This is a genomic window from Kitasatospora sp. NPDC051164 (assembly GCF_044455625.1).
Taxonomy (GTDB): domain Bacteria; phylum Actinomycetota; class Actinomycetes; order Streptomycetales; family Streptomycetaceae; genus Kitasatospora.
Genome location: NZ_JBITFB010000015.1, coordinates 170,024 through 223,381 on the forward strand (window position 1 = coordinate 170,024; position 53,358 = coordinate 223,381).

Here is a 53,358-nt window from a genome sequence, read left to right on the forward strand (position 1 = left end):
CGTCGAACAGCACCCGTCCGTCCGGCAGGTAGTACTCAAGGTGCGAAATCTCGACGTGTCCCATGGGAGCGATTGTCCCAAGCGGACGCCCATGGCCAAAACGGATTACCCGACGGCGGGCTGCCCCGGCAGGGTGCGCATCCGCCGGGCCTGGCGATTGCGCTCGGCCAGCTGGTCGTCCGCCGGGTAGCCGACCTCCTCCAGCGTCAGCCCGTACGGCCGGATCACGTTGACCGCGGAGTTGCGCACCCCGCCCGCCAGCACCTCGCCGGGGAACTCCACCGGCCGGTGCCCGTCGCCGACCAGCAGCATCGCGCCGACCAGCGCCCGGACCATGTTGTGGCAGAAGGCGTCGGCCCGGACGGTGGCGACCGCGAGCGAGCCTTCCTGGGCGGCGTAGGCGTCCACCGGGACCCGGTCCCAGTGCAGCTCCAGCAGGGTGCGGATGGTGGTGGCGCCCTCGCGCTTCTTGCAGTACGCGGCGAAGTCGTGCTCGCCGAGCAGCAGCTTCGCCGCGGCGTTCATCCGGTCCACGTCCAGCGGGCGGTCGTGCCAGAGCACGTGGCCGCGCAGCAGCGGGTCCACCCCGCCCGGGTGGTCGGCGACGCGGTACGCGTACCGCCGCCAGATCGCCGAGAAGCGGGCGTCGAACCCGGCCGGCGCCTCGCCGACCCGGTAGATCCGGACGTCCCCGGGGAGCCGGCCGGCCAGCCGGCGCAGCAGCTTGTCCCGGTGCGCCTCCCACAGCTCGGCCGGCAGGTCGACGTGCGCAACCTGGCCGCGGGCGTGCACCCCGGCGTCGGTACGGCCGGCCACGGTCAGCGGGAACAGCTCCGGACTGCGGGTGACGATCTGCAGCGCGCTCTCGATCTCCTCCTGGACCGTCCGCCGGCCGCCCTTCTGCCGGGCCCAGCCGGAGAACTCGGCGCCCTGGTAGGCGAGGTCGAGGCGGACCCGGACGTACCCGTCCGCCGGTCCGTCCTTCACCGGCGGCTGCTCGGCGCAATCGTTGACCACAATCCACTCCAGACAGAAGGAACGGGCCCGCTCCCCCACGAATGGGAGAACGGGCCCGCACTACACCTACAGGTGTCAGGCCTGCTCGGCGGCCTCGGCCTCGGCGGCCTTGGTCTCGACGGCAGCGGCCTCGTCGGCCTCCTTGACGGCGCGCTTGGTGGCGCCCTCGGCCTCGCCGACGGCGGTCTGCGCGACGGTCAGCGCCTCGACCAGCTCGATCACGGCCATCGGGGCGTTGTCGCCACGACGGGGACCGATCTTGGTGATACGGGTGTAACCACCCGGGCGGTTCTCGTAGCGCGGCGCGATCTCGGTGAAGAGGGTGTGCAGCACGGCGATGTCGGTGATCGTCTTGCGAACCAGACGACGGTTGTGGATGTCGCCCTTCTTCGCCTTGGTGATCAGCTTCTCCGCCAGCGGGCGCATCCGACGGGCCTTGGCCTCGGTCGTGGTGATGCGGCCGTACTGGAACAGCTCCCGGCACAGACCGGCGAGCAGCAGCGGCTCGTGGTGCGGGCCGCCGCCGAGGCGGGCACCCTTGGTGGGACGCGGCATGGAATTACTCCTCGAATCTCCGACTGCGGCCGTACCAGGTACCGCAGCGGGCGTACGGGCACGGTGCCCGCACGACTTTCACGACAGCGGAGGCGGTTCCGGAGAACCGCCCCCGCGGTCAAGTCTCTCAGTACTGCTCGGTCTCCGCGTAACCCGCGTCGTCCAGGTCGTCGGCGCCGAAGGCGTCGGCGGCGGCGGTCGGGTCGAACCCGGGCGGGCTGTCCTTGAGGGCCAGGCCCATGCCGGCCAGCTTCGCCTTGACCTCGTCGATCGACTTCGCACCGAAGTTGCGGATGTCGAGCAGGTCGGCCTCGGAGCGGGCGACGAGCTCACCCACGGTGTGGATGCCCTCGCGCTTGAGGCAGTTGTACGACCGAACGGTGAGCTCCAGCTCCTCGATCGGCAGCGCCAGGTCGGCGGCCAGGGCGGCGTCCGTCGGGGACGGGCCCATGTCGATGCCCTCGGCGTCGATGTTCAGCTCGCGGGCGAGACCGAACAGCTCCACCAGGGTCTTGCCGGCCGAGGCCATGGCGTCGCGCGGACGCATGGCGGGCTTGGTCTCGACGTCGACGATCAGCTTGTCGAAGTCGGTCCGCTGCTCGACACGGGTGGCCTCGACCTTGTAGGTGACCTTCAGCACGGGGCTGTAGATCGAGTCGACCGGGATGCGGCCGATCTCCTGGCCGGAGGCCTTGTTCTGGACGGCGGAGACGTAGCCGCGACCGCGCTCGACGGTCAGCTCCATCTCCAGCTTGCCCTTGCCGTTGAGCGTGGCGAGGACCAGCTCGGGGTTGTGCACCTCGACACCCGCCGGCGGGGCGATGTCGGCGGCGGTGACGACACCCGGGCCCTGCTTGCGCAGGTACATCACGACCGGCTCGTCGTGCTCCGAGGAGACGACCAGCTGCTTGATGTTGAGGATGAGGTCGGTCACGTCCTCCTTGACGCCCGGCACGGTGGTGAACTCGTGCAGGACGCCGTCGATGCGGATGCTGGTGACAGCGGCACCCGGGATCGACGACAGGAGCGTGCGGCGCAGGGAGTTGCCGAGGGTGTAGCCGAAGCCCGGCTCCAGCGGCTCGATCACGAACCGCGAGCGGAACTCGTCGACGACCTCTTCGGTCAGCGAGGGGCGCTGAGCGATAAGCATGGGGGCGTTCCTCCAGTTGTCTTCGGCACCCACTATTTGATGCCGACAGGACCAAGCGTACGGGCTCCCGAAAGCAGTGACTATTCACTACGTGGGAGCCCGTACGAGGTTTAAAACAGAACCCAGCGTGCCCGAAGGCGCTGCGTCAGACGCGGCGGCGCTTCGGCGGACGGCAGCCGTTGTGCGGGGTGGGGGTGACGTCCTGGATCGAGCCGACCTCCAGGCCGGTGGCCTGGAGCGAACGGATCGCGGTCTCGCGGCCGGAGCCCGGACCCTTCACGAAGACGTCAACCTTGCGCATGCCGTGCTCCTGCGCGCGACGGGCAGCGGCCTCGGCGGCCATCTGCGCGGCGAACGGGGTGGACTTGCGCGAGCCCTTGAAGCCGACGTGGCCGGCGGAGGCCCAGGAGATCACGTTGCCCGCGGGGTCGGTGATCGAAACGATGGTGTTGTTGAACGTGCTCTTGATGTGCGCGTGGCCGTGAGCGACGTTCTTCTTTTCCTTGCGGCGGATCTTCTTCGCGCCGGCAGCCTGACGACCCTTGGGGGGCATAAGTCTGTTCTCCTACTGAGGTGGTCGGTCCGCTGACCCGCGGGCCGGAGGGATGTCCGGTGACGGGACGGACTACTTCTTGCCCGGCTTCTTCTTGCCGGCGATCGCGCGACGCGGGCCCTTGCGGGTACGCGCGTTGGTGTGGGTGCGCTGGCCGCGGACCGGCAGGCCACGGCGGTGACGCAGACCCTCGTAGCAGCCGATCTCGACCTTGCGGCGGATGTCGGCGGCCACCTCACGGCGGAGGTCACCCTCGACCGTGTAGTTGGCGTCGATGTACTGGCCGAGCTTGATCAGGTCGTCCTCGGAGATGTCGCGAACGCGGACATCCGGGCTGACACCGGTCTCGGCGAGGGTCTGCTGGGCGCGGGTACGGCCGATGCCGTACACGTACGTAAGGGCGATCTCGATCCGCTTCTCACGGGGGAGATCAACGCCGGCGAGGCGTGCCATTCAAGGCTCCTGTGGTTCTTCAGAGGTCTTGCGTGCTACCTACTCCGACACCTCACGGTGAGGGAGCCCCGGCCTCTTACCGGGGGCGGCAGTCCGTCCGCGAAGGGACGGATCGGGTAGCCCGCTTATGACGTTTTCGCGTCGCGCGAAGTACTACGAGAAATGCTGGAGAGCGATCAGCCCTGGCGCTGCTTGTGGCGCAGGTTGTCGCAGATCACCATGACCCGGCCGTGACGGCGGATCACCTTGCACTTGTCGCAGATCTTCTTGACGCTCGGCTTGACCTTCATGCTTCAGGTTCTCCGGGTCTAGATCTGACGTTCTTACTTGTAGCGGTAGACGATCCGGCCGCGCGTGAGGTCGTAGGGGCTGAGCTCCACGACGACCCGGTCGTCCGGCAGGATGCGGATGTAGTGCATGCGCATCTTGCCACTGATGTGCGCGAGGACCTTGTGACCGTTCTGCAGCTCGACCTTGAACATCGCGTTCGGAAGAGACTCGATCACGGTGCCCTCGATCTCAATGGCGCCTTGCTTCTTAGCCATGAACTGCGAGATCCACCTTCCGGGACCGGCTACCGTATGCGGAACGCTCGTGCGAACCTGGGTTCACCCCGTCCCCGAGGGGAAGAGGGCGCGCTGAAGCACGCTACGAGTGAGCCGACGGTCCATCCTACGCCAGCGTTTCCGGTGGACCAAAACGGGGGCCCCGGAAAGCGGCACCCGTCACACCGGCGGCGTCAGACCCCGGCGGAGAGCGTCAGCGGCTGGACGTGCGCGGTGCAGGCCGAGCAGCGGCGGGCGGCCTCGGGGATCTCGGTGAGGCACTCGGGGCACGGGCGCTTGGGGGCCTTCGGCTTCTTCGGCAGGTAGCGCGCGGTCGCCTTGGTGATCGGCAGCACCACGCAGAAGTAGAGCACCGCGGCGGTCATGACGAAGGCGATCAGCACGTTGAGGAACTGGCCGTACGGGAACGTGACCCCGGCCACCGTCGCCTTGTACGAGCTGAAGTCGCCGGCCGCACCGACCACCACGCCCACCAGCGGGGTGAGGAAGGCGGACACGAAGCCGTTCACCACCCCGGTGAACGCGGCACCGATGACCACGCCGACCGCCATGTCGATGACGTTGCCGCGCATCATGAAGTCGCGGAATCCCTTGAGCACGTGCTCACTCCTGCATCGCTCGTAAACCGGTCGGGCGGCAGCTGACCACTGCCAGCCGATAAAAATAGGACAAAAGCCCTGGAGGTCCAAACCTCCAGGGCTCTGATGCCTTGTCAGCAGCGGCGCTCGGGCGCCGCGACGACTATGCGAGCGGGTCCGGAGCTGCGGTGATGCCCAGCTTGGCCAGTTCGGCCCGGCCGCCGTCGAAGGCGGTCAGGACCAGCGGGCCCTGCTCGGTCACGGCCACCGAGTGCTCCCAGTGCGAGGCCCAGGTGCCGTCGTTGGTGACGACCGTCCACTCGTCGTCCAGGACGGTCGTGTGCGGGGTGCCCAGCGAGACCATCGGCTCGATCGCCAGCACGGTGCCGGGGACCAGCTTGGGGCCCTTGCCGCGGCCGCGCTCGACGTAGTTCAGCACGTGGGGCTCCATGTGCATCGCGGTGCCGATGCCGTGGCCGCCGTAGCCCTCGGTGATGCCCCACTTGCCCTTCGGCGGCAGCGGCTGGCGGCGGATGAAGCCTTCGATCGCCTTGGAGACGTCGACCAGGCGGTTGTTCTTCTTCATCTGGGCGATGCCGGCCCACATCGAGCCCTCGGTGACCCGGCTCAGCATCTCGACCTCGGGGCGGACCTCACCGACCGCCACGCTGATCGCCGCGTCGCCGTGCCAGCCGTCCAGGATGGCGCCGCAGTCGATCGAGATGAGGTCGCCCTCCTGCAGCACCCGCTCGCCCGGGATGCCGTGCACGACCTCGTTGTTCACCGAGGCGCAGATCACGCCGGGGAACCAGAGACCGCCGTGGTTGGCGCGGAAGTTCGAGGTGGCGCCGTGGTCGGTGATGACCTTGTCCGCGATGTCGTTGAGGTCCTGGGTGGTCACCCCCGGAGCGACCGCCTCGCGGCAGGCCTTCAGGGCCTCGGCGACGACCAGCCCGGCCGCTCGCATCTTCGCGATCTGCTCGGGGGTCTTGATCTCCACCATCTGGTCACGCCTTCCAAGTCCGGATTACCACTGCCCTACCACCGTACGACGCCGAAACGGCCGGGCCACCCGCTGGGCGGGCGACCCGGCCGTACCGTCGTACGTTCGCCGAGAGACTCAGCTGTCCTGCTTCAGCGCCTCGATCGCGCGGGCGGTGACCTCGTCCACCTTGCCGAGGGCCGGGATGGTCACCAGGAGACCCTGCTCCTTGTAGTAACCGATGATCGGCTCGGTCTCGGTGTGGTAGACCTCCAGGCGCGTGCGCACCTTGTCCTCGGTGTCGTCCGAGCGCTGGTACAGCTCGCCGCCGCACTCGTCGCAGACGCCCTCGGCCTTCGGCGGGTTGTAGTCCACGTGGAAGACGTGGCCACCGTCATTGCGGCACAGGCGACGGCCCGCGATCCGCTTGACGACCTCGTCCTCCGGGACCTCCAGGTCCAGCACGCCGTCCAGCTTGATGCCCTGCTCGGCGAGGAACTCGTCGAGCGCCTCGGCCTGGCCGAGGTTGCGGGGGAAGCCGTCCAGCAGGAAGCCGTTCACGGCGTCCTCCTGGAGCATGCGGTCCTTGGCCATCCCGATGGTGACCTCGTCCGGTACCAGACGGCCCGCGTCCATGTAGCTCTTGGCCTCGAGCCCCAGCGGGGTGCCCTGACCGATGTTGGCGCGGAACAGGTCTCCGGTGGAGATGTGGGGAATGGACAGGGTCTTGGCGAGCAGGTGCGCCTGAGTACCCTTCCCGGCCCCGGGAGGACCAACGAGGACGATACGCATCAGCGGAGGAACCCTTCGTAATTGCGCTGCTGGAGCTGGCTCTCGATCTGCTTCACAGTTTCGAGTCCGACGCCGACGACGATGAGCACACTGGTGCCGCCGAACGGGAAAGCGGTCTGCTGTCCGAAGGCGACCAGGGCGATCATCGGGATCAACGCGATCAGGCCCAGGTAGAGCGAACCCGGCCACGTGATTCGGGTCAGCACGTAGTTCAGGTACTCGGCCGTCGGCCGGCCGGCCCGGATGCCCGGGATGAACCCACCATACTTCTTCATATTGTCGGCAACTTCTTCGGGGTTGAAGGAGATCGCGACGTAGAAGAAGGCGAAGAAGACGATCAGCAGGAAGTAGGTCGCCATGTAGATCGGGTGGTCACCCTTGACGAAGTTCGTCCGGATCCACGTGGCCCAGCCCGCCTGGCTGTTGGTCAGCTGGACCACCAGGGCGGGAATGTAGAGCAGCGACGAGGCGAAGATGACCGGGATGACACCGGCCTGGTTCACCTTGAGCGGGATATAGGTCGAGGTGCCGCCGAACGCCCGGCGGCCGATCATCCGCTTCGCGTACTGGACCGGGATCCGGCGCTGGGCCTGCTCGACGAAGATGACCAGCATCACGACGATGATGCCGACCGCGACCACGGAGAGGAACTCGACCCAGCCGCCGCCGATGGTGCCGCCGGTCTTGATCGCCCACATCGAGGTCGGGAACTGCGCCGCAATCGAGGTGAAGATCAGCAGCGACATGCCGTTGCCGATGCCGCGGTCGGTGATCAGCTCACCCAGCCACATGATGACCGTGGTGCCGGCCGTCATCGTGAGGACCATGACCGCGATCCGGAACACTCCGGTGTCCGGGACGATCTGGTTGGCCACCGGGCAGCCCGAGAACAGCGCGCCACTGGAGGCCGTCGCGACGATGCCGGTGCCCTGGAGCACGGCGAGCGCGATGGTCAGGTAGCGGGTGTACTGGGTGATCTTCGCCTGGCCGGCCTGGCCCTCCTTCTTCAGCATCTCCAGTCGCGGGATCACGACAGTGAGGAGCTGGAGGATGATGCTCGCCGTGATGTACGGCATGATGCCGAGCGCGAAGATCGTCAATTGGAGGAGCGCGCCACCGCTGAACAGGTTGACGAGCCCGAAGAGGCCGTTGTTCTTTGTCGCCTTCACACACTCGTTCACGGCCGTGAAGCTCACGCCGGGGATCGGAATGTGCGAGCCCAGCCGGAACAGCACCATGATGCCCAGCGTGAACAGCAGCTTCTTGCGCAGGTCGGGCGTCTGGAACGCCCGCGCGAACGCACTGAGCACGGTGCCTCCTGCGCCTCCCGCACGTCGTCGGCGGGAGGGTCGGTCCTGAATGGGGAGTTTGCGGTTCGGGCTCCCGTACAGACGGCACAGGCGAGCCTACGCGCAGCCTACAAGGGAACTCCACGGACTCTAACAGTGCGCGGCCACTCGGAAGAAGCGCGTACGGCCCCTCCCCCACTCACGGGGTACGGGATGCCCGGGTTTGCCACACAAAAGAACGAGCACCCGGCCGTCCGGAACCGAACGGTCCCGCACGGCCCGGGAACGGCACGAGCCCCGCACCTCCCGAAGGAGGTGCGGGGCTCGAAGCCGGAGTGTCAGCGGGCTCAGATGAGCTCGTTGACCGTACCGCCGGCGGCCTTGATCTTCTCGGCGGCGGTGCCGGAGACGGCGTCCACCGAGACCTGCAGGGCAACCGAGATCTCGCCGGTGCCGAGCACCTTGACGAGCGAGTTCTTGCGAACCGCGCCCTTCTCGACGAGACCCTCGACGGTGACCTCTCCACCCTGCGGGTAGAGCTCGGCCAGCTTGTCGAGGTTGACCACCTGGAAGGTGATCTTGAAGGGGTTCTTGAAGCCCTTCAGCTTCGGCAGGCGCATGTGGAGGGGCATCTGGCCACCCTCGAAGCGCTGCGGAACCTGGTAGCGGGCCTTGGTGCCCTTGGTACCACGACCAGCGGTCTTACCCTTGGAGCCCTCACCACGACCGACACGGATCTTGTCGGTCTTGGCACCAGGGGCGGGACGCAGGTTGTGGATCTTGATCGGGTTCTCGCCCATGATCAGTCCACCTCCTCAACCGTCACCAGGTGACGGACCGTGTGGGCCATCCCGCGGATCTCGGGACGGTCCTCCTTCACCACGACGTCGTGCATGCGCTTGAGACCAAGCGAACGCAGGGTGTCACGGTGGTTCTGCTTGCTGCCGATGTACGACTTGGTCTGCGTGATCTTCAGGCGAGCCATCAGGCGCTCACCCCAGCAGCACGCGCCCGCAGCAGAGCAGCGGGGGCCACGTCCTCCAGCGGCAGGCCACGACGAGCGGCGATCTCCTCGGGGCGCACGAGGCCCTTCAGAGCAGCCACGGTGGCGTGCACGATGTTGATCGCGTTGTCCGAGCCGAGCGACTTCGACAGGATGTCGTGGATGCCGGCGCACTCCAGGACGGCGCGCACCGGACCACCGGCGATAACACCGGTACCGGGGGCGGCGGGCTTCAGGAGCACGACGCCGGCGGCCTTCTCACCCTGGATGGGGTGCGGGATGGTGCCCTGGATACGGGGGACCTTGAAGAAGTTCTTCTTGGCCTCCTCAACACCCTTGGCGATGGCGGCCGGAACCTCCTTCGCCTTCCCGTAACCAACACCCACGGTGCCATCGCCATCGCCCACCACGACCAGCGCGGTGAAGGAGAAACGACGACCACCCTTGACAACCTTGGCGACACGGTTGATCGCGACGACGCGCTCGACGTAAGCGGTCTTCTCGACGGCGGGGGCGTTGCCCCGGTCGTCACGCTTACGGTCACGCCGCTCGCCACCGGTGCCGCCGCCGGCGCCGCTACCGCGGCGCTGGGGTCCAGCCATTGGAATTACCTCTCTCGATTACGTCCGCCGACAGAGTCGACGAGCGGCTTAGAAGTCGAGCCCGGCCTCGCGGGCCGCGTCCGCCAGGGCGGCGATGCGGCCGGCGTACCGGTTGCCCGCGCGGTCGAAGACGACCGACTCGATGCCGGCGGCCTTGGCGCGCTCGGCGACCAGGCTCCCGACCTTCTTGGCCAGCTCGGTCTTGTCGCCCTCGGCGCCCTTGATGGACACGTCGAGGGTGGACGCCGACGCCAGGGTGTGACCCTTGGCGTCGTCGATGACCTGGGCGACCATGTGACGGTTCGAGCGCGTCACGACGAGACGCGGACGCACCTCGGTGCCGACGACGCGCTTGCGAACGCGGATCGCGCGGCGCTTGCGAGCGGCGCTCTTGTAGGCGTTGCCCTTGCCGATCTTGACAGAGACACTCATCGCTTACTTACCACTCTTTCCGACCTTGCGGCGGATGACCTCGCCCGCGTACTTGACACCCTTGGCCTTGTACGGGTCGGGCTTGCGCAGCTTGCGGATCTTCGCGGCGACCTCGCCGACCTTCTGCTTGTCGATGCCGTCCACGTGGAACTTGGTGGCCGACTCGACGACGAAGGAGATGCCCTCGGGCGCCTCGACGAGGATCGGGTGGCTGTAGCCCAGCTGGAACTCCATGTCGGAGCCCTTCGCCAGAACTCGGTAGCCGACACCGCTGATCTCCAGCGACTTGCGGTAGCCCGCGGTCACGCCGGTGATCATGTTCGCCACCAGCGTGCGGGAAAGGCCGTGCAGGGCCTTCGACAGACGCTCGTCGTTGGGGCGGGTGACGAGCAGCGTGCCGTCCTCGCCCTTACCGATCTCGATCGGCGCGGCGACGACGTGGGTGAGGGAGCCCTTCGGGCCCTTCACCGAGACCGCCTGGCCATCGATGGTGACGTCCACGCCAGCGGGGACCTGGATGGGCAGCCGTCCAATGCGCGACATTGCTGTACCTCCGTTTCCCGAATTACCAGACGTAGGCGAGGACTTCTCCGCCTACGCCCTTCTTGGCGGCCTGCTTGTCGGTCAGGAGGCCGGAGGACGTGGAGATGATCGCCACGCCCAGGCCGCCGAGAACCTTCGGCAGGTTGGTGGACTTTGCGTAAACGCGCAGACCCGGCTTGCTGATGCGCTTGATGCCGGCGATGGAGCGCTCACGGTTGGGGCCGAACTTGAGCTCGATGGTCAGCTTCTTGCCGACCTCGCCCTCGACGGGCTCCTCAACCTTGTAGGAGGAGATGTACCCCTCCTGCTGCAGGATCTCGGCGACGTGCGCCTTGATCTTGCTGGCCGGCATCGCCACGGTGTCGTGGTACGCCGAGTTCGCGTTACGCAGACGCGTGAGCATGTCTGCGATGGGGTCGGTCATGGTCATGATGGCCTCAGGCCTCTCTCGCCGCGGTTTCTCCGCGCCAGGTCCCCCTCCCGCACTCTTCCGAGTGCGGTAGGGGCACAAGCGCAGGGGACCTGCGACGTCGTAAGACTGGGTGCGAGCCCTCCGTAAAGGGCCACGAACATCCATGGGGAAGCCGTGGCAGGGGGCCCGACCCCACTACCTTACGGGAATCCGTACGGCAGGCCCAAAACGGGCCGGTGTGGGATCGGGCACCTCTGCTTCGCTGGGTGCCTAAAGCGCCTGGATTACCAGGAGCTCTTGGTCACGCCCGGCAGCTCGCCGCGGTGCGCCATCTCACGGAGGCAGACACGGCACAGGCCGAACTTGCGGTACACCGAGTGCGGACGGCCGCAGCGCTGGCACCGGGTGTAGGCCCGGACGCCGAACTTCGGCTTGCGCTCGGACTTCGCGATGAGGGACTTCTTCGCCATTGGCTCACGCCTCCTTGAACGGGAAGCCCAGAGCACGCAGGAGCGCCCGGCCCTCGTCGTCGGTCTGAGCGGTGGTCACGACGGTGATGTCCATACCGCGCTGACGGTCGACCTTGTCCTGGTCGATCTCGTGGAACATAACCTGCTCGGTCAGACCGAAGGTGTAGTTGCCACGGCCGTCGAACTGCTTCGGGGAGAGGCCGCGGAAGTCGCGGATTCGCGGCAGGGCCAGCGAAACCAGACGGTCCAGGAACTCCCACATGCGGTCACCACGGAGGGTGACGTGCGTGCCGATCGGCTGGCCCTCGCGCAGCTTGAACTGCGCGATGGACTTGCGAGCCTTGGTCACGGCCGGCTTCTGACCGGTGATCGCGGTCAGGTCGCGGATCGCGCCCTCGATCAGCTTGCTGTCACGGGCGGCCTCGCCGACACCCATGTTGACGACGACCTTGACCAGGCCGGGCGTCAGCATGACGTTCTCGTACGAGAACTGCTCCTGCAGCTGACCCTTGATCTCGGAGTTGTAACGCTCCTTGAGACGGGGGGTCACCTTCTCAACAGTCGTCTCAGACATCAGATGTCCTCACCGGTTCGCTTGGCAACGCGGATCTTGTTGCCCTCGTCATCGAAGCGGTAGCCAACGCGGGTGACGACCTTCTTGCCGTCCTTCTCCACGACCAGCTGGACGTTGGAGACGTGCACCGGGGCCTCGACGGTGACGATGCCACCCTGAGTGCCCGGGCCCGGCTTGGTGTGCTTCTTGACCCGGTTCACACCCTCGACCAGGACCTTGTTCTCGGCGGGCATGGCCTGGATGACCTTGCCCTGCTTGCCGCGGTCCTTGCCGGTGATGACCTGAACCAGGTCACCCTTCTTGATCTTCATGCTGTTCGCCATGAGTTAGAGCACCTCCGGCGCAAGCGAGATGATCTTCATGAACTTCTTGTCACGCAGCTCGCGGCCCACCGGGCCGAAGATGCGGGTACCACGGGGGTCACCATCGGTGTTCTTCAGAACGACCGCGGCGTTCTCGTCGAAACGGATGTACGAGCCATCCGGACGACGACGCGACTTCACGGTACGGACGACGACGCACTTGACGACGTCACCCTTCTTCACCGAACCGCCGGGGATCGCGTCCTTGACGGTCGCGACGATGACGTCCCCGATGCCGGCGTAGCGGCGACCGGAACCACCGAGAACGCGGATGCAAAGGATTTCCTTCGCGCCCGTGTTGTCGGCGACACGCAGTCGCGACTCCTGCTGGATCACAGCTTTCTCCTGATCGTCAACGAGAGCTGACGGGCCGGCCGCTGCTCACACCAGCGCCCACGAGGGGCCTGGTGCACATACGGCCGTACCGCATCAACTTCGTTACTTGGCCTTCTCGAGGATCTCGACGACGCGCCAGCGCTTCGTCGCGGACAGCGGGCGGGTCTCCGCCAGGAGGACCCGGTCGCCGATGCCGCAGGCGTTCGCCTCGTCGTGCGCCTTCAGCTTGTTCGTACGGCGGATGACCTTGCCGTACAGAGCGTGCTTGACGCGGTCCTCGACGGCGACGACGACGGTCTTGTCCATCTTGTCGCTGACGACGAGACCCTCACGGGTCTTGCGGAAACCGCGCGTCTCGTTGGTGTTCTCAGTCATCAGGCGCTCTCCACCGTCTCGATGCCCAGCTCGCGCTCGCGCATCAGGGTGTAGATCCGCGCGATGTCCTTACGGACGAGCTTGAGCCGTCCGTGGTTGTCGAGCTGCCCGGTCGCCGCCTGGAAGCGGAGGTTGAACAGCTCCTCCTTGGCCTCACGGAGCTTGGCAACGAGACCCTCGTTGTCCAGCTCGCGGAGGTCAGCAGCCTTGGTGCCGGCCGACATCAGCTCTCACCTGCCTCGCGCCGGATGATCCGGCACTTCATCGGGAGCTTGTGAGCAGCGCGGGTCAGCGCCTCACGAGCCACCTTCTCGTTGGGGTACGACAGCTCGAACATGACCCGACCCGGGTGCACGTTCGCGATCCACCACTCGGGCGAACCCTTACCGGAACCCATGCGGGTCTCGGCCGGCTTCTTGGTGAGCGGACGGTCCGGGTAGATGTTGATCCAGACCTTGCCGCCACGCTTGATGTGACGGGTGACGGCGATACGAGCGGACTCGATCTGCCGGTTCGTCACGTAGGCCGGGGTGACGGCCTGGATGCCGTACTCGCCGAAGGCGAGCTCGGTGCCACCCTTGGCAGCGCCACGGCGCTTCGGGTGGTGCTGCTTGCGGTGCTTGACCCGACGGGGGATCAGCATTGGGGTCAGGCCTCCGTTCCGGTGTTCTCGGCAGCCGGAGCCTCGGCGACCGGGGCCGCGGGGGCCTCGGAAGCGGCGGGGCGACGGCCACGGCCACCGCGCTCGCCACCACGGCGCTCGCCACCGCGGGCGGGACGACCACCCTCGGGACGGGCCGGGCGGTTGCCCGAGCGGGCAGCGGCGTTCTCAGCGCGGACCTCGGCGATGTTCTTGACGTCGCCCTTGTAGATCCAGACCTTCACACCGATGCGGCCGAAGGTCGTCTTGGCCTCGAAGAAGCCGTAGTCGACGTTCGCGCGCAGGGTGTGCAGCGGCACACGGCCCTCGCGGTAGAACTCCGAACGGCTCATCTCGGCGCCGCCGAGACGACCGGAGCACTGGACCTTGATGCCCTTGGCGCCGGACTTCATGGTGCCCTGCATCGACTTGCGCATGGCACGGCGGAACGACACGCGGGAGGACAGCTGCTCCGCGACGCCCTGAGCCACGAGCTGGGCGTCCAGCTCGGGGTTCTTGACCTCGAGGATGTTCAGCTGGACCTGCTTGCCGGTCAGCTTCTCGAGGTCGCCGCGGATGCGGTCGGCCTCGGTGCCACGGCGACCGATGACGATGCCGGGGCGAGCGGTGTGGATGTCGACGCGGACGCGGTCGCGGGTGCGCTCGATCTCGACCTTGGAGATGCCGGCGCGCTCCATGCCCTTCGTCATCATGCGACGAATGGCAACGTCTTCCTTGACGTAGTCCTTGTACAGCTTGTCGGCGTACCAGCGGGACTTGAAGTCCGTGCTGATGCCGAGGCGGAACCCGTGCGGGTTAACCTTCTGGCCCATTACCGGGTCCCTTCCTTGCTGCTGACGACCACGGTGATGTGGCTGGTCCGCTTGCGGATCCGGTAGGCACGGCCCTGGGCACGCGGACGGAACCGCTTCAGGGTCGGGCCCTCGTCAACGTACGCCTCGCTGATGACGAGGTCGTCCACGTTGTTGTGGTTGTAGTTGTGCACGGCGTTGGCAATGGCGCTGTCGAGCACCTTGCCGACCGGCACGGTGGCGGCCTGCGGAGCGAAACGCAGGACCGCCTGGGCCTCCGTGGCGTTCAGGCCACGGATGAGGTCCACCACGCGGCGGGCCTTCATGGGCGTGACGCGGATGTACCGCGCCTGGGCCCTGGCTTCCATGGTTGTCCCCTTGCTGGTGTAAGTCATTGAGTCGGTAATCTCGCTGGCGACTAGCGACGCTTCGACTTGCGGTCGTCCTTGACGTGACCGCGGAACGTGCGCGTCGGCGCGAACTCGCCGAGCTTGTGGCCGACCATCGACTCGGTGACGAACACCGGGACGTGCTTACGGCCATCGTGCACCGCGATCGTGTGGCCGAGCATGGCCGGGAAGATCACGGAGCGACGGGACCAGGTCTTGATGACGTTCTGGGTACCCGCCTCATTCTGCGCGTCCACCTTCTTGAGAAGGTGGCCGTCGATGAAGGGGCCCTTCTTGAGACTGCGCGGCATCTGACCTGCTCCTAGCGCTTCTTGTTGGTCTTGCGGCGGCGCACGATGAGAGCGTCCGACGCCTTCTTCGGGCGACGGGTACGACCCTCCTTCTGGCCCCACGGCGAGACCGGGTGGCGGCCACCAGAGGTCTTACCCTCACCACCACCGTGCGGGTGGTCGATCGGGTTCATGGCGACACCACGCACGGTCGGGCGGACGCCCTTCCAGCGCATACGGCCGGCCTTGCCCCAGTTGATGTTCGACTGCTCGGCGTTGCCGACCTCGCCGACGGTCGCGCGGCAGCGCGCGTCGACCAGGCGGATCTCACCGGAGGGCATGCGCAGGTGCGCCATCTTGCCCTCACGCGCCAGCAGCTGGATGCCGGACCCGGCGGAGCGGGCCAGCTTGGCACCGCCACCGGGACGCAGCTCCACCGCGTGGATGGTGGTACCGACCGGGATGTTGCGCAGCGGCAGGTTGTTGCCCGGCTTGATGTCGGCGCCAGCGCCGTTCTCGATCCGGTCACCCTGCGCGATGCCGCGCGGCGCGATGATGTAGCGCTTCTCGCCGTCCAGGTAGTGCAGGAGCGCGATGCGCGCGGTGCGGTTCGGGTCGTACTCGATGTGAGCGACCTTGGCCGGCACGCCGTCCTTGTCGTGACGACGGAAGTCGATCACGCGGTAGGCGCGCTTGTGGCCGCCACCCTGGTGGCGAGCGGTGATCCGACCGGCGTTGTTACGGCCGCCCTTGCTGTGCAGGGGGCGAACCAGCGACTTCTCCGGCGTGGACCGCGTGATCTCTACGAAGTCGGCCACGCTGGAGCCACGACGGCCCGGCGTAGTCGGCTTGTACTTGCGGATGCCCATTTGGCTCTCTCGTCCTCGTCCTTATCGACGATCACGATCTCCGTTAGGAGACCGGACCACCGAAGATGTCGATGCGGTTGCCCTCGGCCAGCGTCACGATGGCGCGCTTGGTGTCCTTGCGCTTGCCAAAGCCCGTCTTGGAGCGCTTGCGCTTGCCCTGACGGTTGATCGTGTTGACAGCCTCGACCTTGACCGAGAAGACCGCCTCGACGGCCTGCTTGATCTGGGTCTTGTTGGCGCCCGGCGACACGATGAACGTGTACTTGTTCTCGTCGAGAAGGCTGTAGCTCTTCTCGGAGATGACCGGCTTCACCAGGACGTCACGGGGGTCCGTGAACGTCTTGCTCGTGATCTCTGCAGCCATCAGGCGGCGCTCCCTTCGAGCTCGCCCTCAGCAGCCACGGCCTTGGCGGACGCGGCCGGACCGGCCACGAAACGCTCGAAGGCGGCCTGGGTGAAGACCACATCGTCGGAGACGAGCACGTCGTAGGTGTTCAGCTGACCGGCGTCCAGGATGTGCACGTGCGGCAGGTTGCGGGCGCTCTTCAGACCCAGCTCGTCGGCACGCTCGACGACGAGGAGGATGTTCTTGCGCTCGGTGATCTTGCCGAACAGACCCTTGGCGGCCTTGGTCGACGGCGCCTCGGTCGCGGTCACGTCGGTGACGACGTGAATGCGGTTGTGGCGGGCCCGGTCGGTGAGCGCACCGCGCAGGGCGGCGGCGATCATCTTCTTCGGGGTCCGCTGCGAGTAGTCACGCGGCACGGGACCGTGCACGACGCCACCGCCGGCGAACTGCGGCGCACGGGTCGAGCCCTGACGGGCGCGGCCGGTGCCCTTCTGGCGGTACGGCTTCTTGCCGCCACCGCGGACCTCGCCACGAGTCTTGGTCTTGTGGGTGCCCTGACGGGCCGCAGCGAGCTGCGCCACGACGACCTGGTGCATCAGCGGAACGCTGACCTTCGCGTCGAAGATCTCGGCCGGCAGCTCGAGGCTGCCGGTCTTGTCGCCCGAGGGCGACAGGATGTCAATGGTGCTCATATCCTCACAGCCCCTTCGCCGCGGTGCGGACGAGGACGAGGCCGCCGTTCGGGCCCGGGATTGCGCCCTTGATCAGGAGCAGCCCCTTCTCCGCGTCAACGGCATGGATGGTCAGGTTCTGGGTGGTCACACGCTCGTGGCCCATCCGGCCGGCCATCCTCACGCCCTTGAACACGCGACCCGGGGTGGCGCAGCCACCGATCGAGCCGGGCGAGCGGTGCTTGCGCTGCACACCGTGACCGGCGCCGAGGCCCCGGAAGTTGTGGCGCTTCATGACACCGGCGAAGCCCTTGCCCTTGGAGGTGCCGGTCACGTCGACCTTGACACCCGCCTCGAACAGCTCCGCGGTGATCTCCTGGCCGAGGGTGTACTCGGAGGCGTCCGTGGTACGGAGCTCGACCAGGTGGCGGCGGGGGGTGACACCGGCCTTGGCGAAGTGGCCCGCGAGGGGCTTGTTCACCTTGCGGGGGTCGATCTCGCCGAAGCCGATCTGGACGGCGTCGTAGCCGGCCGGGCTGTCGGCGGTGTGGACCTGGGTCACGACATTGGGCCCAGCCTTGACGACGGTCACCGGGACAACCCGGTTGTTCTCGTCCCAGACCTGGGTCATGCCGAGCTTCTCGCCCAGGATGCCCTTAATCTGCTTAGCCATCTTCGGTGCGCCTCTCAGAGCTTGATCTCGATGTCGACGCCAGCCGGCAGGTCGAGACGCATCAGCGAGTCAACCGTCTTCGGCGTGGGGTCGAGGATGTCGATCAGACGCTTGTGAGTGCGCATCTCGAAGTGCTCGCGCGAGTCCTTGTACTTGTGCGGCGAGCGGATGACGCAGTACACGTTCTTCTCAGTGGGCAGCGGCACCGGGCCTGCGACCTGCGCACCAGTACGGATCACCGTCTCGACGATCTTCTTCGCCGAGGAGTCGATGACCTCGTGGTCGTAGGCCTTGAGCCGGATGCGGATCTTCTGTCCCGCCATGGCTACTCAGTAGTCCTTCTGTCTAATTGCTTCTCGACTTCCCTCCGACCCCCGCGCTCGGGCGTGTCGCACTCGCGCTTGTAAAAAACCGGCGAAATAACTCGTCGGTTTAGAACTTCTGGGGTGGGGGGTGCCGGATTGAGGCCCCGCACACGCTTCCCGGAAGATTCCCGTACTTTCGCCCCGCAGCTGCCGTGGCGTAGAACTCACGCTTGACGGCCATCACGGGAACGACGAGTAGATGGGACTCGCTTCCAGTCCTCCCGGCGGGAGGCGCGCAGCATCGGCACTCAACCGAGCAACTTGGACATACTGCCACATGGAGCAGCCCGGATGCCAATCGGGGCCGGTGAGGTGATCCTCACCGGCCCCGACGGTCACCCGATGGTGGGTCGTGTCAGTTCTTGGGCGGACGTCCGCAGGTGACGTCCACGTCCGTCGCCGTGGTGTTGGCGCACCAGAGCTTCGGCTGGTCCGGAACGAAGGTGTACTCGCTCAGGTCCATGTTGATCGGGTTGCAGGCCTGCTTGCCCTTGTACGGCGAGTACTTGGGGCACTGCCCGTTGTCGAGCTGCTGCAGGTGGGCGCGGAGCGCGTCCAGGCCCATGTCCTCGACGCCCGGGTTGGTGGACGGCATGAAGCGGTTGGCCGACCAGGAGCCGCCCATGGTCGCGAACAGGGCGAGCGCGCACACCAGGCCGGCGGCCAGCTGCGACATCACCCGCGGCGAGATCCGCGCGGCCCGGGCCGGGGCCACCTCGCGCAGCGTGCCGCGGATCCAGCCGAAGCCGCGCTCGTACGTCAGCATCACGCCCATGACGGCCAGGATGATGAGGCAGTAGAAGATGATCCAGGTCGTCCGCGGGTACAGCTGGACGGCCTGGTTGTGCTCCATGTGCGAGGCGAACCAGAAGCGCATCAGCCAGGCGCCGGCGAGGACGAAGCCCGCGGTGCGGACCACCATGCTGCGCAGGCCCACGCCGACGCCGATGCCCACGCCGACCAACAGGAGCACACCGAAGCCGGTCTGCCCGGCGATGTCGCCCTCGCCCGGCCAGTTGTGGTAGCTCAGGGTGCCGGAGCGGTCCGAGGCCCAGCCCATGACGTAGGCCGGGTCGATGTAGGTGTTGATGTAGGCGTACCGGTCCATCGTGGAGGCGCCGAGGCGGACCAGCTGGTACAGCAGCGGAGCGCCGATCACACCGGCGGTGACCAGCATGGTGGCGAGGAAGACCAGCGCGCGCTTGAGGGCGGTCCGGCCGCGGCGCCACGGGAAGAGCATCAGGACGAGGATGAACGAGCCCGGCGCCGCCCACAGGTACCAGCCCGAGTACCAGAGGAACATCACGCCGAACGCGGCGCCGAAGCCGAGGCCGCGCAGCACCGCCGAGCGGGTCGAGAGCTCGCCGGACCGGCGGATCTCCCGGAAGCACGCCGCCAGCAGCGGCAGCAGCACCAGCATGGAGCCGTGGCTGTACGGGCGGATCGGGTCGAGGAACACGATCGACGCCGGCACCGCGATCGCCATCGCCCAGAACGGGCGCAGCAGCATCCGCCAGGAGAGGTAGGCCATCGGCCCGACCAGCGCGCTGAGGATCAGCTGCAGGTCCTTGAGCGCGTGGCCCACGCCGGGGATGCCGTGGTGGAAGAGCTTGGCCCAGAGGGCGAGCAGGGCGGGGAACAGCGGCGGGTACACCCCGGGCAGGCCGTGGCCGCGCATCATGTCGTTGGCCATGCCCATGAGGTTGCCGGGGTCGCCCTCCTGGCCGCCGAGGCCCCAGGGGGTGCCGTGCAGGGCGACCACCACGCCGCCCGCCACGACGCCGGTGCCCAGGCCCGCCACCGCGGCGCACGCCAGCCGCTGCGCGACCTGGTAGTAGCGCAGCGTCCCGCGGTAGGCGAGCAGCAGCAGCACCGCGAGGACGGGGATGCCGAGGAGCGCCGCGTACTGCTGGATCTTGGCGAGGCCGCTGACCTGGCCGATCCGGGTGGTCGGGTTGACGCTGATGTGCGTGCACAGCAGCATGAAGCCGAGCGCGACGCCGACGCTGACCAGGCCTTCCGCCAGCGGGAGGAACCAGCGCTTCTCGGTCCACCGCGAGAAGCGGTCGCCCGGCCGGCCGGTCGGTGACCCGTCGGAGGACGCCGTGGTCGACGCGTCGGGCGTGCCGGCACGGCCGCCGACAACGTCCGGGGCCAAATCCGTCATGTCTCTTCGCTTCCGTGAAGCGGCGCAGTGCCGCGGGTCGGACCGTCTCGCCGGATGGGGGGCGAGCTCAGCGGGCGGCGGCCGGGCGCCCGGTCGGCGCAGGTCGGCCGAAACTCGTGGAGGTGCTGCGGGCGTCCGGCGGATGCATCGTTGCCGGCGGCGGCGATGCCGGGCCCGGGCCGCGACTTATGGTAATCGCACCCCCAAGAGCGTGTCATGGCGTGCCTCCGGGCCCTCACGGGGCCTCTTCCGACCCGGTGGGGGCGGAACCCGGGCGGATAGGGTGAGCTCCGCGCAGTTCCCGTCCTCCACGACTACCGGCCCGGAGCCTCCTGCCCATGTCTCGCACCGCACGCAAGAGGTCGGTTCTGACGGCCTGCCCGCCCTTGACGGAGGCCCTCGGACGGAAGAACGGGTTCGGCCTCCTGCGGCTCGTCCTGGCCCTCGCCGTGATCTTCGCCCACGCGATGCCGCTCGGGATGGGCAAGCCCGACCTCGGGCTGCTGCAGAGCCGCGGTCAGACCAACGTCGGTGCGATCGCGGTGAGCGGCTTCTTCGTGCTGTCCGGTCTGCTGATCACGCGCAGCGGCATGCGGCTGAGCCCGGCGCGCTTCCTGTGGAACCGCGCCATCCGCATCCTGCCCGGCCTCTGGGCCTGTCTGTTGCTGACGGCCTTCGTGGTCGCCCCGGTCGTGGCCTACCACCAGGGCCGGATGGCGGGCTTCTGGTCGCACCCGGAGGGCCCGCCGGCCTACCTGGAGGCCAACTGGTCGATCGGGGTGTACCAGTGGGGCATCTCCGGACTGCTCGACCACGTCCCGCACCCCACCGCCTTCAACGGCTCGGTCTGGTCGCTGGCGTACGAGGTCCTCTGCTACCTGCTGGTGGTCTCGCTGGCCGCGGTCGGGGTGCTGCGGCGCGCACGCTGGGCCGTCACCCTGATGGTCCTGGGGCTCTACGCGTACATGGTCCACCTGGCGTCGGGCTTCCACCTGCTGCGCGCCCCCGAGTACGCGCCGACCGGCCTCACCGGCTGGCAGCTGCCCTTCCTGGGCTCGATCAGCCTGGACATGTTCATACCGCTGACCTTCATGTTCGGCCTCGGCGCGCTGGCGGAGCTGTACAAGAACCGCCTGCCGATCAACGACCCGGCCGGCGTGCTGGCCGCCGTCGTCTTCCTCGGCAGCGCCCACTACGGCGGCTTCACCGTGTTCGGCCTGCCCGCCTTCGCCTACCTGCTGGTCTGGCTCGCCTGCCGGATGCCCGGCCCGCTGACCAAGGTCGGCACCAAGGTGGACCTCTCGTACGGGGTGTACATCTACGCGTTCCCGATCCAGCAGTGCCTGGCGCTATGGGGCGTCAACAAGCACGGCTACTGGACCTACACGGCGGCCTCGGTGGCGCTCTCGGTCACCGCGGCGGTCTGCTCCTGGTACGCCGTGGAGAAGCCCGCGCTGAAGCTGAAGGACCTGGGCCTGCGCAAGCCGCCGCGGCAGGAGGAGCCGCCGGCCGCACCGCCGGTACGGCCCCTGTCGCAGGTCTCGACCTGACCCGCCCCCGCCCCCGAACGGATCCGGGCCCGGTACGCGCACTGCGTACCGGGCCCGGTTCGTACGGTCCTCGGGGGACCGCCCGGAGCTAGCCGGAGACCTTCTCGTCGAAGCGCTCCTGGTTGAGCCGCGCGCCCTCGGTGATGGCGACCGTGCGGGCCATGTCGGTGAGCTTCCTCTCCAGGGAGCGGAAGCGCAGGTAGGTGTTGAGCGCCAGGAAGGCCAGCGCCAGGACCATCAGGTACAGCACCAGGTCGGTGCCGCGGCCGACGCCGAGCCGGTTCGCCACCCAGGTGACGTCGCTCGGACGCAGCACCGCGTAGATGTTCGCGAGCACGAACAGCACGAAGGCGATGCGCTTCCAGGCCCTGGTGTTGGTCCGGTCCCAGCGCCGGATGAAGATGAGCGCCGCGGTACCGGCGCCCAGCACCAGCACCAGTTGGATCCAGAAGTACTTCATCGCCGGCCACGCTCCCGGAGCGAGATGTCGAAGAGGATGTTGACGCCGTTGATCAGGGACTGGCCCTTGGCGCGCGAGTAGTCGGTGTAGAGGATGTCCACGGGGACCTCCACGACGCGCAGCGAGGACTTCGCCAGCAGGCCGACGATCTCCGAGGCGTGGGCCATCCCGTTCATGGTGATGCGCAGCTGGGAGGCCGCCTGGCGGTTGATCACCCGAAGCCCATTGTGCGAGTCGGTGAGCTTCAGCTTGCGGGCGGTCGGGCTGACCGCGGCCGCCGTGCGGAGCACCACGCGCTTGATCATCGGGACCTGCTCGGACTGCTCGATGAACCGGGAGCCCAGGACCACGTCGGCGGTCCCGCCGCGCAGCACGGCGACCATCTTCTCGACGTCGGCCGTCTGGTGCTGGCCGTCGGCGTCGAAGGTGGCGAAGTACTGGGCGGCGGGCTGCTGCAGCGCGTAGGAGAGCCCGGTCTGCAGGGCGGCGCCCTGGCCCAGGTTCACCGGGTGCCGCACCAGGTGGGCCCCGGTGGTCAGGATGTGCTCGGCCGAGCCGTCGGTGCTCCCGTCGTCGACCACGACGATGTTCGGGAACGTCTTGCGGGCGTTCTCCACCACATCGGCGATCACCTGGCCTTCGTTGTAGGCGGGGATCACCAGCCAGACGTCGTCGTATTGGGACATGGTCGCTTCCTGGGCACTGGGAGGGGGTTGCTGGAGGGATCTCACGGATCAGGCCCGGCGGCCGGCCACATGGCTCAGCATCGCCCCGACGCCTCGCAGGCCCGCCTTGCGGCCGGCCGCGGGGATCATGCTGAGCGCGTGCAGCCGGGACGAGATGAAGCGGCGGGAGATGGTGGCCGCCCGGTGCCAGCCATGGGCGTCCAGCCGGTCGGCGGTCTCGCGGAAGAAGCGCCGGGCTTCCTCGAAGCGCTTGCCCGTGAAGGCGGTGACCGAGGACTCGCTGACCGCGTGCCGCCGGTAGCTGAAGCACACCTCGGGCACGACCGCCAGCGGGACGTCCGCGAGGAGCAGGTCGACGATGATCGCGAGGTCCTGGATGACGCCCAGGTCCGCCCGGAAGCTGGTCGCCTGGATGTCCTTGGTGCGCCAGCACACGGACGGGAAGTACAGCCAGTCGCCGCGCATCAGGCTCATCGCGAGCGGCTCGCCGGACATCAGCAGCGGCCCCGGGTCCTTCGGCGCGTACAGCCGGCGCTTGACGGTGTCGGCGAGGCTGCCGACCGGGTTGCCGTCGGCGCCGATGACGAGCACGCCGGGCTGGACCATACCCGCGTCCGGGAAGCGCTCCAGCGCGTCCCGGACCACCTTCAGGTAGTTGGGGTGCAGCAGGTCGTCGCAGCCCATGAGCACGAGGTAGTCGTACTCGGCGAGCTGGACGCAGCGGTTGAAGTTGCCGCTGACGCCCAGGTTGGTCTCGTTGCGCAGGTACCGCACCCGCGGGTCCGCGAGGGACTCGAACCAGCCGGGGACGTCCGGCTCCTTGCCGTCGTCGACGACCGTGAGGCGCCAGTCGTCACCGTCCTGGGCCAGCACGCTGCGAACGGCGTCCTGCATCAGCCGGACGTCGCCGTAGTACGGCATCAGGATCTCGAAACGGGACATCGGGTACCTAGACCTTGCCAATGAGCTCGGGCCGGCGGGCGGCGGCGCGGGTGGCGGGCTCGATGGCCTTCACGTTCGCCGGCATCCGGCGGATGAGGGCGAGCAGCAGCACCAGGCCGGCCCGGGCCAGGTAGATCGTCGCCTTGATCGGGGAGGCCGAGGGCGTGCCGGTGGTCCGCTCGCGCATCGCGACCGGGACCTGGCGGATGACGAAGCCGCAGCGGGCGGCGCCGACCATGCTCTCGATGGTGTCGCCCAGGTACTCGACCGGGTACCAGTGCGAGAAGAACTCGATCATCGGCTTGTTGCAGGCCTTGAAGCCCGAGGTGGTGTCGGTGAGCCGGGTCTTGGCGACCCGCGACAGCACCACCGAGAGCAGCTTCATCGCCCAGGAGCGCGGGCCGCGCACCCGGTACGAGCCCTCGCCGGCGAAGCGGGCGCCGATGACCAGGTCCGCCTCGCTGCGGAGCTTCTCGAGCAGCGCGGGCACGTAGGCCGGGTCGTGCTGGCCGTCCGCGTCGCACTGGATCGCCACGTCGTAGTCGTGCAGGTGCGCGTAGCGGTAGCCGAAGCGCATCGCGCCGCCGACACCGAGGTTGTACGGCAGCTGCGCGACCTTGGAGCCGTAGGCGGCGGCGACGGCGGCGGTGCTGTCCGTCGAGCCGTCGTCGACGACCAGGGTGTCGACGCCGGGGAGCTTCTGCTGGATCTCGCGGAGGATCTTCGGCAGGCCCTCGGCCTCGTTCCAGGCGGGAAGGATGATCAGTACCCGCTTGCCGTCGATCATGCCTTCACCTCGGGGTCGTTCACGTCGCTGCCCGAGCGGGCAATCGGGAAGTCGTGGTGCTCGGCGAGGTGGGCGCGCATCATCGCGACATCCTCGGCCAACGTGCGGGTCTCGGCCTCCAGCCGGCTGGTCTCCCAGCTGAGGTGCACGCAGACCATCAGGACCAGCACGAAGCCGGCGAACAGCACGAGGCTGACCCCGGAGGCCACCCCGAGGCGCCGCGCGGTCGAGTCCAGCAGCCGTGGGAAGAAGCCCAGCGGGGCGATCACCACGCCGATGGCCAGCCAGAGGGCCGCGTACTTCTCCCGGAGCTGCTGGCGGCGCAGCAGCTCCAGAATCCACACGAGCACCAGCACGCCGGTGATCGAAGTCAGCACACTCAGCTGCACGATGGATCTCGCCTTTCACGCGTCGGTGAGGCATAGGGGTGAATGGAGCACATGCTAGGGATGCCGGTACCGCGGGGCGTCGCCGGGGGGAGCGGTGACGACATCGTGATCAGCTCGCGGAGACCGTGTCGGCGGAGACGGCGGCCTGCGAAGACCCCGTACCGGCGCCGCGCACGCTACCGTCGCCGCGCAGCGCCAGCAACATGACCGCCAGCACCACCAGCGGACCGACGGTGTACGCGGCCTCCACCCGGCTCGCCGGAGCGCCCGGCAGGCAGGTCACCAGTAGCAGCGTCACGGTGCCGAGCACCCATCCGAGGAGCTGCCGGCGGTGGTGGCCGCGGGCGATGACCGCCTGGCCGACGACCGTGGCGAGCAGGTAGGCGAGCGTGCCCACCGAGAGCCAGAGGAAGTCCGCCGGGCCCAGAGCATGCCGGTCCGCGTTGAACGCGACGTGAATCACCCATGGCCCCAGGACCACGGCGGGCACCCCGCCGAGGACGCCGAGGGCGGCCACCATGCCACAGGTCTTGGTGAGGAGCTTACGGAAACCGGCCCGGTCGCCGGTCGCCACGGCCGTCGACAGCCCCGACATCAGGGAGGCCTGCAGCGCGCCGAAGACGAACAGCGGCACCCGGCTGAGCACCATCGCGCCGGTGAACGCGCCGACCAGCACGGCCTGCGAGGGCGCCAGCACCTGGATGCTGAGCACGGCGGCGTTGGCGACGAACTGCGCCAGCAGGAACGAGACGGTCAGCATGCCCAGGCCGCTGCACAGCTCCCGCCAGCCGATGGCCGGCCCGGGCAGCGCGATCCGCAGCGTCCTCGGCAGGCTCACCAGCATGGCCAGCACCGGGGAGACGGCCAGGATCAGGCTGTACGCGAGCGCCGAGTGCACGCCCGCCAGCAGCAGGCCGATCGAGAAGACGATCCGCAGGACGCCGTCCAGCCCGAGCTGGAGGCCGTACGCACCGAAGTGCCCGAGGCCGGCCAGCACCCCGCGGGTCAGGTAGCAGGCGGCCGGTCCGACGAAGGCCGCGGCCAGCGCCACGACCAGGCTCCGGTCGCCGTGGAAGAACACGTCCGCGAGCTGCCGGGAGAACACCCCCAGCCCGATGAGCACCGCCAGCAGCAGCCCGCCGGTCAGCACGGCCGCCTTGCGCAGCACCGGGGCCGCGCCCTCGCCCCGGGCGGCCCGGGCGGCGATCACCCGGGTCAGCTCCTGCTCGACCGGGAAGAACAGCCCGAGCGCGAAGGACATCGCCATCGTCCACAGGACGGAGACCTCGGCGAGCGAGTCGCGGTCGAGCGCGTGCCCGGCCACCGCGAGGTGCGCGTACGAGGCCACCCCGAGGGTGACCGTCCCGACGCCGACCGCCAGCAGTCCCGGCGGCAGCGCGCGCGTCAGCCGGCCGAGCACGCCGCTCACCGCTCCGCCGCGGTGCGCAGCGCCCGGAAGGCCGGACGCTCCAGGGCCTCGGCCAGCATCGCCCGCCACTCGGGCAGCGGTGCCAGTCCGGCGGCGGCCCAGCGGTCGTGGCCGAGCACGCTGAAGGCGGGGCGGACGGCCGGGCGGACGAACGCCTCCGAGGTGGTGGGGCGGATCCGCTCCGGGTCGAGCCCGCTCAGCGCGTAGGTCTCGCGGGCCAGTCCGAACCAGGTGGTCCGGCCGCTCGCGGTGCCGTGGTAGACCCCGGCGGGGGCCTGCCCGGCGAGCGCGGCCCGGCCGAGCTCGACCAGGCGGCCGGCGAGCGCGTACGACCAGGTCGGCTGGCCGTGCTGGTCGTCGACCACGTCCAGGGTGTCCCGCTGGGCGGCCAGCTTGAGCATGGTGGCCACGAAGTTCGGGCCGCGCTCGCCGTACAGCCACGCGGTGCGCACGACGTAGCCGTGCTCGGGGAGCAGTTCGGCGACGGCCCGCTCCCCCACCAGCTTGCTGCGGCCGTACGCGTTGACCGGCGTGGTCGGGGCGTCCTCCGGGCAGGGCTCGGTGGCGTCGCCCGGCAGGACGTAGTCGGTGGAGACGTGCAGCAGCCGGGCGCCGGTCTTGGCGCAGGCCGCGGCCAGGTGGCGCACGCCGGTGCCGTTGACGGCGGTGGCGGCCTCCTCCTCGGTCTCCGCACCGTCGACGTTCGTCCACGCGGCGCAGTTGACCACGATGTCGTGGCCGTCGACGGCGGCCTGCACGGCCGCGGCGTCGGTGATGTCGAGGTCCGCCCGGCGCAGCGCGGTGATCTCGGCGGTCGGGTCGGCGGCCAGCACCGACAGCAGGTCCTGCCCGAGCATCCCGGCCGCGCCGGTGACCAGCCAGCGCACCCGGCCGGTGGCGTTCACGGTCACTTCGCCAGGGCCGCCTTCTGCTTCAGGGGCTCCCACCAGGCGCGGTTCTCGCGGTACCAGGCGATGGTCGCGGCGAGGCCGTCCTCGAAGCGGACCTGCGGCTCGTAGCCGAGCTCCTCGCGGATCTTGCTGATGTCGATCGAGTAGCGCAGGTCGTGGCCCTTGCGGTCCTCGACGTACTCGACGCTGTCCCAGCCGGCGCCCGCGGCCTCCAGCAGCAGGCCGGTCAGCTCCTTGTTGGTGGCCTCGGTGCCGCCGCCGATGTTGTAGACCTCACCCGCGCGACCGCCGCGCATGACCAGCTCGATGCCCCGGCAGTGGTCCGAGACGTGCAGCCAGTCGCGGACGTTGCCACCGTTCCCGTACAGCGGCACCTTCTTGCCGTCGATCAGGTTGGTGGTGAACAGCGGGATGACCTTCTCCGGGAACTGGTAGTGCCCGTAGTTGTTGGAGCAGCGGGTCACCACGACATCCATGCCGTGGGTGCGGTGGTAGGCCAGCGCCAGCAGGTCGGAGGAGGCCTTGGAGGCCGAGTACGGGGAGTTCGGCACCAGCGGCCAGGTCTCGGTCCAGGAGCCCTCGCTGATCGAGCCGTACACCTCGTCGGTGGAGATGTGCACGAAGCGGCCGACGCCGTGCTTGCGGGCGGCGTCCAGCAGGACCTGGGTGCCCACGACGTTGGTCAGCACGAACGGGCCCGCGCCGGCGATCGACCGGTCCACGTGCGACTCGGCGGCGAAGTGCACCACCACGTCGTGGCCCGGCATGACCTGGTCGACGGCGTCCGCGTCGCAGATGTCGCCCTGGACGAAGGTGTAGCCCTGGTGGTCGGCCACCGGAGCCAGGTTCTCCAGGACGCCCGAGTAGGTGAGCTTGTCAAAGACGGTGATCCGGGCGCTCTCATCCGCTCCGAGAAGCTGACGGACGAACTCCGAACCGATGAATCCGGCGCCGCCGGTCACGAGGATGCGCATAATGCGCGTAGTCTACCGTCGCCGATCGGCCCCCTCGAACGGCCCAGGACAGGGCCCGCCCGCCTCTCACTTAAGCTGCTCGCATGCGTGGAATCCTCCTGGCCGGCGGGACCGGCTCGCGCCTGTGGCCACTGACCCGAGCGGTCTCGAAGCAGCTGCTCCCGGTCTTCGACAAGCCGATGATCTACTACCCGCTGTCCACCCTGGTGATGGCGGGCATCAGCGAGATCCTGATCATCACCACCCCGGCCGACCGCGAGCAGTTCGAACGCCTGCTGGGCGACGGCTCGCAGCTCGGCCTCAAGCTGGAGTACGCCGTCCAGGAGAAGCCCGAGGGCATCGCCCAGGCCTTCGTCCTCGGCGCGGACTTCATCGGCGACGACTCGGTCGCCCTCATCCTCGGCGACAACATCTTCCACGGCAGCGGCCTCGGTACCCGGCTGGCCGAGCACACCGACTCCCCCGGCGGCCGGGTCTTCGCCTACCCGGTGGCCGACCCGACCGCGTACGGCGTGGTCGAGTTCGACGAGCAGGGCCAGGCGATCTCCATCGAGGAGAAGCCCGAGAAGCCCAAGTCCCGGTACGCCGTCCCCGGCCTCTACTTCTACGACAACCAGGTCGTGGAGATCGCCCGCGGCCTGAAGCCCAGCGCGCGCGGCGAGCTGGAGATCACCGCGGTCAACGACGCCTACCTGCGCAAGGGTGAGCTGAACGTCACGATCCTGGATCGCGGCACCGCCTGGCTGGACACCGGCACCTTCGTCTCGATGGTGCAGGCCTCGGAGTTCGTCCGGGTCATCGAGGAGCGCCAGGGCTTCAAGATCGGCTGCATCGAGGAGGCCGTCTGGCGGGCCGGCCTGATCGGCTCCGAGCAGCTGCGCGAGCTCGCCGAGCCGCTGCTGAAGAGCGGTTACGGACAGTACCTGCTGGCCCTGCTGGATGAGGAGAACGCCCGGTGAAGTTCCGTGAACTGAGCATCGAGGGCCTGGTCGAGATCACCCCTCAGCTGCACGGCGACCCGCGCGGCATGTTCACCGAGTGGTACCGCTTCGACCGGCTGGCCGAGGTCGTCGGCCACCCGCTGCGGCTGGCCCAGGCCAACATGTCGGTCTCCTCGCGCGGTGTGGTGCGCGGCATCCACTTCGCCGACGTGCCGCCCGGCCAGGCCAAGTACGTGACCTGCGTGCGCGGCGCCGTCCTCGACGTCATCGTGGACCTGCGGGTCGGCTCGCCGACCTTCGGCCGCTGGGAGGGCGTGCGGCTCGACGACGTGGAGCGCCGCGCGGTCTACATTCCCGAGGGCCTCGGCCACGGCTTCTGCGCGCTGTCCGACGACGCCACGCTGTCGTACCTCTGCTCCGAGACGTACAACCCGACCGGCGAGCACTCGGTCCACCCGCTCGACCCCGACCTGGGCATCGAGTGGCCGGCCGAGCAGCCGCTGCTGTCGGCCCGGGACGAGGCCGCGCCGTCGCTGGCGGAGGCGATCTCCTCCGGCCTGCTGCCGACGTACGAGACCTGCAAGGCGTTCACCGAGAGCCTGCGCACCCCGGAGAACTGAGGTCCCCACAGGACCGAGGTCCCGCGAGGACGCGCGAAGGCCCGGCCGGAGGAATCCGGCCGGGCCTTCGCGCTTGCGGTCACTTGTCCCGGAACACCCAGTACTTGTAGCCGAAGTAGTTCACCACCGAGAGCAGCACCAGCGCGACGGCGCGGGCCAGCAGGTAGAACAGTCCCAGCTTCACGAGGCCGCCGACCAGCAGCACGGTGCCGACCCAGTTGCCGCCCGCCATCACCAGGTAGCGGGCGGTCTGCTTGCCGACCGGCGAGGAGCTGTCGAAGGCCCAGATCCGGTTCAGCAGGAAGTTCGTGGTGAAGCCGGCCAGCACCGCGACGAAGGTGGACGGCGCCAGCGGCAGGTCGAGCACCCCGTGCAGGAGGTACAGCAGGCCCATGTCGACCGTGGTGCTGGTGACGCCGGCGGCCAGGAACCGCACCGCGCTATGGCCCAGGAGTCCGGCGATCCGGCCCTTCACGGTGGAGCCGGACACTTCGGAGGGCGATTCCAGTTGAGTCACGGGGGAATCGTAAGTGCAACGCCCGGCGGCCACACAGCCGCCCGGGCCAGGCGAATTCGGCCACCCGTTATCTTGGTCGCGTGTCCTCATACTCCCCCGCCGTGACCTCTCCTCCCTCGCCCGCCGCGAGCAGATCCGGCGACAGCTCCAGCCGTCCGGGCCGCCTGCTGTTCCGGCGGACCTGGTGGACCGCGTTCATCGGGTTCTTCCTGGTCTGCGCGGGCTGGGCCCTCGCCTCGCCGTACGACGCGAGCCCGGACGAGCGGGAGCACATCATCCGCGCGGTCGGGGTGGCCCGGGGCGAGTTCGCGCCCAAGCCCGAGGCGGCCGGCGGCGGCATCGGCGCCTTCCAGCACGTGCCGGCCTCGATCGTCCGGGACAACTGCTGGTGGTTCGACCCCACCAAGTCGGCGGCCTGCGCCAAGGCGCCCGGCGGTGCGGACCAGCAGATCGAGCGGGTGGCCACCAGGGCCGGCCGGTACAACCCCGTCTACTACGCGCTCGTCGGCTGGCCGATGGCCCTCTGGCCGAACTGGCTGGGCCTCACCCTGGCCCGGCTGATCAGCGCGGGCCTGGTCTCGGCGCTGCTCGCCTGCGCCGCGCACAGCCTCGTCGCCTGGACCAGGCACCGGATCGCGGCGGCCGGGCTGCTGGTCGCGGTCACCCCGATCACCGCGCACCTCGCGGGCTCGATCAACCCCAACGGCATCGAGATCGCGGCCGGCGTGGCCCTGGTCGCGGCCCTCATCCCGACCATGCTGGACCCGGACCAGCCGCTGCGCCGCGCGGCCATGGTGCAGATCGGGATCGCCGGCTCGGTGCTCATGACGGTCCGCGCGCTCGGGCCGCTCTGGTGCGCGGCGGTCCTCGGGATCATGCTGATCCCGGCCAAACGGGAACGGCTGAAGCAGCTGCTGCGCTTCCGGCCGGCCTGGTGGGCGGCCGGCACGCTGTTCGCCACCGGCGCCGCGGGGGCGCTGTGGACCGTGGTCATGAAGGCCTCGGAGCTGATGCCCGTCCAGGTGCCGCCCGGCATCACGGTGCCCAAGGCGATCCGGCACGAGGTGGTCGTGCGCTGGCCCGACTACTTCACCGAAGTGATCGGCGTCCCGTCCTGGCTCGACACGCACCTGCCCGGCACCGCCTACTACCTCTGGTACCTGGCCATCGGCTGCCTGGTGCTGCCCGCGCTCGCCTTCGGCGCGTGGAGCGACCGCTGGCGGGTGCTCGCGTTCTTCCTGGCCCCGTTCGCGGTGATCACGCTCTCGGACGCGATCTCGGCGCACAAGGTCGGCTTCGTCGGCCAGGGCCGGTACCTGCTGCCCGTCGCCGTCGGGGTCCCGCTGCTCGCGGCCTTCGTCCTCGGACGGCGCGGCGTCCTCGAAGGAGCCCGGTCGGCCTCGCTGGTCCGCACGGTCGCGCTGGTGGTGCTGCCACTGCAGCTGGCCTTCCTGGGGTACACCATGATCCGCTGGCAGGCCGGCATCGGCACCGCCGTGGACTACACGCCGCTCAACCCGCTGGCCGGCACCTGGCACCCGCCGGCGGGCTCGGCCACCGCGCTGCTGACCGCCGCGGCCGGCTGCGTGGTGCTCGGGATCTGGGCGTGGACCAGCACCGGCCGCCGGGCCGGGGCCGCCCCGGAGGAGCGGCCGGCCGCGGTCAGCGCTTCCTGAAGACCCACAGTTTGAGGAGGACGAACCGGGCCACGGTGGCGAGACCGTTCGCCACCACGAGCCCGGTCACCTCCACCACGCGGGACGCGTGCGGCACCGCCACGCCGAGCAGCGCCAGGGCACCGCTGCTGAGGCCGAGTCCGATCAGGAACGCGACCGCGCCCTGGAGCTGGTGGCGCACCGCGCCGTCCGAGCCGGTGATGCCGAAGGTGAAGCGGCGGTTGGCCGCGGTGTTGGCCACCGCGCTGACGGCCAGCGCGACCAGGTTGGCCACCTGCGACGAGGTGACCGGGCGCAGGGCGACGAACAGCGCCAGGTAGAAGAGGGTGCTCAGCACCCCGATGACCAGGAAGGAAGGCAGCTGCCGCCGGACCGATCGCGGTCCGGCGGTTTTTGCGTCGGGCTCGTCCCGGTGCTCGTGCCCGCCGTGTCCGCCGTGTTCGTCGTGTCCGTCGCGGTTCGCGGAGAGGATCTCGTTCACTCGCCCGTACCGTACCGCTCCGGCTCCTCGGCCGAGTCGTAGCCGACGAAGTAGGCGGGCCGTGCCTGGACCGCCGAGTAGATCCGGCCGACGTACTCGCCGAGCAGTCCGACGCAGACCAGCTGGACGGCGCCGATGAACAGCATCCCTATGAAGAGCGAGGACCAGCCGGGCACGGTGGAGCCGACCGCGTACGCGACCGTGGTGTAGAGCGCCAGCGCGATGCAGACCAGGAAGCTGAACAGCCCGAGCCAGGTGGCCAGCCGCAGCGGGGACGCCGAGAAGTTGGTGACGCTGTCCAGCGCCAGCCGGACCATCTTGGACAGCGGGTAGTGGGTGCTGCCCGCGACCCGCTCCTCGCGTACGTAGACCACCTCGCCGCTGGGGAAGCCCAGCCACGGCACCAGCAGCCGGTAGACCGGCTGGTGTTCGGGCATCGCCTTCAGCGCGTTCACCGCGGCCCGGCTGAGCAGCCGGTAGTCGCCGGCCTGGGTGGGCATCCGCTTGCCGACCAGCTTGCGCATCAGCCAGTAGTAGGCCCCCGCGGTGTGCCGCTTGAAGAAGGTGTCGGTGCCGCGGTCGCCGCGGACGCCGTAGACGATGTCGAGGCCCTGCTCGCGGGCGAGCTCCAGCATCTCGGGGATCTTCTCCGGCGGGTCCTGCAGGTCGGCGTCGATGGAGACGACGTAGTCGCCGAAGGCGCGGTGGATGCCGGCGGTGAGGGCGGCCTGGTGCCCGGAGTTGCGGGCGAAGCGGACGATGCGGAACTCCGGCCAGTCCTGGCGGATCTTCTGCATCAGCACCGGTGTCGCGTCGGTGCTGCCGTCGTCGACCCCGACCACCTCGTAGGCCACGTCGAGCCCGTCGAGGATCGGCCGCAGCCGCTCGACGGTCAGCGGGAGCGCCTCCTGCTCGTTGTAGATCGGCATCACGACCGACAACAGCGGTGCCGTAGACATGCGTTGGTCCCACTTTCCGCGACGGCGGGGCTGGTTTGTGGCCCGACCATAACAGTCTGCGATGAGCGGCCGGTGAAAGGAGGCGCGCTCCGGTGAGGTGCCCGTGAAACGTCGAAGGGCCCCGCGCACCGTGCGGTGCGCGGGGCCCTTCGGCAGACTCAGCCTGTACGAGGCAGGCAGGTCAGAGCATCAATTACTTGATGATCTTGGTGACCTGGCCGGCGCCGACGGTGCGGCCACCCTCGCGGATGGCGAACTTCAGGCCCTCCTCCATGGCGATCGGCTGGATCAGCGCGACCGTCATGGCGGTGTTGTCGCCCGGCATGACCATCTCGGTGCCCTCGGGGAGGGTCACGACGCCGGTCACGTCCGTGGTACGGAAGTAGAACTGCGGGCGGTAGTTGTTGAAGAAGGGGGTGTGACGGCCACCCTCGTCCTTCGACAGGATGTAGGACTGGGCCTCGAAGTCGGTGTGCGGCGTGACCGAACCCGGCTTGATGATGACCTGGCCGCGCTCGACATCCTCGCGCTTGATGCCACGGAGCAGCAGACCGACGTTCTCACCGGCCTGGCCCTCGTCGAGCAGCTTGCGGAACATCTCGATGCCGGTGACCGTGGTGGTGGTCTTGGTCTCCTTGATGCCGATGATGTCGACAGTCTCGTTGACCTTGAGGATGCCACGCTCGATACGACCGGTGACGACGGTGCCACGACCGGTGATCGTGAAGACGTCCTCGATCGGCATCAGGAACGGCTGGTCCACGGCGCGGGCCGGGGTCGGGATGCTCTCGTCGACGGCGTGCATCAGGCCGAGGAGCTTCTCGCCCCACTCCTTGTCGCCCTCCAGCGCCTTCAGCGCGGAGACGCGGACGACCGGCAGGTCGTCGCCCGGGAACTCGTACTCGGAAAGGAGCTCACGGACCTCGAGCTCGACGAGCTCCAGGATCTCCTCGTCGTCCACCATGTCGGCCTTGTTCAGGGCGACGACGATGTAGGGGACGCCGACCTGGCGGGCCAGGAGGACGTGCTCCTTGGTCTGCGGCATCGGGCCGTCGGTGGCGGCGACGACGAGGATCGCACCGTCCATCTGGGCCGCACCGGTGATCATGTTCTTGATGTAGTCCGCGTGACCCGGGCAGTCGACGTGGGCGTAGTGACGCGCCTCGGTCTGGTACTCGACGTGCGCGATCGAGATGGTGATACCGCGCTGCCGCTCCTCCGGCGCCTTGTCGATCTGGTCGAACGGCGTGAAGGGGTTGATCTCCGGGTACGCGTCGTGCAGCACCTTGGTGATGGCCGCGGTAAGGGTCGTCTTACCGTGGTCAATGTGACCGATGGTGCCGATGTTGACGTGGGGCTTCGTCCGCTCGAACTTCGCCTTCGCCACTGCAGTCCTCCTGAGGACAGTTCTGTACGCCGTGCTGACGTCAGTTGGTCTTGGTCGGGATTGGGCCCGGGTGCCGTAGGCACCGCGCGCCGTCCCGCGGGGTGGGGGCCGGAGGCCCCGGGAGAATCCGTCCGGATCCTCCCGGGTCGCCTCCTAATAGCCTAAGGGGTCGGAATCATCCCGAATATCGGGATGTCACTCACCCTTGGACTTGGCGATGATCTCCTCAGCCACGGCCTTGGGGACCTCGGCGTACGAGTCGAACTGCATCGAGTAGCTCGCGCGACCAGAGGTCTTGCTGCGCAGGTCACCGACGTAGCCGAACATCTCGGAGAGGGGCACCAGCGCCGAGACGACGCGGGCACCGTGACGCTCGTCCATGGACCGGATCTGGCCACGGCGAGAGTTGATGTCACCGATCACGTCGCCCATGTAGTCCTCGGGCGTGGTGACCTCGACGGCCATCATCGGCTCGAGGATGACCGGCTTGGCCTTCCTCGCGCCTTCCTTGAAGGCCATCGAACCGGCGATCTTGAACGCCAGCTCGGAGGAGTCGACGTCGTGCGACTGACCGTCGAGCAGCTTCACGCGGACACCCTGCAGCGGGTAGCCGGCGAGAACACCGAACTCCATGGCCTCCTGGCAACCGGCGTCGACCGACGGGATGTACTCCCGCGGGACGCGGCCACCGGTGACCATGTTGACGAACTCGTAGCCCTCGGCCTTCTCGAGCGGCTCGATCGCGATCTGCACCTTGGCGAACTGACCGGAACCACCGGTCTGCTTCTTGTGGGTGTAGTCGATGCGCTCGACGGCCGCACGGATCGTCTCGCGGTACGCGACCTGCGGCTTGCCGACGTTGGCCTCGACCTTGAACTCACGCTTCATACGGTCGACCAGCACCTCGAGGTGCAGCTCGCCCATACCCGCGATGATGGTCTGGCCGGTCTCCTCGTCCGTGTTGACCTGGAAGGACGGGTCCTCCTCGGCGAGACGCTGGATGGCAACACCCAGCTTCTCCTGGTCACCCTTGGACTTGGGCTCGATGGCGACGCGGATAACCGGGGCCGGGAAGTCCATGGACTCCAGGATGACCGGGTTCTTCTCGTCGGCCAGCGTCTCACCGGTGGTGGTCTGCTTCAGGCCCATGACGGCGACGATGTCGCCGGCGCCCACCGACTCGATCTCCTCACGCTTGTTGGCGTGCATGCGGTAGATCTTGCCGATGCGCTCCTTCTTGCCCTTCACGGCGTTCAGCACCGAGGTGCCGGACTCCAGGCGGCCGGAGTAGATCCGGACGAAGGTGAGCTTGCCCAGGTGCGGGTCGGACATGATCTTGAACGCCAGCGCGGCCAGCGGCTCGTCGTCCGAAGCCTTGCGGGAGATCTTGGTCTCCGGGTCGTTCGGCTTCGTGCCCTCGATGGACTCGATGTCCAGCGGCGACGGCAGGTACTTGACGACGGCGTCGAGCAGGGGCTGAACACCCTTGTTCTTGAACGCGGTGCCACAGAAGATCGGCGTGAAGGCCGACTCGAGGGTGCCCTTGCGGATCGCCTCGTAGAGGAGCTCCTCGGGGACGTCCTCGCCCTCCATGGCGAGCATCATCACGTCATCGCTGACGTTCGACACCTCGTCCAGGAGCATCTCGCGGTACTCGTTCGCCTGGTCCACCAGGTCGGCCGGGATGTCGACGACGTCGTACATCTCGCCCTTGGCGGCCTCGGCGGACCAGACCAGCGCCTTCATGCGGACCAGGTCGACAACGCCCTGGAAGTCCGACTCGGCACCGATCGGGAGCTGCATGACCAGCGGGGTCGCGCCGAGGCGGTCCACGATGGTCTTGACGCAGAAGAAGAAGTTCGCGCCCGTGCGGTCCAGCTTGTTGATGAAGCAGATGCGCGGAACGCCGTAGCGGTCAGCCTGCCGCCACACGGTCTCGGACTGGGGCTCGACACCGGCAACACCGTCGAACACCGTCACGGCACCGTCGAGGACGCGCAGCGAACGCTCCACCTCGACGGTGAAGTCGACGTGACCCGGGGTGTCGATGATGTTGATGGTGTGATCGGCATCGTCGACGGTCCAGTGACAGGTCGTCGCGGCCGACGTGATCGTGATGCCGCGCTCCTGCTCCTGCTCCATCCAGTCCATGGTGGCAGCGCCATCGTGGACCTCACCGATCTTGTACGACACACCGGTGTAGAACAGGATCCGCTCGGTGGTGGTGGTCTTGCCCGCGTCGATGTGCGCCATGATCCCGATGTTGCGGACCTTGGCGAGGTCAAGGGAGGTTGCAGCCATGGTGGCTCGTTCTCTCTCTGTCTAGTGACGGGGTAGGGACTACCAGCGGTAGTGCGCGAAGGCCTTGTTGGACTCGGCCATCTTGTGGGTGTCCTCGCGACGCTTCACGGAAGCGCCCAGACCGTTGCTGGCGTCGAGGATCTCGTTCATCAGACGCTCGGTCATGGTCTTCTCGCGACGGGCGCGGGAGTAACCGACCATCCAGCGCAGCGCCAGGGTGCTGGCGCGGCCCGGGCGGACCTCGACCGGAACCTGGTAGGTCGCGCCACCGACACGGCGGGACTTGACCTCGAGGGCCGGCTTCACGTTCTCCAGCGCGCGCTTCAGCGCGACGACCGGGTCGGCGCCGGTCTTCTCACGAACGCCCTCGAGGGCGCCGTAGACGATCCGCTCGGCGGTGGAGCGCTTGCCGTGCAGCAGGATCTTGTTGACCAGCTGGGTGACGACCGGGGAGCCGTAAACCGGGTCGATGATGACCGGGCGCTTCGGGGCGGGGCCCTTACGAGGCATTCTTACTTCTCCTTCTTGGCGCCGTAGCGGCTGCGAGCCTGCTTGCGGTTCTTGACACCCTGGGTGTCAAGCGAACCGCGGATGATCTTGTAGCGGACACCAGGAAGGTCCTTCACACGACCACCGCGCACCAGCACGATGGAGTGCTCCTGCAGGTTGTGGCCCTCGCCCGGAATGTAAGCGGTGACCTCGATCCCGCTGGTGAGGCGCACACGGGCGACCTTACGAAGCGCCGAGTTCGGCTTCTTCGGGGTGGTCGTGTACACACGCGTGCAGACCCCACGGCGCTGCGGGGAACCCTTCAGCGCGGGAGTCTTGTTCTTCTCGACCTTGTCCTGCCGGCCCTTTCGGACCAGCTGCTGGATCGTAGGCACCGTTTCTCCGTTTTCTGTGTGCCAAGGCTTGGTGGAACTAACCTGCGGTGTCTCCCTCGCACACAACCCCGTGGTCGACCCACGCGGTCGGGTGTGTTGGGCTTTTCCGACACGGAATCCCATGGCTGATGTACAGCGACGGCGCTCTACGCGCGGGGCGCTGTAAGACGCTCCGGCTCGGCGCGGCGACCGGTGTGCATGCACGCACAAGGACCCGGGGACACCCCAGGCACAAGGTCAGAGCGTACCTAGCGCATGGGGCTCGGTCAAAACAAATGCAACGCCGCAGGTCGCCGCCTTCGGCCGAGCGTCACGCGGGTGTCCCGCACGTGACCGCCCGGTGTCGGGCCACCTCCACCCGCTCTACCACAGTCGTCCGCTGTGTGCCACCCACGCGCCGACGGAGCGCAGCGACGGAGACCCACCTGCCGCCGGAGCGCAGCGACGGAGAGCCACGTGACGAAGCGCAGAGCCACCACGCCGCAGCACCGGTCGGCCGACCCTAGGCGATGCCGGCGAGGACCAGCAGGGCCCAGAACGCGGTGCCCATGTAGCCGAGGACCAGGCCGAGGACGGCCGCCCAGTCACCGTCCATGTTGCGGTCACGGATCTGGGACCGGGCGATGTGGCCGGTGATCACCGCGGGCAGCACCGGCAGCGCCAGAAAGCCGGTCAGGCCGCACACCAGGGACACCACCGCCAGCACGTTGGTGGGGCGGGCCTGCGGGGGCGGGGGCGGGGCGGGCAGGAATGTGGCCGGAACCGGTGTGGCGACCGTGGCCGGCGTCACCATCGGGCCGGCCGGCAGGTCGGCCACCAGCGCGGCCAGCTGGCCGTAGGTCTGCGCCGCGACCACGGCCTCGTGACGCTGCTCGTACTCCTCGACGGAGAGCCGGCCCTCGGCGAACGCGGCCTTCAGCACGTCGACCGTCCGGTCGCGGTCCGCGTGGCCCGCCCGCATCGCGGCCTGCGGGGACGGCGCCTGCGGGGACGGAGCCTGCTGCCAGCCGACGACCGGCCGGTGGCCGTAGCCCTGCCCGTGGCCGTAGCCATGCCCGTAGCCCTGCTGGCGGCCCTGGCCGTGCTTGTGGCCGGGACCGGGTTCGCCCCACGGTTGAACGGACATCCGCCACCTCCCGGTACCGCGGCACCCCCGCGCACCCTCACTGGTCCTCATAGTGCAGGACGAACAGGGGAACTGAGTAGTTGCCGATTCGGCCCAGTAGACGTCGGGAATGGGATTCAGGGCGGCGCGGCTCACCCGGTCGGCGGACACCCTCAGGGAATCCTCAACTCGGGCGACAGCCCGTTCGGGCAGTGCCAGGCTGAACCCCGGGAGTCCGGCCACCACGAACTCCGGCCACCACGAGCAGAGAAGGCCGCCATGCAGGCGTCATCACCGCCCTCCTCCGACCACCCCGAACCGGGCACCCCGTCCGCCGTCAGCATCCGAGGGCTGTGGAAGCACTTCGGCACCCAGGCCGCCGTGGCCGGGCTGAGCCTGGAACTGCCGGCGGGCTCGTTCATCGGCCTGGTCGGCCCGAACGGCGCCGGCAAGACCACCACGCTGTCGATGGTCACCGGACTGCTGCGGCCCGACCAGGGCACCGTCCTGGTGCACGGCACCGACGTGTGGGCGGACCCGGTCACGGTCAAGGCGCGGATCGGCATCCTGCCCGAGGGCCTGCGGATGTTCGAGCGGCTCAGCGGACGCGAACTGCTGCAGTACACCGGGCGGCTGCGCGGCCTGCCCGGCGCCGAGGTGGACCGCCGCGCCGAGGAACTGCTGACCGTCCTGGACCTCGGCCGGGACGCCGACAAGCTGGTCGCCGACTACTCCACCGGCATGCGCAAGAAGATCGGCCTGGCCGCCGCGCTGCTGCACAACCCCGACGTGCTGTTCCTGGACGAGCCCTTCGAGGGCGTCGACCCGGTCTCCGCGCAGACCATCCGCGGCGTGCTCAAGCGGTACGCGGCGGCCGGTTCCACGGTCGTCTTCTCCAGCCACGTGATGGAGCTGGTCGAGCAGCTCTGCGACTGGGTCGCGGTGGTCAACGCGGGCCGGGTGATCGCCCAGGGCCCGCTGGACTCGGTGCGGGGCGGGCGCAGCCTGCACGAGGCCTTCCTCGACCTGATCGGCGTCCGCGAGGACGACGGGCAGGCGCTCGGCTGGCTCGGGGGCACCCAGTGAGCACCGCCGCCGTCCGCGCCCCCGTTCCCGTCCCCGACGGGCGGACGGTGGTCCGCGCCCTGGTCGCGCTCAAGCTGCGGCTGCTGCGCAACGGGCTGCGGCGCAGCCCCGGCCGGACCGCCGTCTTCGTGATCGGCGGCGTCGTGGGCCTGGCCTTCGCGGGTGGCATCGCCGTCGCCCTGGCCGCGCTGAACGGGCGCTTCGCGGGCTCCGGGGACGCCGGCGTGATGCTGCTCGGCGTGCTGACCCTGGGCTGGGCCGCGCTGCCGCTCTTCCTGTTCTCCAGCGACGAGAGCGCCGACCCGACCCGGCTCACCATGCTGCCGCTGCGGCCCGGCCCGCTGCTGCGCGGCTCGCTGCTGGCCGCGCTGATCGGGCCCGGGCCGCTGATCAACCTGGTGCTGGTGACCGGCGCGGTACTGGCCGGCGCCGGCGGCGGGGCCTCGGCCGCGGTCGCCGTGGTCGGCGTGCCGCTCGCGGTGCTCTGCCTGGTCACGCTCTCCCGGGCGGTCGCGGCCGGCAACGCCCGGATGCTCTCCAGCCGTCGCGGCAAGGACTTCGCGATCTTCGGCGGGCTGGCCTTCGCGCTGCTGATCCAGGCCGCCAACGTCGGTTCGCAGAGCGTCTTCGGTCGCCCCGGCGACGACCTCGACCTCGGTCCGCTGAAGCCGATCGCCTCCGTGCTGCGCTGGATCCCGCCGATCAGCGCCGCCGACGCGCCGCGCACCGCCGCCGAGGGCCGGTACGGGCTCGCGGTGCTGCAGCTCGCCGCGGCCGGCGTGCTGCTGGCGCTGCTGCTGCGTTGGTGGCGCGGCAGCCTGCAGGAACTCATGGTCACCGCCGACTCCTCCACCCTGGAGGTGGCGCGCGGGGTGCAGCGCTCGCGCGGCTGGGGCTTCCTGCCCCAGGGCCGGGCCGGCGCGGTGATGCAGCGCCACCTGCGGTACGCCTGGCGCGAACCGCGGGCCAAGGCCGCGCTGTTCACCAGCATCGGCATGACGGTGGTGATCTGCGTGCTGTCGATGGTCCAGGGCTGGGCGAGCGTGTACCTGCTCGCGATGACCGGGATGTTCCTCGGACTGCAGATGCTCAACCTGTTCGGCATGGACGGCTCGGCGTTCTGGATGGTCGCCGCCACCCTGCGCACCCCGGCCGACGCCCGCGACGAGCTGCGCGGCCGGGCGTACGCGGTGCTGTCCTACGCGATCCCGGTGACGGGGGTGCTCGGGCTGGCACTGGCGGGCGTCACCGACACGTGGGCGGACCTGCCGGCCGCGCTCGGCCTGGCCTTCGCACTGCTCGGCTGCGGGGTGGCGCTCGGCGCGATGTTCAGCGTGCTGGTGCCGTACGCCATGCCCGCCGACAACAACCCGATGCGCAACGCCGCCCCCGGCCAGAGCGGGCTGGTCATGCTCAACTCGTTCGGCTCGATGTTCGGCGTCGCACTGCTCGCCCTGCCGGCCGGCGGCTACCTCGGCTGGGCGCTGACCTCGGACGGGCCGAGCTGGCCGGTCCTGCTGATCGGCCCGATGTACGGCGCCCTGGTCGCCGTCCTCGGCGTACGGATGGCGGCCACCCGGCTGCTGGAGCGCATCCCGGAGATCCTGGCCAAGGCCGTCCAGCGCTGAGCCGAACCGTTTCCTCCGGCGCCCGGTCCCGTCCTGGGGCCGGGCGCCGCTGCCTGCTCCCCCGCCCCTCCCCGCCGTCCTCCGCAGTCGTCCGTCCCGGTCGTCGGTGCGGGCTCCGGCATCATGGGCAGGAGGAACAGGGCCGTCGAGGAGAGCAGGGACACACCGTGGGCAAGGGCGCGCAGCAGGGCGGAGACGCCGGGCCGCTACTGGAGCAGGCGGTGCGGGCGGTGCTGACGACCCCCGAGGAGGGGCTGGACCTCGCGCTGGACACCGGGGCGTCGCTGCTGGCCGCCTCGGCCGGGCAGTGGCCGGCGGTCAGCCGGGCCCTGCTGGGGTACGCGGACACCGCCGTCGGCCGCTGCTGGTCCGCCGGGTGGCGCCCGGCCGACCTGGCGCGGGTGGTGCGGCGCGGGCTGAAGCCCGTCCACCTGGCCCTCGCGGTGGACCTGATCGCCGCCGAGGACCGCCGCCACCCCGCGGCGGCGCTCGACCGGCGCTGGCAGGAGCAGCTGCGCGAGCTGGAGGTCGAGGCCTGGTGGCCCGGCGACGAGCAGTACCTGGGGGCGTTCGCCCAGCGGCACCGGCTGGACCGCTTCGCGCTCGCCACCGCCGTCCTGGAGCTGCTGCGCACCTGGGGCCGGCTGCCGCCGATCGCCCCGGTGGGACCGGCTCCCGGGCAGACGGTGCGGCCGCAGCACGTCGGGTCGCGGCAGTCGGGGCCGCGGCACTCGGGGTCGGAGCGTCCCGGTTCCTTGGCCGGCGAGCCGCGGATGCTGGCCCGGATCCGGGCGCTGCTGGCCAAGGCCGAGTCCACCGAGTACCCGGAGGAGGCCGAGGCGCTGACCGCCAAGGCCCAGCAGCTGATGGCCCAGCACAGCATCGACGAGGCGCTGCTGGCGGCCGCCGGTGCGGACCGGGACGCCCCGGCGGCGCTGCGGATCGGGGTGGACAACCCGTACGAGGGTCCCAAGACGATGCTGCTGGACGCGGTCGCGGTGGCCAACCGGTGCCGGGTGGTGTGGGCGAAGGAGTTCGGCTTCTGCACCGTGGTCGGCTTCGACGGCGACCTGGACGGCGTCGAGCTGCTCTACACCTCGCTGCTGGTGCAGGCCACCCACGCGCTCAACAAGGCGGGCTCCCGCCGGGACTCGCGCAGCAAGGCGTTCCGGCACTCCTTCCTGGTCGCGTACGCGGCGCGGATCCGCGAGCGGCTGACCGCCGCCACCGAGCGGACCACCAGCGCCGCCGCGGCCGGCCGGCACCTGCGCGAGGACGGCACCGAGGAGCAGCTGCTGCCGGACGAGCGGCTGCTGCCCGCGCTCGCCGCCCGCTCGGAGGCGGTGGACGAGGAGATCGGCCGACTGTTCCCGAAGCTGGTCTCGCAGCGGGTCCGGGTCAGCGACGGCAAGGGCTGGGCGGCCGGACGGGCCGCCGCCGACCGGGCCGCGCTGCACGGGCGCGCCGGGGAGATCCGTCGGTAGCACCGCACCGAGACCTGGTAGAACGTATTCCGCCACGAACGAAGGGGGATTCGACGTGACGGAGCCGGCTGCCGAGTCGGGGTATCGGGACCGGGTGCGCGGAGCGCTGCTCGGCGGAGCCATCGGCGATGCGTTGGGCTGGCCGGTGGAGTTCCAGCAGCTCCACCAGATCCAGGGCCACTACGGGCCGGCGGGCGTGACCTCCCTGCCGGGCGGTCCCGGGCCGGTCGAGGTCACCGACGACACCCAGATGACGCTGTTCACCGCCGAGGGCCTGATCCGCGGTTTCGTCCGCGGCTGGACGGGCGGCGGAGGCTCGGTGCCGGAGGCCGTCCACGGCGCCTACCGGCGCTGGCTGCTGACGCAGTACCAGCCCGCGCCGGACACCGTGCCGCAGCCCCGCCCGTACGACGGCTGGCTGCTGCGGCAGCCCTTCCTGTACGCGCGGCGGGCGCCGGGCAACGCCTGTCTGAGCGGGGTGTCCGAGCACCCGGTGTTCGAGGCGCCGTCCGTGATCGGGCGGCCGGGGCCGATCAACCCGGGTTCCAAGGGCTGCGGCACGGTGATGCGCTCGGCGCCGTTCGGGCTGGCCCGGCTGGGCGTCGAGCAGTCCTTCGGGCTGGCCGTGCAGTGCGCCCAGCTCACCCACGGGCACCCGACCGGCTACCTCGCGGCGGGCGCTTTCGCGGCGCTGATCGAGCGGCTCGCGAACGGGACGGAGCCGTGGGCGGCGGTCGGCGAGACCGTGGAGCAGATCCGCGAGCTGCCGGGCTCCAAGGAGACCGTCCAGGCGCTGGCCCGGGCGGTGCGGGTCGCCCAGGAGTCCGAGCCCGCGGCGGAGGCGGTGGAGCGGGTCGGGCTCGGCTGGATCGCCGAGGAGTGCCTGGCCATCGCGGTGTACTCGCTGCTGGCGGCCACCCTCGACTCCGACCCGGTGCGCACCGCGCTGCTGCTGTCGGTGAACCACTCCGGGGACAGCGACTCGACCGGCGCGGTCTGCGGCAACCTGGTCGGGGCCGCGTACGGCGCCTCGGCGCTGCCCGCCGAGTGGGCCGGGGCGGTGGAGGGGCGGGCCGAGCTGCGGCAGGTCGCGGACGACCTGCTGGTGCTGTTCGGCAGCCGCGACCCGCTCCACCCGGGGCTCGGCGGGCGCTACCCGGCCTGGTAGGGGCGCCTCCCTGGCGGGTTCCCTCCCCGGTAGGGGTCCCTCCCCGGGTCCCTCAGCGTGCCTGCGGATCGGTGACCTGGCCGAGGAACAGCGGCCGCCCGCCCTGGGTGTCCCGGATCAGGAACAGGAACGGCCGGTCGATGTGCAGTTGGACGGTCTGGTCCGGGGCCGGCGCGGCCGCTCCGGCGATCCCGACGCCGCTGCCGGCCGCCGCGACCGTGCCGTCCTCGTCGACCTCGACGGTGGCCTTCTGCACCACCGTGCTGACGGCGAGCGGATCCTTGGCGATGCCGCTGAGGTCGGCCCCGTCGAAGAGCGACTTCACGCCGAGCGAGCGCAGCGCGGAGGTGAGCTCGTTGGACGTGTCGAAGTGGAAGCGCGGAAGCTGCAGGTCGACGTGCCGCTCGGCGAGGGCACCGAGGATCCGGTCGAGCTGGGGCTGGTCCAGGCCCTTGGTGAAGGCCGCGAAGCCGCCCTGCGCGGGGACGATCAGGTCCATCGCCAACCCGCCGCCCGCGTACGGGAGTTCGACGGCCTGCCAGGGCTCGCCGACGATCCCGCCGGAGCCGTCGGCGTACTTGAACCCGCCGGTCTGACCCATCGAGGGGACGGCCGGGGCGGAACCGTCGAGCTTGTGGAACGGGCGGTCGGCGGTCTGCGAGGGCTTGAACGCGGAGGCCCACTTGGCCTTGAGGTAGAGCGCGTCGGTGAGCACCAGCCGGGTGTCCGCGGTGATCGCGTTCGGGGCGAAGAGGTCCTTGATCCGGCCCTCGGTGGCCTTCTCCACGGCCGCGTTGACGGCCTTGCGGGAGCCCTCCGGGTCCTTGGCGAAGTCGGCGGGGTGCACGCCGGCGTCGAACGCGGCGGCGAGGGTGGTCAGGTAGTCCGGTGAGACGGCGAGGCCCCGCTGGGCCCAGAGGTCGTCGCTCTGGCGCAGGGTGAGCCCGTTGCCGGAGGGTGCCTGGCGGTTCAGCGCACCGGTGGCGAGGGCGTACTGCTGCGGGGTGAGCTCGGTGTGCAGGGCCTTGGCGAGTTCGTCGGCGGTGGTGCCCCGGGTGCCGGGCAGCAGCATGGCCAGGACGGTGGCCAGGCCGGACGGGGAGACCACGAGGTTGCGGCCGGCGTCGTCGGGCCGCGTGGTGAGGGTGTGCAGGAGGTCGAGGCCGAAGGCGTCGGTGGCGGTCGCGGTCGCGGTCAGCTGGGCCGGGTCGACCGGGGGCCGGCTGGCGGGCGCCGAGGCCCTGAGCTCCGCGGGCGCGGCCGCCCCGCTGCTGCCGCAGCCGGCGAGCAGTGGTGCGGCGAGCGCGGCGGCGAGGAGCAGCGCCGCCGGGCGGCGCGGTGGACGACGGGTTCCGGTGCTGCGGTTCGTCATGGCCCTTCGACGCGCCGCCCCGCCGACCGGTTCCGCTCGCCCCGCCGAGCGGCCCTGCGCGAACGCCGCTGCCCGGCCCTGGGTGGACCCCGCCGAGCGGCCCTGGGTGGACCCCGCCGCCCGGCTCCGCTCAGTCCCAGAGCGCGCCGAGCTCCAGCAGTTCGTCCCGGTGCTCGATCCGCTCCACCCACTCGGCCGGCCAGGCCGTCTCGCCGTGGTGGGCGCCAGCGAAGGCGCCGGTCAGGCAGGCGAGGGAGTCGGAGTCGCCGCTGGAGTAGGCGGCCCGGCGGACGGCAGCCACGGGGTCGTCCGGCAGCAGCAGGAAGCAGAGCAGGCCGGTGCCGAAGGCCTCCTCGGCGACCCAGCCCTCGCCGGTGGCCAGGCAGGGGTCGGCCTCCGGGTCGGGGGCGGCGAGCGCGGCCTCCAGCTGGTCGAGGACGGCGAGGCAGTCGTCCCAGCCGCGGGCGATGACGGCCTGCGGCGAGGCGCCGTACCAGAGCGCGGCGAGGTCGCCGAGCCAGAACTCGTCGTACCGCTCCCGGCTCGCCAGCGCGTACGCCCGCAGCACCGCGGGCAGGCCGGCCGGCGGCACGCCCTCGGCGAGCTTGCGGACGGCGTACGCGGTGAGGTCACTGGCGGCGAGCGCGGTGGGGTGGCCGTGGGTGAGCGCGGACTGCAGCTGGGCGGCGCCGGAGAGCTGCCGGGCGTCCAGCTCGCGGATCAGCCCGATCGGGGCGACCCGCATGTTGGCGCCGCAGCCCTTGGAGCCGACGTCGCTCGCCTGCTGCCAGCGGTACTCGGCGCGGCTGAGCCGCTCGCAGGAGCGCAGGCAGGTCATGCCCGGGGCGCGGTTGTTCTCCGGGGAGCGCCACCAGTCGACGAACTCCTCGCGAACCGGCCGTTCCAGCCGTAGGGGCGTGAGGGGCCCGCGCGCCAGGGCGGTGCGCAGGCCGCGGCCGAGGGCGAGCGTCATCTGGGTGTCGTCGGTGACCAAGGCCTTGTCCGGCAGCGGGAGTTGCCGCCAGTCCGGATGGTCGGCGGCGATCGCCTCGACGGTCTTGAACTCCGTCACCCGGCCGATCGCGTCGCCGATCGCCAGCCCCAGCAGCGCCCCCGTCGCCTTGCCCACGGCCGCTCCCCCCTCTTCTCCGTCTGTCTGTCCGTCTGCCCGGCTGTCCGGCTGTCCGTCAGACCTCGACCAGTAGTTCCCTGAGCCCCCGGATCACGTACCCCGGGTTCCACTCGGGCTCGCGGACCAGCCGCAGGCCCGGGGCCCGGCGCAGCAGGGTGCCGTAGGACTCGGTGAGCTCCAGTCTGGCAAGCGGGGCGCCGAGACAGAAGTGGATTCCGGCACCGAAGGTGATGTGCGGGTTGTCGGCGCGGCCGAGGTCGAGCCGGTCGGGGTCGGCGAAGCGCTCGGGGTCGCGGTTGGCGGAGCCGAAGAGCAGGGCGACCTCGGAGCCGCGCGGGATGGTGACGCCGCGGACCTCGATGTCCTCCAGGACCCAGCGCTCGAACATCTGCAGCGGGGTGTCCCAGCGCATCAGTTCCTCGATCGCGGTGGGCAGCAGCTCGTCCACCGCGCCGCGCAGCCGGGCGAGCTCCTCGGGGTGGCGGAAGAGCGCCCACCAGCCGTTGCCGGTGGTGTTGACGGTCGCCTCGTGGCTGGCGTTGAGCAGCAGCACGCAGGTGGAGATCATCTCCTGCTCGCTCAGCGCGTCGGAGCCCTCCTGGGCCTGGATGAGCGCGCTGATCAGGTCCTCGCCCGGGTTCACCCGGCGTTCGCGGATCAGGGCGCGCAGGTAGTCGGAGAACTCGATGCTCGCGGTGACGGCCCGGCGGGCGGCCTCCTCGGTCGGGTTGAGCTCGAACATCCCGGTGATGTCGGCGGACCACGGCCGCAGCAGGTGCCGGTCGCCCACCGGGACGCCGAGCATCTCGGCGATCACGGCGACCGGCAGCGGCTCGGCGACGGTGGCGATCAGGTCGCCGCCGCCGACCGCAAGCAGGTCGTCGACGAGCTCGCCGGCCAGGCGCCGGACGGTCGGGCGCAGGCCCTCGACCATGCGCGGGGTGAAGGCCTTGGAGACGAGCCGGCGGATCCGGGTGTGGTCGGGCGCCTCCAGGTCGAGCAGCCCGTGGTCGTTCAGGGTGTGGAAGGGCTCGTGCGCCGGGTCGGGCCCGGGGCGGCCGAACTCCGCGTGGCTGAAGCGGTGGGTGTAGGTGCGGCCGAGCCGTCGGTCGCGCAGCAGCGCGCTGACGTCCTCGTGGCGCGCGACGAGCCACTGGTTCGTCGGCTCGAAGTACGTCACCGGCGCGTGGTCGCGCAGTTCGGCGTACGCGTCGTACGGGTGGGCCACGAACGCCGCCGACCAGGGGTCGAACTTCGCCGTCGTCGTCATCGGTCGATCACTCCAGGCCGTGAGGGGAAGCCGGAAGGATCATCGTACGCACGCGGTACGTCCGATTTAAGACCCTTCCGGCTTCAGACCCTTCCGCCTTGAGGCCCTTCCGATTGCCCGCCACCCCTCACGCCCGCTCACTCACCAGCCGCCGCACCAGCTCGGGCAGCGCCTCCGAGATCGGCTCCCGGATCACCTCGTCCGCCGCCTCGTCGTACGGCGTGGGCTCGCCGTTCACGATGATCAGCTTCGCCCCGGCCTCCACCGCGCTGTACGGCAGCGCCGCCACCGGGAACACCTGCAGGCTGGTGCCGACCGCGATGAAGACGTCGCAGCCGCGGGCGATCGACTCGGCCTGGCCGAGCACCTCCGGGTCCAGGTTCTCGCCGAACATCACCGTGCGTGGCTTGAGGATCCCCCCGCACTCCCGGCAGGCCGGGTCCGGCTCGCCTGCCTCGACCCGCGCCAGTGCGTCGGCCATCGGCGCGACCACCCGGCAGCGCAGGCACTGCGTCTCCCGTGCGGTGCCGTGCAGTTCGAGCACCTTGCGGGCGGGCAGCCCGGCCGCCTGGTGCAGCCCGTCCACGTTCTGGGTGAGCACCCGCAGCGGCAGCCCGGAGCGCTCCAGGTCGACCAGCGCCCGGTGCCCGGCGTTCGGCTCGGCGGCCAGCGCGCCCGTCTCCAGCCGCAGCAGCCAGGACCGCCGCCGGACCTCCGGGTCGTCCCGGTACGGCCCGATGGTGACCAGCTCCTGCGCCGCCGGGTCCTTCTGCCACAGGCCCTGCGGGCCGCGGTAGTCGGGGATGCCGGAGTCGGTCGAGATGCCCGCGCCGGTGAGCACGGCGATCAGGGGGCGCTTCGCGTTCATGGACCGGACGGTACGGCCACCGGCCCGGGCACGGCCACCGAAATTCCGGGTGCTCCGCGCCGTGAGCCGACGGGCGGCGCGCGGGGGTCAGACCAGCACCGGCCGCGGCGCGACGGCCGGACGGACGAGCGGGGCCAGCGCCACCAGGTAGCAGGCGGCGGCGAGCGGGATGAAGGCCAGGTCGGCCCCCGAAGCGAGCGTGCCGAGCAGCACCAGCACCGGGCTCCACCAGCGCAGCGCCCGGGAGCGGCCGGCCGCGGCGGCGGTCAGCAGCGCCAGCAGGCCGACGTAGAAGAGCAGCGGGCCGACCTGGTAGACGGCCGGCAGCACACCCGGGACGTCCTGCACCCGGCCGAAGAGCCGCGACTGCTCGCCCTTGTCCGCCGCCGCGAGGCCGACGACCAGGTCGATCCCGATCTGCACCAGCGAGCAGAGCAGCCCCGCGAAGGCCGCCCCCAGCGCTGTCCCGGCCGCGATCCGCCCGGCCGTGCCGCGTGGGGCGAGCTGTCGGCGCAGGGCGAGGAAGACCGGGGCGAACAGCAGCAGCCCGGCCAGCATCGCGGTGTGACCGGCCGTCCAGCCGAGGCCCGGCTCGCGGGAGCCCGGGACCAGGCGGATGCCGCCGTAGAGCGCCATCAGGGCGGGGGCGCCGACGACGGCGTACGGGGTGAGGCGGGTGAGGCGGGTGGCGTGAGTGGCGTTCATCTGACGATCTCTCCAGCGGTGTGGTCCGTTTCCGACACCCCAGAGCCTCCCGGCCCAGGCCCTCGTCCCGGATCGCCCGCACCGGCGAACTCCCCGCCTCCCCCGCACGAGGGAGGCACCCCGGCCGAGCCCGCCGCGGCGGAGCCCGTCAGGACTCCCCCACCACCACCGCCCCTGCCTCGTAGGCGAACACCACCGCGTGCACCCGGTCCCGCAGCCCGAGCTTGCTCAGCACATTGCTGACATGCGTCTTCACCGTGTGCTCGCTGACCACCAGCTCGGCCGCGATCTCGGCGTTGGACAGCCCGCGCGCGATCAGCCGCAGCGTCTCCTGCTCGCGCAGGGTCAGCTGCTCCAGCAGCTTGGAGGGCGGCCGCACCGCCCGTTCCGGCGCCCCCGGCCGGCGGGCGGCGAACTCGCCGATCAGCCGCCTGGTCACCGAGGGCGCGAGCAGCGCCTCCCCCGAGGCGACCATCCGCACCCCGTGCGCCAGGTCGTCCCGCCGGACGTCCTTGAGCAGGAAGCCGCTGGCGCCCGCGTACAGCGCGTCGAAGACGTAGTCGTCGATGTCGAAGGTGGTCAGCATGATCACCTTGGTGGACGGGAACTCGGCGCACACCCGGCGGGCAGCCTCCAGCCCGTCCATCACCGGCATCCGGACGTCCAGCAGCAGCACGTCCGGGCCGTGCTCACGCACCGCCTCGACGGCCTCGGCGCCGTCGGCCGCCTCGGCCACCACCTCGATGTCCGGCTGCGCGTCCAGGATCATCCCGAACCCGGCCCGCACCAGCTCCTGGTCGTCCGCGACGACCACCCGAATCGGCGTCATCCGCCCACCCCCTCCACCGTTCCGCCCGCCCCCAGCGGCAGCCGGGCGCTCACCAGGAAACCCCTGCCCTCCGGCCCCGGACCGGCCTCGGCCCGCCCGCCGCAGGCCGCCGCCCGCTCCCGGATGCCGACCAGCCCGCGCCCGCCGGACCAGCCGACCACCGTACGGCCGGCCGTCGGCGGCACCCCGCGGCCGTTGTCGGAGACCACGACCTCCAGCACGTCCCCGGCCCGCCGCACCCGGATCGCGGCCCGGTCGGCCCCGGCGTGCTTGACCGTGTTGGTCAGCGCCTCCTGCACGATCCGGTAGGCCGCGGCCTGCACGTCGGCGGGCGCCGTGCGCAGCCCGTCGGCCAGTTCGAGCTCCACCGCCAGCCCGGCCTGGCGCACCCGCTCGGCCACGTCGGCGAGTTCGGCCAGCCGGGGCTGCGGCGCCAGCTCCGGGCCGACCCCTTCCTCCTTCAACACCCCGAGCACGCGACGCAGTTGGACCATCGCGTCGCGCCCCGCGTCGGCGATGGTGTCGAACGCGCGGATCGCCCGGTCCGGGTTGCTGCGCACCACCACCGGCCCGGCCTCGGCCTGGATCACCATCAGCGAGACCGCGTGCGCCAGGATGTCGTGCATCTCCCGGGCGATCCTGGCCCGTTCCTGCGCCACCGCCCGGCCGGCCTCGCTGGCCGCCCGCTCACCGGCCTCCCGGGCACGTTCCGCCTGCACCCGGGCCAGCTCCCGCTGGGCGCGCACCAGCGAGCCGAACACGAACGAGCCGACGGAGGTGATCAGGCTGAACAGCGCGCCGTTGGGCGAGTGGGTGCCGATCACGTTGCCGACCACCGTCGCCGCCAGCACCGTCCAGCGCGCCCGGTCCGAGCACCGCTCGGCGACCGTGTAGAGGCCGATCACCCCGGCCAGCGGGACCTGCGGGTTCGCCGAGTGCGCCAGCAGCGACAGCGCGACGAAGGCCACACTGCTCGCCGCCAGCGCGGTCAGCGGCGCCCGGCGCCGCCAGGGCAGCGGCAGCGCGGTGGACACGGCCACCAGGTAGACCCACCACGGCCAGGCCGTGTCGTCGTTGTAGACCGCCCAGATCGAGATCCCGGCCGACACCACCGCCAGCAGCGAGTCCTGCACGTACGGACTCAGCCCGGCCGGCCGGTTCAGCCGGCCCGAAGCACGCTCCACCCCGGCACCTCCCCCGTAACCGGGGACACCGCCCCCGCGGAGAAGATCATGCCCTACCGGCAGTACCTCCGGAACGGCCCGGTCAGGCACCGCTGACCGTCACACCGCCGGTCTCCGCCCGCGCGGTGATGGTGCGCGCCGCTCCCGGCTGCGAGGGGATGCTCACGTCCACCCCGCCGACCGACGCCTTCGCGTCCACCGCGTACGCCTCCCCGCCCGGCACCTGCACCCGCACCCCGCCGTTCGAGGTCTTCGCCTCCACCTTCGACGGCGCGGCGGCGAAGTCGGCCCGCACCCCGCCGTTCACCGCGGTCAGCTTCACCTGCGGGGAGGTCAGCCCGCTGGCCTCGACCCCGCCGTTCTTCACGTCGGCCTCCGCCTCGCCGGCCAGCCCGTTCAGCTTGATGCCGCCGTTGGTCTCCTTCACCCGCACCTTGGTCCCGGCCGGCACGTGCACGGTGTACCCGATGCCGCAGTGGTCGCAGTCGTACGTCAGCCGGAGCACGCCGTCCTTCACCTCGTGCGTGCTCTTCGGCGCGTCCCCCCTGTAGTTCTGGTTCTCGACCACGTGCACGGTGTCACCGGCGCCGGTCACCACCACGCCGCCGTTCTCCCCCTCGACCACCAGCTCCCTGACCGGCTCGGCCACCCCGTACTCGACCGTCCGGTGCTCCTGGTCGTCCCCGATCGGCAGGCAGCCCGACATCCCGACCAGCACCCCCGCCGTGATCGCCACCGCGCCCAGTACCCGCTTCATCCCCGGCCCCCTTCGAAAGCCCCGTCATCCGACACCGAGAAGCCTTCCGCACCCGACCGTTCCCACGCCTCCCTCCCCGGAGCGGTTCCCCCGTCTCCCCCGCACGGGCGAGGAGCTCCTCCGGGAATGCCGAAGGGCCCGGAGGCAAATGCCTCCGGGCCCTTCGAACGAGTAGCGGGGACAGGATTTGAACCTGCGACCTCTGGGTTATGAGCCCAGCGAGCTACCGAGCTGCTCCACCCCGCGTCGGTAAACACGACCTTACGCGACTTCGACCAAAAGACCTAATCGCTTTCCCTCCGGGGCCCTGGCCGCCCCCGCCGGCCTCGGCCAGGGCCCCGGAAACCCCGCAGGGGCCCGGGGAAACGCCGCAGAGGCCCGGAAACGCCGCAGGGCGGCCACCCCGTGAGGGGTGACCGCCCTGCGATCAGTGACGCGCGACTCAGCCGGTGTACGGGCCGTAGTCGTAGTCGTCCAGCGGAACCGCCTGGCCGGAGCCGGCGCCGAAGGGCGACAGGTCGTAGTCGTCGTAGCCGACGGCCGAGTACATCGCGGCCTTGGCCTCCTCGGTCGGCTCGACCCGGATGTTGCGGTAGCGGGGCAGACC

At 70.1% G+C, this 53,358-nt stretch carries 67 protein-coding genes and 1 tRNA gene (2 of these 68 only partly in view); 8 read left to right on the forward strand and 60 right to left on the reverse strand.

Annotated features, from left to right (window positions below; genetic code table 11):
- From ACIBEC_RS23330 to ACIBEC_RS23495, 34 genes are all read right to left on the reverse strand, one after another.
- A protein-coding gene (locus tag ACIBEC_RS23330; protein ID WP_360495044.1) for an ATP-binding cassette domain-containing protein crosses the window boundary here: on the reverse strand, window positions 1-64 show its 5' end (the start). 1,595 nt of this gene lie to the left of the window's left edge; only the first 64 of its 1,659 coding nucleotides appear in the window; it begins with the start codon at window positions 62-64; its stop codon lies beyond the left edge, outside the window.
- Window positions 65-105: 41 nt separating this feature from the next.
- The gene (truA, locus tag ACIBEC_RS23335) at window positions 106-1,017 is read right to left on the reverse strand and encodes a tRNA pseudouridine(38-40) synthase TruA (protein WP_360495041.1); all 912 of its coding nucleotides are present in this window, start codon (window positions 1,015-1,017) and stop codon (window positions 106-108) included.
- Window positions 1,018-1,092: 75 nt separating this feature from the next.
- Complete coding sequence (gene rplQ, locus ACIBEC_RS23340) at window positions 1,093-1,572, reverse strand: 50S ribosomal protein L17 (RefSeq protein WP_360495038.1); 480 nt, start codon at window positions 1,570-1,572, stop codon at window positions 1,093-1,095.
- A 127-nt stretch (window positions 1,573-1,699) separates the two neighbouring features.
- Window positions 1,700-2,722, reverse strand: a complete 1,023-nt coding sequence (locus ACIBEC_RS23345; protein WP_030055844.1) for a DNA-directed RNA polymerase subunit alpha — start codon at window positions 2,720-2,722, stop codon at window positions 1,700-1,702.
- 145 nt (window positions 2,723-2,867) lie between these two features.
- The gene (gene rpsK / locus ACIBEC_RS23350; protein WP_030232513.1) at window positions 2,868-3,275 is read right to left on the reverse strand and encodes a 30S ribosomal protein S11; all 408 of its coding nucleotides are present in this window, start codon (window positions 3,273-3,275) and stop codon (window positions 2,868-2,870) included.
- A gap of 72 nt (window positions 3,276-3,347) precedes the next feature.
- The gene (rpsM, locus tag ACIBEC_RS23355) at window positions 3,348-3,728 is read right to left on the reverse strand and encodes a 30S ribosomal protein S13 (protein WP_360495035.1); all 381 of its coding nucleotides are present in this window, start codon (window positions 3,726-3,728) and stop codon (window positions 3,348-3,350) included.
- Window positions 3,729-3,904: 176 nt separating this feature from the next.
- The gene (rpmJ, locus tag ACIBEC_RS23360; RefSeq protein WP_003956441.1) at window positions 3,905-4,018 is read right to left on the reverse strand and encodes a 50S ribosomal protein L36; all 114 of its coding nucleotides are present in this window, start codon (window positions 4,016-4,018) and stop codon (window positions 3,905-3,907) included.
- A 33-nt stretch (window positions 4,019-4,051) separates the two neighbouring features.
- Complete coding sequence (gene infA, locus ACIBEC_RS23365; RefSeq protein WP_003956442.1) at window positions 4,052-4,273, reverse strand: translation initiation factor IF-1; 222 nt, start codon at window positions 4,271-4,273, stop codon at window positions 4,052-4,054.
- Window positions 4,274-4,467: 194 nt separating this feature from the next.
- Window positions 4,468-4,893: a large conductance mechanosensitive channel protein MscL gene (gene mscL / locus ACIBEC_RS23370; RefSeq protein ID WP_360495032.1), complete on the reverse strand. Its 426-nt coding sequence runs from the start codon at window positions 4,891-4,893 to the stop codon at window positions 4,468-4,470.
- 142 nt (window positions 4,894-5,035) lie between these two features.
- A complete protein-coding gene (gene map / locus ACIBEC_RS23375) occupies window positions 5,036-5,875 on the reverse strand; it encodes a type I methionyl aminopeptidase (protein WP_360495029.1) in 840 nt (279 codons plus the stop codon).
- Between the two features lie 117 nt (window positions 5,876-5,992).
- The gene (locus ACIBEC_RS23380) at window positions 5,993-6,646 is read right to left on the reverse strand and encodes an adenylate kinase (RefSeq protein WP_360495026.1); all 654 of its coding nucleotides are present in this window, start codon (window positions 6,644-6,646) and stop codon (window positions 5,993-5,995) included.
- Window positions 6,646-7,956, reverse strand: coding sequence for a preprotein translocase subunit SecY (secY, locus tag ACIBEC_RS23385; protein ID WP_360495023.1), 1,311 nt, complete (start codon window positions 7,954-7,956; stop codon window positions 6,646-6,648). The genes ACIBEC_RS23380 and secY overlap by 1 nt, the downstream gene beginning before the upstream one ends.
- 326 nt (window positions 7,957-8,282) lie before the next feature.
- Window positions 8,283-8,735, reverse strand: coding sequence for a 50S ribosomal protein L15 (gene rplO, locus ACIBEC_RS23390; protein ID WP_360495020.1), 453 nt, complete (start codon window positions 8,733-8,735; stop codon window positions 8,283-8,285).
- A gap of 2 nt (window positions 8,736-8,737) precedes the next feature.
- On the reverse strand, window positions 8,738-8,920 hold the full coding sequence (gene rpmD, locus ACIBEC_RS23395; protein ID WP_030055835.1) for a 50S ribosomal protein L30: 183 nt from the start codon (window positions 8,918-8,920) through the stop codon (window positions 8,738-8,740).
- Window positions 8,920-9,540: a 30S ribosomal protein S5 gene (gene rpsE / locus ACIBEC_RS23400; RefSeq protein ID WP_030393306.1), complete on the reverse strand. Its 621-nt coding sequence runs from the start codon at window positions 9,538-9,540 to the stop codon at window positions 8,920-8,922. Before rpsE ends, rpmD begins: the two co-directional genes overlap by 1 nt.
- Before the next feature lie 48 nt (window positions 9,541-9,588).
- Window positions 9,589-9,972, reverse strand: a complete 384-nt coding sequence (rplR, locus tag ACIBEC_RS23405; RefSeq protein WP_030280785.1) for a 50S ribosomal protein L18 — start codon at window positions 9,970-9,972, stop codon at window positions 9,589-9,591.
- Between the two features lie 3 nt (window positions 9,973-9,975).
- Window positions 9,976-10,515 (reverse strand): 50S ribosomal protein L6, encoded by a 540-nt coding sequence (gene rplF / locus ACIBEC_RS23410; RefSeq protein WP_030055832.1) that lies wholly within the window; start codon window positions 10,513-10,515, stop codon window positions 9,976-9,978.
- 22 nt (window positions 10,516-10,537) lie between these two features.
- Entirely contained in the window at window positions 10,538-10,945 is a 408-nt protein-coding gene (rpsH, locus tag ACIBEC_RS23415; RefSeq protein ID WP_033824224.1) for a 30S ribosomal protein S8, read from the reverse strand.
- Between the two features lie 266 nt (window positions 10,946-11,211).
- The gene (locus tag ACIBEC_RS23420) at window positions 11,212-11,397 is read right to left on the reverse strand and encodes a type Z 30S ribosomal protein S14 (RefSeq protein ID WP_030055830.1); all 186 of its coding nucleotides are present in this window, start codon (window positions 11,395-11,397) and stop codon (window positions 11,212-11,214) included.
- A gap of 4 nt (window positions 11,398-11,401) precedes the next feature.
- Window positions 11,402-11,971 (reverse strand): 50S ribosomal protein L5, encoded by a 570-nt coding sequence (rplE, locus tag ACIBEC_RS23425; RefSeq protein ID WP_030393302.1) that lies wholly within the window; start codon window positions 11,969-11,971, stop codon window positions 11,402-11,404.
- Entirely contained in the window at window positions 11,971-12,282 is a 312-nt protein-coding gene (rplX, locus tag ACIBEC_RS23430; RefSeq protein ID WP_030055828.1) for a 50S ribosomal protein L24, read from the reverse strand. Before rplX ends, rplE begins: the two co-directional genes overlap by 1 nt.
- 15 nt (window positions 12,283-12,297) lie before the next feature.
- Complete coding sequence (gene rplN, locus ACIBEC_RS23435; RefSeq protein ID WP_030393301.1) at window positions 12,298-12,669, reverse strand: 50S ribosomal protein L14; 372 nt, start codon at window positions 12,667-12,669, stop codon at window positions 12,298-12,300.
- Window positions 12,670-12,771: 102 nt separating this feature from the next.
- Window positions 12,772-13,044: a 30S ribosomal protein S17 gene (rpsQ, locus tag ACIBEC_RS23440; protein WP_030055826.1), complete on the reverse strand. Its 273-nt coding sequence runs from the start codon at window positions 13,042-13,044 to the stop codon at window positions 12,772-12,774.
- Window positions 13,044-13,268 carry a 50S ribosomal protein L29 gene (rpmC, locus tag ACIBEC_RS23445; RefSeq protein WP_049649042.1) on the reverse strand — a complete coding sequence of 75 codons (225 nt, stop codon included), beginning with the start codon at window positions 13,266-13,268 and terminating at the stop codon, window positions 13,044-13,046. Before rpmC ends, rpsQ begins: the two co-directional genes overlap by 1 nt.
- Window positions 13,268-13,687, reverse strand: a complete 420-nt coding sequence (rplP, locus tag ACIBEC_RS23450; RefSeq protein WP_030055824.1) for a 50S ribosomal protein L16 — start codon at window positions 13,685-13,687, stop codon at window positions 13,268-13,270. Before rplP ends, rpmC begins: the two co-directional genes overlap by 1 nt.
- Before the next feature lie 5 nt (window positions 13,688-13,692).
- Window positions 13,693-14,517, reverse strand: coding sequence for a 30S ribosomal protein S3 (gene rpsC, locus ACIBEC_RS23455; protein WP_030393298.1), 825 nt, complete (start codon window positions 14,515-14,517; stop codon window positions 13,693-13,695).
- On the reverse strand, window positions 14,517-14,864 hold the full coding sequence (gene rplV, locus ACIBEC_RS23460; RefSeq protein ID WP_033824229.1) for a 50S ribosomal protein L22: 348 nt from the start codon (window positions 14,862-14,864) through the stop codon (window positions 14,517-14,519). The genes rpsC and rplV overlap by 1 nt, the downstream gene beginning before the upstream one ends.
- A 50-nt stretch (window positions 14,865-14,914) precedes the next feature.
- Window positions 14,915-15,196: a 30S ribosomal protein S19 gene (gene rpsS, locus ACIBEC_RS23465; protein ID WP_030055821.1), complete on the reverse strand. Its 282-nt coding sequence runs from the start codon at window positions 15,194-15,196 to the stop codon at window positions 14,915-14,917.
- 11 nt (window positions 15,197-15,207) lie between these two features.
- Window positions 15,208-16,044 carry a 50S ribosomal protein L2 gene (gene rplB / locus ACIBEC_RS23470; protein ID WP_188306762.1) on the reverse strand — a complete coding sequence of 279 codons (837 nt, stop codon included), beginning with the start codon at window positions 16,042-16,044 and terminating at the stop codon, window positions 15,208-15,210.
- A gap of 43 nt (window positions 16,045-16,087) precedes the next feature.
- Window positions 16,088-16,408 (reverse strand): 50S ribosomal protein L23, encoded by a 321-nt coding sequence (gene rplW / locus ACIBEC_RS23475; RefSeq protein ID WP_030055819.1) that lies wholly within the window; start codon window positions 16,406-16,408, stop codon window positions 16,088-16,090.
- On the reverse strand, window positions 16,408-17,085 hold the full coding sequence (gene rplD, locus ACIBEC_RS23480) for a 50S ribosomal protein L4 (RefSeq protein WP_360495016.1): 678 nt from the start codon (window positions 17,083-17,085) through the stop codon (window positions 16,408-16,410). Before rplD ends, rplW begins: the two co-directional genes overlap by 1 nt.
- A 4-nt stretch (window positions 17,086-17,089) precedes the next feature.
- Window positions 17,090-17,737 (reverse strand): 50S ribosomal protein L3, encoded by a 648-nt coding sequence (rplC, locus tag ACIBEC_RS23485; RefSeq protein WP_360495013.1) that lies wholly within the window; start codon window positions 17,735-17,737, stop codon window positions 17,090-17,092.
- A gap of 14 nt (window positions 17,738-17,751) precedes the next feature.
- Complete coding sequence (gene rpsJ / locus ACIBEC_RS23490; RefSeq protein ID WP_012785157.1) at window positions 17,752-18,060, reverse strand: 30S ribosomal protein S10; 309 nt, start codon at window positions 18,058-18,060, stop codon at window positions 17,752-17,754.
- A gap of 397 nt (window positions 18,061-18,457) precedes the next feature.
- A complete protein-coding gene (locus tag ACIBEC_RS23495; RefSeq protein WP_360495010.1) occupies window positions 18,458-20,269 on the reverse strand; it encodes a hypothetical protein in 1,812 nt (603 codons plus the stop codon).
- A gap of 338 nt (window positions 20,270-20,607) precedes the next feature.
- Here ACIBEC_RS23495 and ACIBEC_RS23500 point away from each other — a divergent pair, with 338 nt between their 5' ends.
- Entirely contained in the window at window positions 20,608-21,819 is a 1,212-nt protein-coding gene (locus tag ACIBEC_RS23500; protein WP_360495007.1) for an acyltransferase, read from the forward strand.
- Between the two features lie 88 nt (window positions 21,820-21,907).
- On the opposite strand, the gene ACIBEC_RS23505 is transcribed toward ACIBEC_RS23500, so the two are convergent.
- The 8 genes from ACIBEC_RS23505 to rfbB all read right to left on the reverse strand — a co-directional run bounded on the left by ACIBEC_RS23505 (window position 21,908) and on the right by rfbB (window position 28,397).
- Entirely contained in the window at window positions 21,908-22,279 is a 372-nt protein-coding gene (locus ACIBEC_RS23505; protein ID WP_360495004.1) for a DUF2304 domain-containing protein, read from the reverse strand.
- Entirely contained in the window at window positions 22,276-22,965 is a 690-nt protein-coding gene (locus ACIBEC_RS23510; RefSeq protein WP_360495001.1) for a glycosyltransferase family 2 protein, read from the reverse strand. Before ACIBEC_RS23510 ends, ACIBEC_RS23505 begins: the two co-directional genes overlap by 4 nt.
- Window positions 22,966-23,013: 48 nt before the next feature.
- Window positions 23,014-23,907 (reverse strand): glycosyltransferase, encoded by an 894-nt coding sequence (locus tag ACIBEC_RS23515; RefSeq protein ID WP_360494998.1) that lies wholly within the window; start codon window positions 23,905-23,907, stop codon window positions 23,014-23,016.
- 7 nt (window positions 23,908-23,914) lie between these two features.
- On the reverse strand, window positions 23,915-24,694 hold the full coding sequence (locus ACIBEC_RS23520) for a glycosyltransferase family 2 protein (protein ID WP_360494995.1): 780 nt from the start codon (window positions 24,692-24,694) through the stop codon (window positions 23,915-23,917).
- On the reverse strand, window positions 24,691-25,083 hold the full coding sequence (locus tag ACIBEC_RS23525; protein ID WP_360494992.1) for a DUF2304 domain-containing protein: 393 nt from the start codon (window positions 25,081-25,083) through the stop codon (window positions 24,691-24,693). The genes ACIBEC_RS23520 and ACIBEC_RS23525 overlap by 4 nt, the downstream gene beginning before the upstream one ends.
- Before the next feature lie 109 nt (window positions 25,084-25,192).
- A complete protein-coding gene (locus ACIBEC_RS23530) occupies window positions 25,193-26,512 on the reverse strand; it encodes a hypothetical protein (protein WP_360494989.1) in 1,320 nt (439 codons plus the stop codon).
- Entirely contained in the window at window positions 26,509-27,423 is a 915-nt protein-coding gene (rfbD, locus tag ACIBEC_RS23535) for a dTDP-4-dehydrorhamnose reductase (protein ID WP_360494986.1), read from the reverse strand. The genes ACIBEC_RS23530 and rfbD overlap by 4 nt, the downstream gene beginning before the upstream one ends.
- Entirely contained in the window at window positions 27,420-28,397 is a 978-nt protein-coding gene (rfbB, locus tag ACIBEC_RS23540; RefSeq protein ID WP_360494983.1) for a dTDP-glucose 4,6-dehydratase, read from the reverse strand. Before rfbB ends, rfbD begins: the two co-directional genes overlap by 4 nt.
- 83 nt (window positions 28,398-28,480) lie before the next feature.
- Here rfbB and rfbA point away from each other — a divergent pair, with 83 nt between their 5' ends.
- The gene (rfbA, locus tag ACIBEC_RS23545) at window positions 28,481-29,356 is read left to right on the forward strand and encodes a glucose-1-phosphate thymidylyltransferase RfbA (RefSeq protein ID WP_360494980.1); all 876 of its coding nucleotides are present in this window, start codon (window positions 28,481-28,483) and stop codon (window positions 29,354-29,356) included.
- Window positions 29,353-29,958 carry a dTDP-4-dehydrorhamnose 3,5-epimerase gene (gene rfbC, locus ACIBEC_RS23550; protein WP_360494977.1) on the forward strand — a complete coding sequence of 202 codons (606 nt, stop codon included), beginning with the start codon at window positions 29,353-29,355 and terminating at the stop codon, window positions 29,956-29,958. The genes rfbA and rfbC overlap by 4 nt, the downstream gene beginning before the upstream one ends.
- Before the next feature lie 79 nt (window positions 29,959-30,037).
- Here rfbC and ACIBEC_RS23555 read toward each other — a convergent pair whose 3' ends face one another.
- Entirely contained in the window at window positions 30,038-30,475 is a 438-nt protein-coding gene (locus ACIBEC_RS23555) for a GtrA family protein (protein ID WP_360494974.1), read from the reverse strand.
- Window positions 30,476-30,576: 101 nt separating this feature from the next.
- Here ACIBEC_RS23555 and ACIBEC_RS23560 point away from each other — a divergent pair, with 101 nt between their 5' ends.
- Complete coding sequence (locus ACIBEC_RS23560) at window positions 30,577-32,151, forward strand: DUF2142 domain-containing protein (RefSeq protein ID WP_360494971.1); 1,575 nt, start codon at window positions 30,577-30,579, stop codon at window positions 32,149-32,151.
- On the opposite strand, the gene ACIBEC_RS23565 is transcribed toward ACIBEC_RS23560, so the two are convergent.
- The 7 genes from ACIBEC_RS23565 to ACIBEC_RS23595 form a co-directional block, all read right to left on the reverse strand.
- The gene (locus ACIBEC_RS23565) at window positions 32,138-32,632 is read right to left on the reverse strand and encodes a GtrA family protein (protein ID WP_360494968.1); all 495 of its coding nucleotides are present in this window, start codon (window positions 32,630-32,632) and stop codon (window positions 32,138-32,140) included. The genes ACIBEC_RS23560 and ACIBEC_RS23565 overlap by 14 nt on opposite strands.
- Window positions 32,629-33,591 (reverse strand): glycosyltransferase family 2 protein, encoded by a 963-nt coding sequence (locus ACIBEC_RS23570; protein WP_360494965.1) that lies wholly within the window; start codon window positions 33,589-33,591, stop codon window positions 32,629-32,631. The genes ACIBEC_RS23565 and ACIBEC_RS23570 overlap by 4 nt, the downstream gene beginning before the upstream one ends.
- Before the next feature lie 193 nt (window positions 33,592-33,784).
- Window positions 33,785-34,978 carry an elongation factor Tu gene (gene tuf, locus ACIBEC_RS23575; RefSeq protein WP_031063092.1) on the reverse strand — a complete coding sequence of 398 codons (1,194 nt, stop codon included), beginning with the start codon at window positions 34,976-34,978 and terminating at the stop codon, window positions 33,785-33,787.
- Between the two features lie 195 nt (window positions 34,979-35,173).
- On the reverse strand, window positions 35,174-37,279 hold the full coding sequence (gene fusA, locus ACIBEC_RS23580) for an elongation factor G (protein WP_360494962.1): 2,106 nt from the start codon (window positions 37,277-37,279) through the stop codon (window positions 35,174-35,176).
- Window positions 37,280-37,318: 39 nt separating this feature from the next.
- Window positions 37,319-37,789 (reverse strand): 30S ribosomal protein S7, encoded by a 471-nt coding sequence (rpsG, locus tag ACIBEC_RS23585; protein ID WP_188306747.1) that lies wholly within the window; start codon window positions 37,787-37,789, stop codon window positions 37,319-37,321.
- Between the two features lie 2 nt (window positions 37,790-37,791).
- Window positions 37,792-38,163, reverse strand: a complete 372-nt coding sequence (gene rpsL / locus ACIBEC_RS23590) for a 30S ribosomal protein S12 (protein ID WP_014144289.1) — start codon at window positions 38,161-38,163, stop codon at window positions 37,792-37,794.
- A 502-nt stretch (window positions 38,164-38,665) separates the two neighbouring features.
- On the reverse strand, window positions 38,666-39,289 hold the full coding sequence (locus ACIBEC_RS23595) for a DUF1707 and DUF4190 domain-containing protein (RefSeq protein ID WP_360494959.1): 624 nt from the start codon (window positions 39,287-39,289) through the stop codon (window positions 38,666-38,668).
- Between the two features lie 258 nt (window positions 39,290-39,547).
- On the opposite strand from ACIBEC_RS23595, the gene ACIBEC_RS23600 reads away from it, so the two are divergent.
- The 4 genes from ACIBEC_RS23600 (at window position 39,548) to ACIBEC_RS23615 (ending at window position 44,634) form a co-directional block, all read left to right on the forward strand.
- Window positions 39,548-40,354, forward strand: a complete 807-nt coding sequence (locus ACIBEC_RS23600) for an ABC transporter ATP-binding protein (RefSeq protein WP_360494956.1) — start codon at window positions 39,548-39,550, stop codon at window positions 40,352-40,354.
- Complete coding sequence (locus ACIBEC_RS23605; RefSeq protein WP_360494953.1) at window positions 40,351-41,982, forward strand: transporter; 1,632 nt, start codon at window positions 40,351-40,353, stop codon at window positions 41,980-41,982. Before ACIBEC_RS23600 ends, ACIBEC_RS23605 begins: the two co-directional genes overlap by 4 nt.
- Window positions 41,983-42,149: 167 nt before the next feature.
- Window positions 42,150-43,466: a DUF2786 domain-containing protein gene (locus ACIBEC_RS23610; RefSeq protein WP_360494950.1), complete on the forward strand. Its 1,317-nt coding sequence runs from the start codon at window positions 42,150-42,152 to the stop codon at window positions 43,464-43,466.
- A gap of 55 nt (window positions 43,467-43,521) precedes the next feature.
- The gene (locus tag ACIBEC_RS23615) at window positions 43,522-44,634 is read left to right on the forward strand and encodes an ADP-ribosylglycohydrolase family protein (RefSeq protein WP_360494947.1); all 1,113 of its coding nucleotides are present in this window, start codon (window positions 43,522-43,524) and stop codon (window positions 44,632-44,634) included.
- Window positions 44,635-44,686: 52 nt separating this feature from the next.
- Here the strand turns inward: ACIBEC_RS23615 and ACIBEC_RS23620 are convergent, their stop codons facing one another.
- The 10 genes from ACIBEC_RS23620 to ACIBEC_RS23665 all read right to left on the reverse strand — a co-directional run.
- Window positions 44,687-46,006 carry a serpin family protein gene (locus ACIBEC_RS23620; RefSeq protein WP_360494944.1) on the reverse strand — a complete coding sequence of 440 codons (1,320 nt, stop codon included), beginning with the start codon at window positions 46,004-46,006 and terminating at the stop codon, window positions 44,687-44,689.
- A 130-nt stretch (window positions 46,007-46,136) separates the two neighbouring features.
- On the reverse strand, window positions 46,137-47,135 hold the full coding sequence (locus ACIBEC_RS23625; RefSeq protein WP_360494941.1) for an ADP-ribosylglycohydrolase family protein: 999 nt from the start codon (window positions 47,133-47,135) through the stop codon (window positions 46,137-46,139).
- Between the two features lie 58 nt (window positions 47,136-47,193).
- Window positions 47,194-48,408, reverse strand: a complete 1,215-nt coding sequence (locus ACIBEC_RS23630) for a cytochrome P450 (protein WP_360494939.1) — start codon at window positions 48,406-48,408, stop codon at window positions 47,194-47,196.
- Window positions 48,409-48,535: 127 nt separating this feature from the next.
- Window positions 48,536-49,276 (reverse strand): Sir2 family NAD-dependent protein deacetylase, encoded by a 741-nt coding sequence (locus ACIBEC_RS23635; protein ID WP_360494936.1) that lies wholly within the window; start codon window positions 49,274-49,276, stop codon window positions 48,536-48,538.
- Between the two features lie 87 nt (window positions 49,277-49,363).
- On the reverse strand, window positions 49,364-49,981 hold the full coding sequence (locus tag ACIBEC_RS23640; RefSeq protein ID WP_360494933.1) for a hypothetical protein: 618 nt from the start codon (window positions 49,979-49,981) through the stop codon (window positions 49,364-49,366).
- A 148-nt stretch (window positions 49,982-50,129) separates the two neighbouring features.
- On the reverse strand, window positions 50,130-50,810 hold the full coding sequence (locus tag ACIBEC_RS23645; RefSeq protein WP_360494930.1) for a response regulator transcription factor: 681 nt from the start codon (window positions 50,808-50,810) through the stop codon (window positions 50,130-50,132).
- Complete coding sequence (locus tag ACIBEC_RS23650) at window positions 50,807-51,994, reverse strand: sensor histidine kinase (protein WP_360494927.1); 1,188 nt, start codon at window positions 51,992-51,994, stop codon at window positions 50,807-50,809. Before ACIBEC_RS23650 ends, ACIBEC_RS23645 begins: the two co-directional genes overlap by 4 nt.
- An 82-nt stretch (window positions 51,995-52,076) precedes the next feature.
- A complete protein-coding gene (locus tag ACIBEC_RS23655) occupies window positions 52,077-52,751 on the reverse strand; it encodes a DUF4097 family beta strand repeat-containing protein (RefSeq protein ID WP_360494924.1) in 675 nt (224 codons plus the stop codon).
- A 172-nt stretch (window positions 52,752-52,923) separates the two neighbouring features.
- A tRNA-Met gene (locus ACIBEC_RS23660) sits at window positions 52,924-52,997 on the reverse strand.
- Between the two features lie 196 nt (window positions 52,998-53,193).
- Window positions 53,194-53,358, reverse strand: the end of a protein-coding gene (locus ACIBEC_RS23665) for a DNA-directed RNA polymerase subunit beta' (protein ID WP_360494921.1). It continues 3,729 nt past the right edge of the window; only the last 165 of its 3,894 coding nucleotides appear in the window; the start codon falls outside the window, past its right edge; the stop codon is at window positions 53,194-53,196.

Bases quoted from the DNA above. Each gene is read 5' to 3' on its own strand.
- fusA (WP_360494962.1), bottom strand. From the start codon at position 37,279: ATGGCTGCAACCTCCCTTGACCTCGCCAAGGTCCGCAACATCGGGATC.
- rplW (WP_030055819.1), bottom strand. From the start codon at position 16,408: ATGGCTGCAGAGATCACGAGCAAGACGTTCACGGACCCCCGTGACGTC.
- infA (WP_003956442.1), bottom strand. From the start codon at position 4,273: ATGGCTAAGAAGCAAGGCGCCATTGAGATCGAGGGCACCGTGATCGAG.
- rplR (WP_030280785.1), bottom strand. From the start codon at position 9,972: ATGAGTGTCTCTGTCAAGATCGGCAAGGGCAACGCCTACAAGAGCGCC.
- ACIBEC_RS23420 (WP_030055830.1), bottom strand. From the start codon at position 11,397: ATGGCGAAGAAGTCCCTCATCGCGAAGTCCGAGCGCAAGCCGAAGTTC.
- rplC (WP_360495013.1), bottom strand. From the start codon at position 17,737: ATGGCTAAGCAGATTAAGGGCATCCTGGGCGAGAAGCTCGGCATGACC.
- rpsC (WP_030393298.1), bottom strand. From the start codon at position 14,517: ATGGGCCAGAAGGTTAACCCGCACGGGTTCCGCCTCGGCATCAGCACG.
- rplF (WP_030055832.1), bottom strand. From the start codon at position 10,515: ATGTCGCGCATTGGACGGCTGCCCATCCAGGTCCCCGCTGGCGTGGAC.
- ACIBEC_RS23645 (WP_360494930.1), bottom strand. From the start codon at position 50,810: ATGACGCCGATTCGGGTGGTCGTCGCGGACGACCAGGAGCTGGTGCGG.
- rpsQ (WP_030055826.1), bottom strand. From the start codon at position 13,044: ATGACTGAGAACACCAACGAGACGCGCGGTTTCCGCAAGACCCGTGAG.
- ACIBEC_RS23345 (WP_030055844.1), bottom strand. From the start codon at position 2,722: ATGCTTATCGCTCAGCGCCCCTCGCTGACCGAAGAGGTCGTCGACGAG.
- ACIBEC_RS23505 (WP_360495004.1), bottom strand. From the start codon at position 22,279: ATGAAGTACTTCTGGATCCAACTGGTGCTGGTGCTGGGCGCCGGTACC.
- rpsH (WP_033824224.1), bottom strand. From the start codon at position 10,945: ATGACCATGACCGACCCCATCGCAGACATGCTCACGCGTCTGCGTAAC.
- rplE (WP_030393302.1), bottom strand. From the start codon at position 11,971: ATGTCTGAGACGACTGTTGAGAAGGTGACCCCCCGTCTCAAGGAGCGT.
- rpmC (WP_049649042.1), bottom strand. From the start codon at position 13,268: ATGTCGGCCGGCACCAAGGCTGCTGACCTCCGCGAGCTGGACAACGAG.
- rpsJ (WP_012785157.1), bottom strand. From the start codon at position 18,060: ATGGCGGGACAGAAGATCCGCATCCGGCTCAAGGCCTACGACCACGAG.
- rfbA (WP_360494980.1), top strand. From the start codon at position 28,481: ATGCGTGGAATCCTCCTGGCCGGCGGGACCGGCTCGCGCCTGTGGCCA.
- ACIBEC_RS23500 (WP_360495007.1), top strand. From the start codon at position 20,608: ATGTCTCGCACCGCACGCAAGAGGTCGGTTCTGACGGCCTGCCCGCCC.
- rpsM (WP_360495035.1), bottom strand. From the start codon at position 3,728: ATGGCACGCCTCGCCGGCGTTGATCTCCCCCGTGAGAAGCGGATCGAG.
- rplQ (WP_360495038.1), bottom strand. From the start codon at position 1,572: ATGCCGCGTCCCACCAAGGGTGCCCGCCTCGGCGGCGGCCCGCACCAC.
- rpmD (WP_030055835.1), bottom strand. From the start codon at position 8,920: ATGGCTCGCCTGAAGATCACGCAGACCAAGTCGTACATCGGCAGCAAG.
- ACIBEC_RS23635 (WP_360494936.1), bottom strand. From the start codon at position 49,276: ATGAACGCGAAGCGCCCCCTGATCGCCGTGCTCACCGGCGCGGGCATC.
- ACIBEC_RS23495 (WP_360495010.1), bottom strand. From the start codon at position 20,269: ATGACGGATTTGGCCCCGGACGTTGTCGGCGGCCGTGCCGGCACGCCC.
- rplX (WP_030055828.1), bottom strand. From the start codon at position 12,282: ATGAAGATCAAGAAGGGTGACCTGGTTCAGGTCATCACCGGCAAGGAC.
- ACIBEC_RS23510 (WP_360495001.1), bottom strand. From the start codon at position 22,965: ATGTCCCAATACGACGACGTCTGGCTGGTGATCCCCGCCTACAACGAA.
- rplP (WP_030055824.1), bottom strand. From the start codon at position 13,687: ATGCTGATCCCCCGTCGGGTCAAGCACCGCAAGCAGCACCACCCGAAG.
- ACIBEC_RS23655 (WP_360494924.1), bottom strand. From the start codon at position 52,751: ATGAAGCGGGTACTGGGCGCGGTGGCGATCACGGCGGGGGTGCTGGTC.
- ACIBEC_RS23600 (WP_360494956.1), top strand. From the start codon at position 39,548: ATGCAGGCGTCATCACCGCCCTCCTCCGACCACCCCGAACCGGGCACC.
- rplD (WP_360495016.1), bottom strand. From the start codon at position 17,085: ATGAGCACCATTGACATCCTGTCGCCCTCGGGCGACAAGACCGGCAGC.
- rpmJ (WP_003956441.1), bottom strand. From the start codon at position 4,018: ATGAAGGTCAAGCCGAGCGTCAAGAAGATCTGCGACAAGTGCAAGGTG.
- ACIBEC_RS23595 (WP_360494959.1), bottom strand. From the start codon at position 39,289: ATGTCCGTTCAACCGTGGGGCGAACCCGGTCCCGGCCACAAGCACGGC.
- rpsE (WP_030393306.1), bottom strand. From the start codon at position 9,540: ATGGCTGGACCCCAGCGCCGCGGTAGCGGCGCCGGCGGCGGCACCGGT.
- rpsG (WP_188306747.1), bottom strand. From the start codon at position 37,789: ATGCCTCGTAAGGGCCCCGCCCCGAAGCGCCCGGTCATCATCGACCCG.
- ACIBEC_RS23520 (WP_360494995.1), bottom strand. From the start codon at position 24,694: ATGATCGACGGCAAGCGGGTACTGATCATCCTTCCCGCCTGGAACGAG.
- rpsS (WP_030055821.1), bottom strand. From the start codon at position 15,196: ATGCCGCGCAGTCTCAAGAAGGGCCCCTTCATCGACGGCCACCTTCTC.
- rplO (WP_360495020.1), bottom strand. From the start codon at position 8,735: ATGGGCGAGAACCCGATCAAGATCCACAACCTGCGTCCCGCCCCTGGT.
- rfbB (WP_360494983.1), bottom strand. From the start codon at position 28,397: ATGCGCATCCTCGTGACCGGCGGCGCCGGATTCATCGGTTCGGAGTTC.
- rplB (WP_188306762.1), bottom strand. From the start codon at position 16,044: ATGGGCATCCGCAAGTACAAGCCGACTACGCCGGGCCGTCGTGGCTCC.
- map (WP_360495029.1), bottom strand. From the start codon at position 5,875: ATGGTGGAGATCAAGACCCCCGAGCAGATCGCGAAGATGCGAGCGGCC.
- ACIBEC_RS23380 (WP_360495026.1), bottom strand. From the start codon at position 6,646: ATGCGTATCGTCCTCGTTGGTCCTCCCGGGGCCGGGAAGGGTACTCAG.
- ACIBEC_RS23630 (WP_360494939.1), bottom strand. From the start codon at position 48,408: ATGACGACGACGGCGAAGTTCGACCCCTGGTCGGCGGCGTTCGTGGCC.
- ACIBEC_RS23515 (WP_360494998.1), bottom strand. From the start codon at position 23,907: ATGTCCCGTTTCGAGATCCTGATGCCGTACTACGGCGACGTCCGGCTG.
- ACIBEC_RS23640 (WP_360494933.1), bottom strand. From the start codon at position 49,981: ATGAACGCCACTCACGCCACCCGCCTCACCCGCCTCACCCCGTACGCC.
- ACIBEC_RS23570 (WP_360494965.1), bottom strand. From the start codon at position 33,591: ATGTCTACGGCACCGCTGTTGTCGGTCGTGATGCCGATCTACAACGAG.
- rplV (WP_033824229.1), bottom strand. From the start codon at position 14,864: ATGGAAGCCAGGGCCCAGGCGCGGTACATCCGCGTCACGCCCATGAAG.
- ACIBEC_RS23620 (WP_360494944.1), bottom strand. From the start codon at position 46,006: ATGACGAACCGCAGCACCGGAACCCGTCGTCCACCGCGCCGCCCGGCG.
- rpsK (WP_030232513.1), bottom strand. From the start codon at position 3,275: ATGCCCCCCAAGGGTCGTCAGGCTGCCGGCGCGAAGAAGATCCGCCGC.